This window comes from Acidaminococcus sp. (assembly GCF_057597765.1).
On sequence record NZ_DBMBXK010000008.1, the window covers coordinates 57,282 to 114,709 of the forward strand.

Annotated in this window: 52 protein-coding genes, 1 tRNA gene and 2 riboswitches (2 of these 55 cut by a window edge); of the genes, 8 read left to right on the plus strand and 45 right to left on the minus strand. The window is 57.3% G+C overall.

From position 1 onward, the window contains the following. The 8 genes from ACZOF8_RS06845 to ACZOF8_RS06880 form a co-directional block, all read right to left on the minus strand. Positions 1-316: the beginning of a Nif3-like dinuclear metal center hexameric protein gene (locus ACZOF8_RS06845; RefSeq protein WP_279127516.1), read on the minus strand. Its footprint begins 503 nt before the window's first position; only the first 316 of its 819 coding nucleotides appear in the window; it begins with the start codon at positions 314-316; its stop codon lies beyond the left edge, outside the window. After that, positions 291-1,001, minus strand: a complete 711-nt coding sequence (locus tag ACZOF8_RS06850; protein ID WP_022486712.1) for a tRNA (adenine(22)-N(1))-methyltransferase — start codon at positions 999-1,001, stop codon at positions 291-293. The genes ACZOF8_RS06845 and ACZOF8_RS06850 overlap by 26 nt, the downstream gene beginning before the upstream one ends. Positions 1,002-1,010: 9 nt before the next feature. Beyond that, a complete protein-coding gene (locus tag ACZOF8_RS06855; RefSeq protein WP_022486713.1) occupies positions 1,011-1,736 on the minus strand; it encodes a BUD32 family EKC/KEOPS complex subunit in 726 nt (241 codons plus the stop codon). 16 nt (positions 1,737-1,752) lie between these two features. Continuing rightward, a complete protein-coding gene (gene ptsP / locus ACZOF8_RS06860) occupies positions 1,753-3,387 on the minus strand; it encodes a phosphoenolpyruvate--protein phosphotransferase (RefSeq protein WP_022486714.1) in 1,635 nt (544 codons plus the stop codon). 12 nt (positions 3,388-3,399) lie between these two features. Then, positions 3,400-3,657 carry an HPr family phosphocarrier protein gene (locus ACZOF8_RS06865; protein WP_012938187.1) on the minus strand — a complete coding sequence of 86 codons (258 nt, stop codon included), beginning with the start codon at positions 3,655-3,657 and terminating at the stop codon, positions 3,400-3,402. A gap of 153 nt (positions 3,658-3,810) precedes the next feature. Further along, entirely contained in the window at positions 3,811-5,013 is a 1,203-nt protein-coding gene (gene dpaL, locus ACZOF8_RS06870) for a diaminopropionate ammonia-lyase (RefSeq protein ID WP_487426708.1), read from the minus strand. Positions 5,014-5,028: 15 nt separating this feature from the next. Beyond that, positions 5,029-6,195, minus strand: a complete 1,167-nt coding sequence (locus ACZOF8_RS06875) for a M20 aminoacylase family protein (RefSeq protein WP_487426709.1) — start codon at positions 6,193-6,195, stop codon at positions 5,029-5,031. Positions 6,196-6,203: 8 nt separating this feature from the next. Continuing rightward, positions 6,204-7,424, minus strand: a complete 1,221-nt coding sequence (locus tag ACZOF8_RS06880) for a Zn-dependent hydrolase (RefSeq protein ID WP_022486717.1) — start codon at positions 7,422-7,424, stop codon at positions 6,204-6,206. A 164-nt stretch (positions 7,425-7,588) separates the two neighbouring features. On the opposite strand from ACZOF8_RS06880, the gene ACZOF8_RS06885 reads away from it, so the two are divergent. Next, entirely contained in the window at positions 7,589-8,485 is an 897-nt protein-coding gene (locus ACZOF8_RS06885; RefSeq protein WP_022486718.1) for an AraC family transcriptional regulator, read from the plus strand. 4 nt (positions 8,486-8,489) lie between these two features. Here the strand turns inward: ACZOF8_RS06885 and ACZOF8_RS06890 are convergent, their stop codons facing one another. After that, positions 8,490-8,882 carry an ArsR/SmtB family transcription factor gene (locus ACZOF8_RS06890; RefSeq protein ID WP_022486719.1) on the minus strand — a complete coding sequence of 131 codons (393 nt, stop codon included), beginning with the start codon at positions 8,880-8,882 and terminating at the stop codon, positions 8,490-8,492. A gap of 86 nt (positions 8,883-8,968) precedes the next feature. Further along, the gene (locus ACZOF8_RS06895; protein WP_288174251.1) at positions 8,969-10,435 is read right to left on the minus strand and encodes a C69 family dipeptidase; all 1,467 of its coding nucleotides are present in this window, start codon (positions 10,433-10,435) and stop codon (positions 8,969-8,971) included. A 222-nt stretch (positions 10,436-10,657) separates the two neighbouring features. On the opposite strand from ACZOF8_RS06895, the gene ACZOF8_RS06900 reads away from it, so the two are divergent. After that, positions 10,658-10,894, plus strand: a complete 237-nt coding sequence (locus ACZOF8_RS06900) for a hypothetical protein (RefSeq protein ID WP_308664232.1) — start codon at positions 10,658-10,660, stop codon at positions 10,892-10,894. A 158-nt stretch (positions 10,895-11,052) separates the two neighbouring features. Continuing rightward, complete coding sequence (locus ACZOF8_RS06905; RefSeq protein WP_022486721.1) at positions 11,053-12,063, plus strand: oxidoreductase; 1,011 nt, start codon at positions 11,053-11,055, stop codon at positions 12,061-12,063. A 125-nt stretch (positions 12,064-12,188) separates the two neighbouring features. Here the strand turns inward: ACZOF8_RS06905 and thiM are convergent, their stop codons facing one another. The 4 genes from thiM to ACZOF8_RS06925 form a co-directional block, all read right to left on the minus strand. Then, positions 12,189-13,034: a hydroxyethylthiazole kinase gene (gene thiM / locus ACZOF8_RS06910; protein ID WP_487426710.1), complete on the minus strand. Its 846-nt coding sequence runs from the start codon at positions 13,032-13,034 to the stop codon at positions 12,189-12,191. Further along, positions 12,964-13,551, minus strand: a complete 588-nt coding sequence (gene thiW, locus ACZOF8_RS06915; protein WP_487426711.1) for an energy coupling factor transporter S component ThiW — start codon at positions 13,549-13,551, stop codon at positions 12,964-12,966. Before thiW ends, thiM begins: the two co-directional genes overlap by 71 nt. A gap of 1,183 nt (positions 13,552-14,734) precedes the next feature. Then, positions 14,735-15,124 (minus strand): endonuclease domain-containing protein, encoded by a 390-nt coding sequence (locus tag ACZOF8_RS06920; protein WP_288174454.1) that lies wholly within the window; start codon positions 15,122-15,124, stop codon positions 14,735-14,737. A gap of 600 nt (positions 15,125-15,724) precedes the next feature. Beyond that, positions 15,725-17,089, minus strand: a complete 1,365-nt coding sequence (locus ACZOF8_RS06925) for an MATE family efflux transporter (protein ID WP_154488789.1) — start codon at positions 17,087-17,089, stop codon at positions 15,725-15,727. A 363-nt stretch (positions 17,090-17,452) separates the two neighbouring features. Here ACZOF8_RS06925 and ACZOF8_RS06930 point away from each other — a divergent pair, with 363 nt between their 5' ends. Together ACZOF8_RS06930 and ACZOF8_RS06935 are read left to right on the plus strand one after the other, a co-directional pair. Beyond that, the gene (locus ACZOF8_RS06930) at positions 17,453-17,875 is read left to right on the plus strand and encodes a GNAT family N-acetyltransferase (RefSeq protein ID WP_022486949.1); all 423 of its coding nucleotides are present in this window, start codon (positions 17,453-17,455) and stop codon (positions 17,873-17,875) included. Positions 17,876-17,920: 45 nt separating this feature from the next. Next, complete coding sequence (locus tag ACZOF8_RS06935; protein ID WP_154488791.1) at positions 17,921-18,829, plus strand: sensor domain-containing diguanylate cyclase; 909 nt, start codon at positions 17,921-17,923, stop codon at positions 18,827-18,829. A 42-nt stretch (positions 18,830-18,871) separates the two neighbouring features. Here ACZOF8_RS06935 and ACZOF8_RS06940 read toward each other — a convergent pair whose 3' ends face one another. The 5 genes from ACZOF8_RS06940 to ACZOF8_RS06960 form a co-directional block, all read right to left on the minus strand. Beyond that, positions 18,872-20,248, minus strand: a complete 1,377-nt coding sequence (locus tag ACZOF8_RS06940; protein ID WP_154488574.1) for an MATE family efflux transporter — start codon at positions 20,246-20,248, stop codon at positions 18,872-18,874. A gap of 27 nt (positions 20,249-20,275) precedes the next feature. Continuing rightward, complete coding sequence (locus ACZOF8_RS06945; RefSeq protein ID WP_022486952.1) at positions 20,276-22,525, minus strand: DEAD/DEAH box helicase; 2,250 nt, start codon at positions 22,523-22,525, stop codon at positions 20,276-20,278. A gap of 12 nt (positions 22,526-22,537) precedes the next feature. Further along, positions 22,538-23,857 carry an ATP-binding protein gene (locus ACZOF8_RS06950; RefSeq protein WP_288311340.1) on the minus strand — a complete coding sequence of 440 codons (1,320 nt, stop codon included), beginning with the start codon at positions 23,855-23,857 and terminating at the stop codon, positions 22,538-22,540. Continuing rightward, on the minus strand, positions 23,854-25,446 hold the full coding sequence (locus ACZOF8_RS06955; protein ID WP_154488576.1) for a TerB N-terminal domain-containing protein: 1,593 nt from the start codon (positions 25,444-25,446) through the stop codon (positions 23,854-23,856). Before ACZOF8_RS06955 ends, ACZOF8_RS06950 begins: the two co-directional genes overlap by 4 nt. A 127-nt stretch (positions 25,447-25,573) precedes the next feature. Next, positions 25,574-26,437, minus strand: a complete 864-nt coding sequence (locus ACZOF8_RS06960; RefSeq protein WP_487426712.1) for a pyridoxamine kinase — start codon at positions 26,435-26,437, stop codon at positions 25,574-25,576. A gap of 199 nt (positions 26,438-26,636) precedes the next feature. On the opposite strand from ACZOF8_RS06960, the gene ACZOF8_RS06965 reads away from it, so the two are divergent. After that, the gene (locus ACZOF8_RS06965) at positions 26,637-27,830 is read left to right on the plus strand and encodes an anaerobic nitric oxide reductase flavorubredoxin (protein ID WP_154488577.1); all 1,194 of its coding nucleotides are present in this window, start codon (positions 26,637-26,639) and stop codon (positions 27,828-27,830) included. Positions 27,831-27,887: 57 nt separating this feature from the next. Here the strand turns inward: ACZOF8_RS06965 and ACZOF8_RS06970 are convergent, their stop codons facing one another. The 20 genes from ACZOF8_RS06970 to ACZOF8_RS07065 form a co-directional block, all read right to left on the minus strand. Next, positions 27,888-28,061 (minus strand): hypothetical protein, encoded by a 174-nt coding sequence (locus tag ACZOF8_RS06970; protein WP_487426713.1) that lies wholly within the window; start codon positions 28,059-28,061, stop codon positions 27,888-27,890. Between the two features lie 257 nt (positions 28,062-28,318). Further along, positions 28,319-28,972 (minus strand): Flp family type IVb pilin, encoded by a 654-nt coding sequence (locus ACZOF8_RS06975; RefSeq protein ID WP_487426714.1) that lies wholly within the window; start codon positions 28,970-28,972, stop codon positions 28,319-28,321. Between the two features lie 33 nt (positions 28,973-29,005). After that, positions 29,006-29,911 carry an RluA family pseudouridine synthase gene (locus ACZOF8_RS06980; protein ID WP_154488579.1) on the minus strand — a complete coding sequence of 302 codons (906 nt, stop codon included), beginning with the start codon at positions 29,909-29,911 and terminating at the stop codon, positions 29,006-29,008. A gap of 1 nt (position 29,912) precedes the next feature. Further along, complete coding sequence (locus tag ACZOF8_RS06985) at positions 29,913-31,244, minus strand: M20/M25/M40 family metallo-hydrolase (RefSeq protein WP_288311353.1); 1,332 nt, start codon at positions 31,242-31,244, stop codon at positions 29,913-29,915. 21 nt (positions 31,245-31,265) lie between these two features. After that, positions 31,266-32,087, minus strand: coding sequence for a MetQ/NlpA family ABC transporter substrate-binding protein (locus ACZOF8_RS06990; protein WP_022486961.1), 822 nt, complete (start codon positions 32,085-32,087; stop codon positions 31,266-31,268). Positions 32,088-32,174: 87 nt separating this feature from the next. After that, a riboswitch (SAM riboswitch) is annotated at positions 32,175-32,274 on the minus strand. Between the two features lie 600 nt (positions 32,275-32,874). Next, a complete protein-coding gene (pflB, locus tag ACZOF8_RS06995) occupies positions 32,875-35,154 on the minus strand; it encodes a formate C-acetyltransferase (RefSeq protein ID WP_022486859.1) in 2,280 nt (759 codons plus the stop codon). Positions 35,155-35,335: 181 nt separating this feature from the next. Beyond that, positions 35,336-36,067, minus strand: a complete 732-nt coding sequence (gene pflA, locus ACZOF8_RS07000; protein ID WP_288311357.1) for a pyruvate formate-lyase-activating protein — start codon at positions 36,065-36,067, stop codon at positions 35,336-35,338. Positions 36,068-36,322: 255 nt separating this feature from the next. Continuing rightward, positions 36,323-37,015, minus strand: a complete 693-nt coding sequence (locus ACZOF8_RS07005) for a Crp/Fnr family transcriptional regulator (RefSeq protein ID WP_487426715.1) — start codon at positions 37,013-37,015, stop codon at positions 36,323-36,325. Continuing rightward, complete coding sequence (locus ACZOF8_RS07010) at positions 37,012-38,400, minus strand: 3-hydroxyacyl-CoA dehydrogenase NAD-binding domain-containing protein (RefSeq protein WP_487426716.1); 1,389 nt, start codon at positions 38,398-38,400, stop codon at positions 37,012-37,014. The genes ACZOF8_RS07005 and ACZOF8_RS07010 overlap by 4 nt, the downstream gene beginning before the upstream one ends. A gap of 249 nt (positions 38,401-38,649) precedes the next feature. After that, entirely contained in the window at positions 38,650-39,576 is a 927-nt protein-coding gene (gene argC, locus ACZOF8_RS07015) for an N-acetyl-gamma-glutamyl-phosphate reductase (protein ID WP_195839652.1), read from the minus strand. Positions 39,577-39,691: 115 nt separating this feature from the next. Beyond that, positions 39,692-39,895: a hypothetical protein gene (locus ACZOF8_RS07020; RefSeq protein WP_154488586.1), complete on the minus strand. Its 204-nt coding sequence runs from the start codon at positions 39,893-39,895 to the stop codon at positions 39,692-39,694. Next, positions 39,892-41,373 (minus strand): Y-family DNA polymerase, encoded by a 1,482-nt coding sequence (locus ACZOF8_RS07025; RefSeq protein WP_441368718.1) that lies wholly within the window; start codon positions 41,371-41,373, stop codon positions 39,892-39,894. The genes ACZOF8_RS07020 and ACZOF8_RS07025 overlap by 4 nt, the downstream gene beginning before the upstream one ends. A 529-nt stretch (positions 41,374-41,902) precedes the next feature. Then, positions 41,903-42,292: an endonuclease domain-containing protein gene (locus ACZOF8_RS07030; RefSeq protein ID WP_326831137.1), complete on the minus strand. Its 390-nt coding sequence runs from the start codon at positions 42,290-42,292 to the stop codon at positions 41,903-41,905. Positions 42,293-42,849: 557 nt separating this feature from the next. Next, positions 42,850-43,281, minus strand: coding sequence for an Asp23/Gls24 family envelope stress response protein (locus tag ACZOF8_RS07035; protein WP_154488587.1), 432 nt, complete (start codon positions 43,279-43,281; stop codon positions 42,850-42,852). A 16-nt stretch (positions 43,282-43,297) separates the two neighbouring features. Further along, a complete protein-coding gene (locus ACZOF8_RS07040) occupies positions 43,298-44,119 on the minus strand; it encodes a nitroreductase family protein (protein ID WP_279128400.1) in 822 nt (273 codons plus the stop codon). A 93-nt stretch (positions 44,120-44,212) separates the two neighbouring features. Next, a tRNA-Asn gene (locus ACZOF8_RS07045) sits at positions 44,213-44,287 on the minus strand. Between the two features lie 58 nt (positions 44,288-44,345). Then, positions 44,346-45,137 (minus strand): amino acid ABC transporter permease, encoded by a 792-nt coding sequence (locus tag ACZOF8_RS07050; protein WP_154488589.1) that lies wholly within the window; start codon positions 45,135-45,137, stop codon positions 44,346-44,348. A gap of 13 nt (positions 45,138-45,150) precedes the next feature. After that, the gene (locus ACZOF8_RS07055; protein WP_022486639.1) at positions 45,151-45,846 is read right to left on the minus strand and encodes an amino acid ABC transporter permease; all 696 of its coding nucleotides are present in this window, start codon (positions 45,844-45,846) and stop codon (positions 45,151-45,153) included. An 84-nt stretch (positions 45,847-45,930) separates the two neighbouring features. After that, complete coding sequence (locus ACZOF8_RS07060) at positions 45,931-46,809, minus strand: transporter substrate-binding domain-containing protein (RefSeq protein WP_154488590.1); 879 nt, start codon at positions 46,807-46,809, stop codon at positions 45,931-45,933. Between the two features lie 56 nt (positions 46,810-46,865). Next, positions 46,866-47,591, minus strand: coding sequence for an amino acid ABC transporter ATP-binding protein (locus ACZOF8_RS07065; protein ID WP_279128408.1), 726 nt, complete (start codon positions 47,589-47,591; stop codon positions 46,866-46,868). 501 nt (positions 47,592-48,092) lie between these two features. Here ACZOF8_RS07065 and panC point away from each other — a divergent pair. Continuing rightward, a complete protein-coding gene (panC, locus tag ACZOF8_RS07070) occupies positions 48,093-48,944 on the plus strand; it encodes a pantoate--beta-alanine ligase (protein ID WP_154488591.1) in 852 nt (283 codons plus the stop codon). 4 nt (positions 48,945-48,948) lie between these two features. Continuing rightward, on the plus strand, positions 48,949-49,923 hold the full coding sequence (locus ACZOF8_RS07075; RefSeq protein WP_154488592.1) for a bile acid:sodium symporter family protein: 975 nt from the start codon (positions 48,949-48,951) through the stop codon (positions 49,921-49,923). 93 nt (positions 49,924-50,016) lie between these two features. Here the strand turns inward: ACZOF8_RS07075 and ACZOF8_RS07080 are convergent, their stop codons facing one another. The 6 genes from ACZOF8_RS07080 to ACZOF8_RS07105 all read right to left on the minus strand — a co-directional run. Beyond that, positions 50,017-51,261 carry an aromatic amino acid transport family protein gene (locus ACZOF8_RS07080; RefSeq protein ID WP_288311157.1) on the minus strand — a complete coding sequence of 415 codons (1,245 nt, stop codon included), beginning with the start codon at positions 51,259-51,261 and terminating at the stop codon, positions 50,017-50,019. Between the two features lie 133 nt (positions 51,262-51,394). Then, on the minus strand, positions 51,395-51,517 hold the full coding sequence (locus ACZOF8_RS07085) for a hypothetical protein (protein ID WP_279128406.1): 123 nt from the start codon (positions 51,515-51,517) through the stop codon (positions 51,395-51,397). 419 nt (positions 51,518-51,936) lie between these two features. After that, positions 51,937-54,696: a magnesium-translocating P-type ATPase gene (gene mgtA / locus ACZOF8_RS07090; RefSeq protein WP_487426717.1), complete on the minus strand. Its 2,760-nt coding sequence runs from the start codon at positions 54,694-54,696 to the stop codon at positions 51,937-51,939. A gap of 263 nt (positions 54,697-54,959) precedes the next feature. Beyond that, a riboswitch (M-box (ykoK) riboswitch) is annotated at positions 54,960-55,121 on the minus strand. A gap of 107 nt (positions 55,122-55,228) precedes the next feature. Further along, positions 55,229-56,515 carry a glycosyltransferase family 2 protein gene (locus ACZOF8_RS07095; protein WP_154488597.1) on the minus strand — a complete coding sequence of 429 codons (1,287 nt, stop codon included), beginning with the start codon at positions 56,513-56,515 and terminating at the stop codon, positions 55,229-55,231. A gap of 21 nt (positions 56,516-56,536) precedes the next feature. Next, positions 56,537-57,226: a CDP-diacylglycerol--serine O-phosphatidyltransferase gene (pssA, locus tag ACZOF8_RS07100; protein ID WP_279128162.1), complete on the minus strand. Its 690-nt coding sequence runs from the start codon at positions 57,224-57,226 to the stop codon at positions 56,537-56,539. After that, a protein-coding gene (locus ACZOF8_RS07105) for a phosphatidylserine decarboxylase (RefSeq protein ID WP_022487746.1) crosses the window boundary here: on the minus strand, positions 57,223-57,428 show its final stretch. The gene runs 442 nt beyond the window's last position; 206 of the gene's 648 nt are visible here — the last part of the coding sequence; the start codon falls outside the window, past its right edge; it ends in the stop codon at positions 57,223-57,225. The genes pssA and ACZOF8_RS07105 overlap by 4 nt, the downstream gene beginning before the upstream one ends.

Here is a 57,428-nt window from a genome sequence, read left to right on the forward strand (position 1 = left end):
AAAGAGCCACATCGTGTTTGATCAGCTCATAGAGCACTTCCATCTTGGTGTCCGTAACCGCCAGAGTCTTGGGCAGGCTGAAATAATAGGGATGGTGGGTGATGATGATGTCACATTCCTGTTCGATGGCCTGTTCCGCCACTTCAGGGCTCAGGTCCAGGGCCACCAGGATCTTGTGCACATGCTGGGCCAGATGTCCCAGGAGCAGCCCCGGGTTGTCCCAGCTTTCCGCATAGGCTACAGGGGCCAGCTGGTTCATGAACAGACAAATGTCCGTTACAGTGGTTTCCTTACTTTCCATTTCTTCCGTTTCCACAGTCAATTTCCTCCAGTTGTTTCCAAAGGGTCTCATATTCCTTGTACTGGCGGCTGGCCCGGGCCCGCTCACTCCGGTCCATCTGGGTCAGCAGCCGTTGGATCTTCTTTTTCTTTTCCGCCACGAATTCTGCCAGCAGGGGATGATGCCGGCGGACCAGATCATCCCCCACTTCCCGGCAGCTGCCAGGATATTTCCAGCCCGGGGAAGGTTCCAGGAGCAGCAGTTCGTAAAGCCGCTTTCCCTCCCGGACCAGCTCCTCCCGGACCACCGCCCAGCCATGGTCTTCCGCCCAAAGCCGGAGCCGGCAGGAATCGCTCATGGGCTGGAGCACCAGATGTCGGAAGGCGGGATGCTGCCACACCTCCGGGGCTTCCCCCAGAATCTGCAGCATGGTTTCCGCCCCCATGCCTGCCATAACAGCCGTTTCCACTTCGCCCGGGGCCACCACGGTCAGGCCGCTGCCCTGGCGCACGGCGATCCGTTCTTCCAGATGGAACTGCCGGACCGTGTGCCGGGCTGCCTCACAGGGACCGGGGACCACATCCCCGGCAATGGCCTGCTCAATTTTTCCTTCCTGGAGCAGCAGTACCGGCAGGTAGGCATGGTCCGTGCCCACATCTGCCAGGGTCCGGCAGGGAGGCACCAGGGCCGCCACTGCCTCCAATCGAGGTCCAAAATGCATGGTTTCTCCTTACTCCCGTTCCAGGATGAACTTCCGGGCATCATCCAAGCTGGTCACGTCCCGCCAGCCGAAGCACCGGAGCTTTTCGCACAGAGCAAAAGCTGTTTTGTATCTGCCGATAAGGGCCTTGGCCTGGCGGAGGATTTCCCGTCCCGCCGGACTGTTGCAGTAGCCTTTCATGGCTTCTTCCAACAGGCTCCTGTCTTTCCAGCTCTTTTCCCGGAAACAGCTGTGGACGAACAGGAACAGATCCAGCACCCGGGGGTCCGCGTCGATGAACCGCTTTTCATTTTCCCAGTCCAGGAAAGTGATCTTGTCCTGTTCCTTGTCATAGGCAATGTCCCGGAGAGCCGGCCGGCCATGGTGGAGCCCCATCTGGTGGAGTTTCGCCAGGGCTTCCCCTGCCTTGTGGTAGGCTTCCAGCCGGCAGTCCTTCCAGGGGGCTTCCTTGGCCACCCCCTGGAGGGTCTTGCCCACCGCTTTCATGACAAAATAGTCATCCTGGAGCAGGACGATTTCCGGTGCCAGGGGAAAATACTGGTTCACCGTCATGATTTTGTACACCTCGCACCAGAAGGCCCCTTCCACACTTTGTTTGGCAAAGGCGTTCCGGTGGTTGGACAGTTTCCGTTTGATGAACAGGGCCTGGTCCTGGTACAGGAAAGGCAGGACCCGTTTATCCGGCTGGAGGGCAATGGCTTTGTCCGCCGCCTGTTTCAAATCCAGATCGATCAACGGTCCGCCTCCTTTCTCATTCCGCCCGAAGGGTGCTGATCAGCTTCCGGGCCCCCAGGATCTTCCCGGGGGACATGCTCAGTTCATCCACACCCATGGCTACAAAATAAGGGATCAGTTCCGGGTCCGCTGCGGCTTCTCCGCAGATGCCCACCCAGCAGCCCCCGGCATGGCCGTTCCGGATGGTCAGGTCGATAAGCCGGAGCACCGCCTTGTGACTGGCCTTCCCCAGTTCTTCCAGGCTGGCATTCTGCCGGTCCACCGCCAGAGTGTACTGGGTCAGATCGTTGGTGCCGATACTGAAGAAATCCACGTACCGGGCCAGGTCGTCGCTGATGATGGCCGCCGCCGGCGTTTCGACCATGATCCCCACTTCCAGCTTCTCGTCAAAGGGGATTCCTTCTGCCCGGAGGCTGGCTGCCGCCTGTTCCAGAAGGGCCCGGGCCGCCTTCACTTCCTCTGCGGAAACGATCATGGGGAACATCACTGCCACTTCCCCATAGGCGGAGGCCCGGAGAATGGCCCGGAGCTGGGTCAGGAAGATTTCCGGCCGCTTCAGGCAGATCCGGATGGCTCTGAACCCCAGAGCCGGATTCTCTTCTTCCGGCAGCTGGAAATAGCCCACTTTTTTGTCCGCCCCGATGTCCAGGGTCCGGATGATCAGCTTCCGGCCTTCCAGTTCCTGGGCAGCGGTACAGTAGGCTTCGAACAGTTCGTCTTCCGTGGGATAGTCTTCCCGTCCCAGATAGAGGAATTCACTGCGGAACAGGCCTACCCCTTCCCCGTCGTTCTGGAGCACCAGGTCGATGTCTTCCGGCTGGCCGATATTCCCGTACAGGGCGATGGTCCGGCCGTCGGCAGTGCAGGTGGGTTTCCCCCGGAACTGTTCCAGGGCATCTTCCGCCGCCCGGTGCTGCTGTTGTTTTTCCTTCAGGGCTTCCAGCACCTTGGGTTCCGGATCCAGCCAAAAGTTCCCGGTGCCCCCGTCCAGGGCTCCCAGGGTACCGTTCCAGTCTTCGTCCAGGGTGATTCCCGTATGGACGATGGCAGGGATCTTCATGGTCCGGGCCAGGATGGCGGTGTGGGAGTTGGCGCTGCCTCCGCTGGTCACAAAGCCCAGGATCAGGGATTTGTCCAGCTGGAGGGTTTCACTGGGAGTCAGGTCGTCGGCGCAGATAATGGAAGGCTGGGTGAGAAGTTCCGTCCAGCTCCGGCCTCCCTGGGCCAGAGCATCTTCCAGCTGGCCGCACACCGCCCGCACATCGGCCCCCCGGGCCTGCATGTATTCATCGTCCATGGCTTCCAGCATGGCGGCGAACTGACTGCCCGCTTCCCGGACCGCCCCTTCCGCCGTCATGTGGTTTTCCTGGATCAGACCTGTAATGGTGTCACACAGATCCGGATCCTGGACCATCATCTGATGGACTTCAAAAATGCCGGCTTCTTCTTCCCCTACCTGCTGCCGGGCTTTTTCCTTCAGCCCTTCCAGGGTTTCGATGACCTGCTGCTGGGCAGCCTGGAGCCGTTTCAGTTCCTGCTGGGGATCCAGACAGGTGTCCAGCCGGATCTCCGGCTGACGGCCTGCCGGCTTTACCAGGATGGGCCCTGCCGCAACCCCGGCAGAGGCTCCCTTCCCTTGTACAAGCTTCATGGACAGTCCTCCTTACAGATTGGCTTTCAGGAATGCTTCCAGAGCGGCTGCCGCTTCTTTTTCATCCGGTCCTTCCACGGAAACCGTCAGTTCCATGCCGGCTTTGATCCCCATTCCCATCAGGGAGAAGATCCGTTTCAGGTCTCCGGTCTTGCCGTTGCCGGCCACGCTGCATTTGGACTGGAATTTGGCCGCTTCCTTTACCAGCATGCCGGCGGGACGGGCATGGATACCCTGAGGATCCTGGATGGTATACGTAAATTGAATCATGAGAATGACCTCCTTGAAATTGAAAAAAATGGATACTTATATTTTATTATATCATAAAAAGGCGCCCCTGTCCCAGGAGGACGGGGGCAAGGAATTATGCGGTCAGGGGGGCAGGCCCGGCGCCCCGCCAATGTGGTCAGGTGGTCAGGTGCATCAACTGCAGGGTTTCCCCCAGGCTCCGTCCCAGACGATGCGCCGGTAGCTCTCCCGATCCGTAGCGCCTTCAGTGCTGATGCACAGGACCCGGGAATCTTTGTCCAGGCCCAGTTCCTTTTTCAGAGGTTCCAGCTCTTTGTTCCGATACAATTCACAGACAAAGCCGCTGGTCACCGCTCCGCTTTCTCCGGAAATCACCCTGGGGTCCCCGGGGACCGGTGCACCCAGGATCCGCATGCCCTGGGCCGCTGCCCAATCAGGAACAGAAGCGAAGTGCTCGGCATGAGCTGCCAGTTCCCCCCAGCCCAAGGTACAGGGTTCCCCGCAGGCCAATCCGGCCATAATGGTGTCCAATGCCCCAGTCACAGTGTGGAGCTTCCCATCCCCGGCAGCGGCCGTACGGAAGATGCAGTCCGCCCGATTGGGTTCCACAATGGTGATCACTGGCTTCCGGCTGCCGTAATAATCAGCGAAGAAACCTGCAAGAGCCCCGCTCATGGCCCCCACTCCCGCCTGGAGAAAAATGTGGGTGGGCGGCTGGGAGAGAGCCTCTGCCGCTTCCAGGGCCAGGGTAGTGTACCCTTCCATGATCCACCCGGGAATGGTTTCGTATCCTTCCCAGGCCGTATCCTGGACCAATACTCCGCCAGTTTCTTCCGCCACCCGGGCAGCATGGCGCACCGTATCATCATAATTGAATTCCGTGATACAGGCATCGCTGCCCAAAGCCCGGATGTTCTCCAGCCTTTCCCGAGAACTTCCTTTGGGCATGAATACCCGGCTCTTCACTCCCAGGCAGTGGGCGGTCCAAGCAATGCCCCGGCCGTGGTTCCCGTCGGTGGCCGTCACAAAGCACAGATCTTTGATCTTTGCATGGACTGCAGGATCCTGGAGCAGGGCAAAAGTCATTTCTGTTATAGGAATCCCCAGTTTCTCTCCCAGGACTTGGGCCACGCAGAAACTGCCGCCCAGTCCCTTGAAAGCATTGAGCCCGAACCGGAAGCTTTCATCTTTCACATAGAACGCCTCCAGCCCCAGGTGTTCTGCCAATCCTTTCAAATCCACCAGAGGCGTGGGCACGTATCCCGGGATGGTCCGATGGAAGTTCCAGGCGGTTTCTGCTGCCTGCCGGGTAAAAAGCCCGTCCCATTGACATTTCCCGCTGGATTTCCGGGTCACGATCTTGATTTCGTTCTCCATGGTCATGCTCCCTTCTTATGCTGCCAGCCGGAGCCTTACCAGCTCGGCCCAAAATTCTGCTCCTGTTGCCAATACATCATCATTGAAGTCATAGATATTCTGATGAAGAGAGACATTTCCGCTTTTCTCTTTTCCAGTTCCCAAAAGCAGGAAACAACCAGGCACATGTTTCAGGAAAGCAGCAAAGTCTTCCGACGCCATCCATGGCTCACAGTCTCCAAAAGTCCGTTTTTCTCCCACCACCGCCTGGGCAGCCCGCACCGCATGCTGGACGCATCCAGCGTCATTGACCGTAGGAAAGAACTCATGGGTGTAGGCAAAGCTGCACTGGGCGTGGTTCATCCGGCAGATTCCCTCCACAATATCCCGCATCCGATTTTCCACCAACTGCTGGTCTTCCGGTGTTGTAGTCCGGGCATCTCCCCGTACCGTCACGGTGGTGGGGATGGCATTGTGAGCCCCATCCGTCTCGATTTCCGTACAGGAAATCACCACGGGACGCATGGGCGGCGCATTCCGGCTGACGATGGTCTGAAGTGCCAGATAAATTTCTGCGAAAGAAGCCAGTGGATCATTTCCTTCGTGGGGAGAAGAAGCATGGCCCCCTTTTCCAGTGATGGTGAAGGAAAAATCATCTTCGCTGGCAGCCATGCCCCCCACCCGGGTGGAAAGGGTCCCGGCCGGCAGGAAAGGCGCATTGTGGAGGCCATAGATTTCATCCATGGGGAACCGTTCGAACAGCCCGTCATCGATCATGGCCTGGGCACCCCGGCCTGGTTCTTCTGCCGGCTGAAAGATAAAGCGGACCGTGCCATTGAAATTTTTCCGATCCGCCAGCAGTTTGGCCGCTCCCAACAGCATCACCGTATGGCCGTCATGACCGCAGCCATGCATTTTCCCCGGACACAGGGAAATATGGTCATGGCAGCTCCGTTCCGTGATATCCAGAGCATCCATATCCGCTCGGATGCCGATACAGCCTTCGCCGTTCCCGCACCGGAGAGTGCCTACCACTCCGGTCTTGCCGATGCCTTCTTCCACCTGGATCCCCCAGGCCCGCATCTGTTCTGCAACCAGCTGGGGAGCCGTTTTTTCCTCAAAGGCCGTATCCGGATGCTGATGGAGATAATGGCGCCAAGCCGTCAGTTGTTCTTTGAAATCCATTTCAATCCTCTCTCCCATCCCCTTTCTTATGCCCCGATCATTTCCCGCACCACATCCAAGAACACATTGGCCCCGTTGATGCAGGCCTGGTCCGGGGTGTATTCGGCCGGATTGTGGCTGATGCCTTTGACGCTGGGTACAAAGATCATGGCGGTGGGACAGATCCGAGCCATCATCTGGGCGTCCTGACCGGCTCCGGACACCATCCGGCGGCATTTCAAGTTCCGGGCAGCAGCGGCTTTTTCCACTTTCTGACAAATTCCTTCATCAAAGGGCACTGGATCGAAACAGGTCATCCGTTTGGCGGTGATTTCCACGCCCTCTTCCTGGGCCAGCTGTTCCAGATAGGCAGCCAGGATCTCTTCATCTCCATCCAATCTGGCCTTGTCCGGATTCCGCAGGTCGATGGTGAATTTCGCCTCACTGGGGATCACGTTCACCGCATTGGGCTGGTAGGCCATGGTGCCGATGGTGCACACCCCGCCGGATTTTTCCACCATCTGCCGACAGAACACATTGACTTTGGCCGCAGCCAGGCCCGCATCGTGGCGGAGCCGTGTGGGCGTAGTCCCTGCATGGTTGGCGGCTCCTTTGATGGTCACTTGCTGCCAGTGGATGCCCTGGAGATTTTCTACAGCTCCGATATCGTACCCTTCCACATCCATGATGGGGCCCTGTTCGATGTGGAGTTCCAGAAAGGCAAAGGGCTTCAGGAACCCGGGTTCCACGGTACCCCCATATCCGATCCGCTTCAGTTCTTTCCCCAGGATGGTCCCATCTGTGCCTACAGAAGCCAGGGCTTCTTCGCAGGAAAGTCCCCCTGCGTACACCAGGCTGCCCATCATATCGGGCGAATACCGGACCCCTTCTTCGTTGGTGAACACTCCCACTACAAGAGGATGCTTGGGACGGACCCCTTGTTCCTGGAGGGTTTGGCACAGTTCGATGCCAGCCAGCACCCCCAGACAGCCGTCATACTGACCGGCATTGATCACCGTATCGATGTGGGACCCCACCATCATGGGAGTTTCTCCCTTGTTTTCCGGCGTTTCCCAGATGCCGAAGATATTCCCGATCCGGTCCACCACTACCTGGAGACCGGCTTCCTCCATCCATGCTGCTACCTGATCCCGGCCCTGCCGATTGGTATCACTGGCCGCCAGCCGGATCCGCCTGCCATCCTCTCCAATGCCGATTTTTCCCAAAGTATTGATATGTTCCATCAGACGCTTTCCATTGATTTCCATACTGTATACCTCCTTGGACTCCCTTTCTTGATGGTTTCATTATAAGAAATCCCTAGAAGGGATTCTATGCGAATCCTGATGAAAAATATCACTAAATTGCGTTTTTTGAAAAGTCTGTTATACTGGAACCAAATCCATCTTCTTCAGACGAAAGGAGTTTTTCCATGCAGGTCACCAACATCCCAGTGGATGCCAGAAACCGGGAATCCACCCGCCACGGGACCCATGGATTTCCCATGGCTGTCTACAATTCCATTCTAAGCCGCAATGTACTGGGTTATACCCGGCTGCACTGGCATGAAGAACTGCAGTTCTGCGCCGTAGTCCAGGGTACTGTGACTTTTTCCGTCAACGAAGCCAGTTGTCAGCTTGAGACCGGAGATGGCATTTTCATCAACAGCGGTTATCTCCACATGGCCCGCCCTCTGGGAAATCCGGATGCAGGCTACATTTGCTTGGATATCCACCCCCGGCTGCTCTGCGGATTTCCCGGTTCTGTACTGGAACAAGACTATGTGCTTCCAGCCCTCTCAGATCCTGTACTGACTGCCCGGCCCCTGTATCGAAAGGATCCTTGGCAGGCGGATGTGCTCCAGAAAATCCGTGAAATCTACCAGGAAAGTGAAACAAAAAGACCGGGCTGGGAACTTCTTGCCACAGCCCGGGTCTATGAAATTTTTGCCGCCATTCTCTGCCACCATCCATCGGATGATTTCCGGACACGGAAATGGTCCCGGGCCAATACCGTGGCCCAGCGGATCCTCAGCTACCTGACAGCCCATTATGGGGAAAGAATCACCCTGGCTCAAATAGCTGCTTATGCATCCTATACAGAAAGCGAATGCTGCCGCATCTTCAAACGGTTCACGGGAGAATCCATCTTTGCCTATCTCCGGGAACTGCGCTTGGAACAGAGTGTCCGACTGCTGGATTCCACCGACCAGTCCATCAGTGAAATTGGAGAAAACTGTGGGTTCAGCTCCCCCAGTTACTACATAGAAGCTTTCCGTCAGCAGTTCCACTGTACACCCTTCCAGTACCGGAAGAAAAAGCGCTCATGACTCTTTACTCTTCACTCTTTACTGTCTGCTTTCCCTCCTGCTCCGGGCAGGTGATGTCGATGAGGAGTTCGATCATGTGGTGGAGGAGCCGGACTTCCTCGGTGTTGGCGGCTTTGTAGTACATTTCTTTGCCGGCCCGGCGGCTGATGATCAGGCCGTTTTCCCGGAGGATCTTCAGATGATGGGACAGAGCCGGGCTGCTCATGTGCATCAGGACAGACAGGTTGATGACACATTCTTCCATGTGGCACAGGAACCAGAACAGTTTGATCCGGTTGGCGTCCGCCAGGCTGCTGAACAGCCCGGACACCGCAGAAAAATTGGCATTTTCCGGCAGATCTTTCAGGATGTAGTTGATATTTTCTCCATGATTGTGGGGCAGTTGGTCCGCTGACATAACGATTCCTCCAATAGTCTTGTTGGGATTATTATAACATAAAAAAGGGGGTGAAAGAATTCACCCCCCCGGTCGTAGGCCGGGGCTCACGCATCCGACCGGGCAAATCCGTTCTTCATTCCGTTGCTGGCGGCGTAAAGGACCTGGCCCAGGACTTTCTTGGTCTCTTCTCTGGCCATGGCGGCCATGGTTTCGTTCCGGGCTTCCAGATACCGGCTTACATTCTCTCCGGCTTCTCCCCGGTCTCCTTCCTTCAGCAGGGCATGGGCCCGGGCGGCCACTTTGTTCTGGTAACGCTCGATCAGATTGGCGCAGGCGCCGAAATGAGCATCGGCCAGGGCCCCGATCAGTCGGTTAGCCCAATAGAACTGATTGGAATCCGGTTCTTCTCCCGTAACCGCCAGATAGTCCGGGGTCTTGTCCACATTGGTGTAGAAAGGCACAAAGGCATTGAACACATTGCATCCTTCGGCGATCCATTCCACGGCCCGCCGGTTTTCCGGCAGGTCCGGCCGCAGCTGGGTGAGAGCCAGGAAGTTGGTCCGGTTGATGCCGATGGGACGGTATTTCCCCCGAAGGCTCCCGTCCCCTTTGTGGCCGTAAGGATCGTAGGGAGTCCCCTGGTAGTGACTGCTGAGGATGTATTTCACGTCTTCCACGGTCACCTTCCGGTCCGGTTCCACGGACCAGGGCAGATCGTCGTCTTCCGGATGGAACGGCGCTTCCGGTCCTTCCCACTGGACACTGAAGGGAGTCAGGCACCGGAGCATGTACCAGGCCCGGGGTGTGTTGTAGGTATGGTCCGCATCATCGTGGCTGCCAAAGGCGGACCGGCAGTCAAAGGCCGTATCTTCCGCCACCGGCCCTTCCCGGTCTTCCGCAAGGGTCAGATCCAGGTGGTTGTCTTCAATGAATTCCGCCAGATCCCGGGAGCACAGGTTGTCCTTTCCCTGGTCCAGGGCGTCCGCCAGGTCCAGGAAATCGATGCCCTGCTGGTTGGGCATGACCACCGCCTCGTCGTCAGGCACCCGTTTGGCAATCCAGTGATGGCCCCCGATGCTTTCCAGCCACCAGATTTCATTCACATCCTGGAACCCGATGCCGTTCATCTCATAAGTGCCGTACTGTTCCAGCAGGCTCCCCAGCCGCAGCACCCCTTCCCGGGCAGACCGGATATAGGGCAGCACCAGGGTCAGCAGGTCCTCTTCGCCAATGCCTCCCGGCACCAGAGGATCCGCCCCCAATACCCGGGGATTGGAGGTGATGGTTTCCGTTTCCGTCATGGCCACATTGGCGGCGTTGATCCCCGCCTCTCCCCAGATCCCTTCCGTGGCCTGGGCATTGGGCATGGCCGTATAGCGCAGAGGATTGTCCGGGAGGTCGATTTCCACTTGGGAAATCACGCTTTTGTAGTGCCGGGGCTGGTCCTCCGGCCGGACCACGATGAACTTCTTGGCGGTAAACTGTCCGGAAGGAGAATCCTCGTTCCGGGCCATCATGGTGGATCCGTCAACGGTTGCATTCTTTCCTACTAATAATGTGGTACACGGCATTGTTCCGTCTCCTTTCGTATACAGAAGGGGGCTGTCGCCCTTGCAGCAGCCCCCTTTCCTTTTATTTTTCTTCATACCGGTGTGCATGGTCATGGCAAAGGCGAAAACCGTGGCCCAGGCCCAGAATTTATGCTGTTTCATGGATGTTCCCTGTCTGCAGGTCCTTCCCTGCCGCTTTCCCTTTATTATACCAAGCTAACCTGGGGAATGCAATCTCACAGGATGATCGGGTATGTCCTGACCCGACTGACCGGAGTCACCTTTCCCTATTACGTGGGGTGCCTGTTTGGGGGCATGCTCTTCCGGAACATCATGGATCATTATCAACTGAATCTGAACATGAAGGAAGTGGACCTGATCGGCAGCTGCAGCTGGTTCATCCTTCCGGTGATCACCGTAGTTTTCATCAACATCTGCAAGACGCTGATCATTACCCTGTTCATCAATCTCTGCAAGTAAAAAGGTTATTCCAATCCAAAATCAATTTGCTGAACTGATTCCCTATGGCCACTGCCCAAAGCAAGGGGCTGCTGCATGTGCAGCAGCCCCTTGCTTTTCCTTTGTCTCCCCTGTATAATGGCAATTGTATATAAATTAATTACAGGAGGGATTTTCTCATGAACCATCCCCTGCTCCACCAGCCCATCTCCCTGGGTTCCCTGACCCTGAAGAACCGTCTGGTGCTGCCTCCCATGGCTACGGAAAAATCGGACAAGGGCCAGGTGACACAGGCCCTTGTGGATTATTATGGAGATATGGCCCAGAGCGGGCCAGCCCTGATCATCCAGGAACACTGCTTCGTTGCTCCGGAAGGCCGGGCCAGTGTCCATCAAATTGCCTTTGATGAAAGGGCAGATCTGGACGGGTTGAAACGGATCACCGCCGCCGTCCACCAGCACCATGTCCCCATCCTAGCCCAGCTGAGCCATGCAGGCAGTGCAGCCCATAAGGCCCTGACAGGACAGGAGCCTCTGGGGCCCAGTGCCGTCCTGAACCCGGCCCGGACCGCTTCCGCCTACGGCCAGCCGGAACTGCCCCGTCCCATGGGGGAAAAAGACCTGGTCCGGGTGCGGGACGCCTTTGCCGCGGCCGCCCTCAGGGCCCGGGAAGCCGGCTACGACGGAGTGGAGATCCACGCTGCCCACGGGTACCTGCTGAACCAGTTCTATTCTCCCCTTACCAACAAACGGACGGATGCCTATACCGGCAGCACCCTGGAAGGCCGTACCCGTTATCTCCGGGAAGTGATCCAGGCTGTACGGGCCGCCGTCCCGGCTGATTTTGCGGTGACCCTGCGGCTGGGAGGCGGAGACTACATGGAAGGCGGCTCCCGGCCGGAAGAACTGCCCCAAGCTGTGGAACTGCTGCAGCAGGAAGGCCTGGACGGCATCAGCCTGTCCGGCGGCCTGTGCATCTTTTTCCGTCCCGGCCACCCGGAACCAGGTTATTTTGCAGAACTGTCCCAGGCCGCCAAAGAAACGGCCCGGATCCCGGTGCTCCTTACCGGAGGCATCGTCACAGGAGATCAGGCAGAACATTTCCTGGCCACCGGTCAGGCCGATCTCATAGGCCTGGGCCGGGCCGCCCTGAAAGACCATCATGTGTTCCGGAAGATATTGGAAGAATAGCAAAGGGTTTGTCCTTCCAGCTTCATGTCGAATTTGTGGTTGGGGTCTTCTGCATAGGCTCTGGCCTGGAACAGGATGCTCTTTTTTTCATTTCCGTTTTGCAGGGACAAAAAAAAGACCGTGGCTTACCCGACGGTCTCTGCAATCTTCACTTTCTCTGCCACCTGCTCCCCGGTAAGATTGGACAGGGCATCCAGCAGACGGATGTGGAAGGTGCCCAGCCCAGGACAGTCTTTGGCGGCTTCTTCCCCGGCGATGCCCAGGACCGCTGTGCCCAGGGCCGCGGCAGCCAAAGAGGATCCACAGGCGTGCCAGGTGCCTGCCAGGGCCCCCACCATGCAGCCGGTGCCGGTGAGACGGCCCAGAAGAGGCGTCCCGTTGGCAATGCCGAAGGCGGTCTCTCCGTCCGTCACCAAGTCCACTGCCCCGGTGACCAGGAGTACCGCTCCGTGCTGCCGGGCATACTGGCCGAAGGCACGGGCATCTGCGGCGAAGTTTTCCCTGGTCACCGCATCCGCCGCCCCGGCATCCACTCCGTGGGCATGGGCGGAAAGGCCGCAGAGGGTCCGGATTTCCGAACTGTTCCCCTTGATGATCCCGGGCCGGTTGTGTTCGATGAACTGCTGGGCGTACACCAGCCGCAGGGTACTGCAGGCCACTCCCACTGCATCCAGCAGGATGGGGATGCCTTTTTCATGGGCCTTTTCCCCGGCGATTTTCATGGCTTCCAGCCGTTCCTCATTGATGTTCCCCAAATTCACCACCAGGGAATCTGCCGCCTCCACGATCTCTTCCACTTCTTGGGGATGGGAAGCCATGGTGGGACTTCCCCCCACAGCCAGGATGGCGTTGGCGCTGTCATTCATGGTGATGGCATGGGTCATGCAATGGATCAGCGGTTCATTTTCCCGCACCCTGGACATGATGTCCATAAAGGTTCTGGGCAGCTTGCGGATGACTTCCCCGGTCATAGATATTCACTCCCAATTTTCTCTGGAATTCCAACAGGGTCCCGTTCCGGGACAGGATGGTGAGCAGCCCGAAAGCAATGGAACCGCCGATCAAGGTACCGGCAATGAAGCTGGGCACGTAGAACATCCAGGAAAGGCCGGTGCGGCCCATGAGGATTTCCATTACAGGATAGGACACCATGGCCCCGATGATCCCGGTGCCGATTACTTCACCCAGGCAGGCGGCAATGATCTTGCCCCCGCTGGCCCGGTAGAAGATCCCGGAAAGAGTAGCCCCGAACACCGCCCCGGTCAGGGCCAGAGGCGGGATCCCCATCACCGTCATCCGGATGATGCCGATGAGGGTGGCACACAGGAGAGAATACCAGGGCCCCAGCATCACCGAACAGGTAATGTTGATCAGATGGGCCATGGGGCACATGCCTTCCACCCGGAGAATGGGGGAAATCACAACCCCCAGGCCGATCATCATGGACAAAAACACCAGACGCAGGACTTTTTGCTGTTTGCTTTCCATAAAAAAACTCCACTCCTTACTGGACCGGTCTGCCGATCCTTCGGGAGTGGAATCGATTCCATTGCCGTATCCATTCCACAGCGCCAAAAAAGATGGCAAAAGCCAATCCTGACGGTCGGTACTGTGGTACCCTCTCAACCCGGCACACGGGCTCCCTCGCTGTAAAATGAATACCAATCCAGGGCGCTCCCCCTCGATCGTTACAAGTATAGCAGATTGGGGGAATTTGTTCAAGGGGAGAGTCGGGCCGGTATGTGTCAACAAGTTCTCGGTAAATCCTTCATCACAGTATCGTTATTCATTCATGTCCGAAAGTGAAGAGTGCAGAGCATGGACCCGTAGAGGCCGCACAACCGGCGGCTCGCCAGATGTACGAATCTCTGACCCCAACGATGTAGGGGGGCGCCGCAGGCAAACCCGTCCCGGCCGCCCAGAGGGCAAAAACTTCTATACCCATACACCCGCGAGGGCTCTCCGCCGGGAGGGCAGACCCGTTCGTCCCTGGCGGGAGGCTCACAGCCTATCGCCTTGCCCTGACGGTCAAAGGCTGCGGCTACGGACCAGGAAGCCGGACCCCATCGCCCGCGTGCTCCACCCCAGGAGCGACAACACCCGATGTTGTCCCGCCGACTCCTCCTGGGCCTGTCCTCCCGGCTCCCGGAGAATCGATGTATACTCGTACAAAGTACCAGCAAGGCCGGAGGCCAAGTCCGCCCTGCAGGGGCGGGGGACCGTTGCGCCTGCGCAATGGTGGTGGGGGCATGAGGTCCTGAAAGGACCGAATACCTTGGCGGGGGTACGGATATTTCGGCAGAACAAACAGCAACGAAGGGCACGGGATTGCCGGTGCTTCCCCGTTCTCTTTCTTGCCGCTCGTTCCGCTGTTGTCTATCGTACCTGCAAAGTATCGGCTATCGCCGATGCCCCCACCACCATCCTTGCGGATGGTCCCCCGCCCCTGCAGGGCGGACTTTTGGCTGTACACCTATTTTTATCATGCTGCTGTTGTCTATCGTTCCTGCAAAATATCGGCTGCCGCCGATGCCCCCACCACCGTGCTCCGCACGGTCCCCCGCCCCTGCAGGGCGGACTTTTGGCCGTGCGATACAGATGGATTGAATTTCTTGTCGGACCCTTTATTACGCCCCTCCATGACTGGACAGTCCCCGCTCCCTACCGTGATTCATTCTGTCCCCAACTTCTTCATTCTTTCCCGAATCACCCGGTCGATGTCCTCCGTTACTCCGGAAAAATTCTGCATCACATCCAGATTGGAATACCGTAGGACCAGAAAGCCCAACCGTTCCAGTTGCCTGGTCCGTTCTGCATCGGCTTTTTTATTTTCCGTCTCATAATGCTGTCCTCCGTCCAGTTCAATGATTACCTGAGCCCGCTCGCAGCAAAAATCCACAATGTATTTTCCAATGATGACCTGCCGTTTCACCCGTACAGGATATCCTCGGAAAAAATCAAACCAGAGATGCCGTTCTTCTTTTGTCATGTTTCTTCTCATCTTGTGAGAAAAGTTTTTCAGGTAATCCGGGATTCCGTTCCTGCCAGCCAAAGTCAACACTCCCCGAAATTATACTGAATTATCTTATAATATGGTATTTGTAATTATAAAGCAAGGCCGGAGGCCAAGTCCGCCCTGCAGGGGCGGGGGACCGTTGCGCCTGCGCAATGGTGGTGGGGGCATGAGGTCCTGAAAGGACCGAATACTTTGGCGGGGGTACGGTTCAACCGTCCTGGAATCCAGCAATGAGACCTGCGGATATGAAGATCTTGCTCCTGCCGATCACCCCGCTGTTGTCTATCGTTCCTGCAAAGTATCGGCTATCGCCGATGCCCCCACCACCGTGCTCCGCACGGTCCCCCGCCCCTGCAGGGCGGACTTTTGGCTGTGCACCTATTTTATTGTACTGCTGCTGTCCATCGTTCCTGCAAAGTATCGGCTGCCGCCGATACCCCCACCACCGTGCTTGCGTACGGTCCCCAGCTGCGGCATAAGCGACCACCAACGCCGCTGAAGCGTCGGGTGCCTGCTTATGCCCCTCCCGGGGCGGACTTTTTGGGCCGTGCGGTCCATTGGGGCCTATTCAGCAGGCGGCCGGGCCTGCTGCCCTTACGGATAAGCAAAGGTTCCTCCGGCCGCTGCCAACCTGCTCTGCACTCTTCACTCTGCACTCTGCCCTATTCCAGTCCCTCCCAGCTTCCCCCGCTTCCAGTCTCTCCAGAACAGGGCACCGATCAGCACATCGGCGGCCAGCCAGCTCAGGGGATAGCAGTACATGATGTTCCGGTAGGTGGGGTTGGCGGCATAGACGGTGGCCAGCCACAGGAGCCGGGTGCCCACGATGCTCACCAGCATGGCCAGGGCCGGGGTCAGGGAGTTGCCGAACCCCCGCATGGAGGCGGACAGGCTTTCGTAAATCGTTGACAGGAAATAGAATCCGATGATCAGATGGATCCGCATGACCCCCAGATCCACCGCTTCCTGCTCCAGTCCGAAGATCTCCAGGAAGGGCCGGGCCACCAGGAACACCAGACCGATCAAAACGCAGGTGAACAGGAAGTTCAACGTCAGGCCCCGGCCCAGCACCTTCCGGCACCGTTTCAGGTTCCCCGCCCCGAAGTTCTGGCTGGTAAAGGTGGTAATGGCCTGGCCAAAGGCGATGATAAAGGGATAGGTGTTGATTTCCAGCACATAGGCCGCAGCCGAAGCCGCCATGGCCAGGGCCCCTTCGCTGTTGATGGCGGACTGGATCACCATATTGGACAGATTGAACACCATGCCCTGGATCCCGGCAGGCACCCCCACCCGGAGGATTTCCCGGATGTCATCCAGCCGCAAACGGATGGCTCCCGGATAAAAATGGAGCACCCCGTGTCCATACCGGAGCATCCGCAGCAGCAGCCCGGAACTGACGTAATTGGACACGGCGGTAGCCACCACCACCCCGGCCAGCCCGAACCCCAGGAACACTGCCAGGAAATTCCCTGCAATATTCACCAGGCTGGCGGTGATAAGGGACAGCAGCGGGGTCCGCACATTCCCGTGGCTCCGGTATACGGCGGACAAAAAGTCGTAGAGAGTCATCCCCGGCATGCCCAGCAGATAGATCCGCAGGTAAAATTCCGAAGCAGCCCGGACCTCTTCCGGCACGCCCATCCAGACCATGAGAGGTCCGGCCAGGATTTCCCCCACCACCAGGATGAACAGCCCGGTCAGAAGGGCCATGAGCACGGTGGTGTGGATGGCCTGGGAGGCTTCCTTCAGCCGCCTTCCTCCCAGCCGCCGGGCAATGAGCACATTGGCCCCCAGGGAAATCCCCAGGAACAGATTGACCATGACCCCGATCACCGGAGCATTGTTCCCCACTGCCGCCAGGGCCTCCTTCCCTACAAAGCGGCCCAGGACCATAATGTCCGCCGTATTGAACATCTGTTGGAGGATCCCGATAAGAGCCACCGGGATGGCAAACTGGAACAAAGGCTTTGTCAAAGAGCCTTCCAGCATGTTGATTTGCGAAGCAGCCAAGGCATTGATTCCTCTCTTTCTTGTATCATAGCATTTCTTCTATTATACACTGTACCTGGTAAAAGAAACAGACAGACGCCGTCAGTGGTATATGCCAAAATATCTTCCTATAAATTGTCTGTTCTGGTGTATAATAGAGGAATATTATTACTATTCCCGGCTGAATTTCCAGCTGACGGATCCGGTCCGGCTGCTGGATGAAGCCCTGGCCCGCCTGATTCTGGACGGACAAACCTGATGTTCCGGCAGAAAATCCACCAGCTGACCAGGGTACCCCGCAGGACTCCCCCGAAAATCTAACAAAGACAGAGGGCGGCAGCCACGGACGCCCGCAAAATCATCAATGAACAGGAGAATCTCATAATGAAATTTACCACCTACACCCAACTGCCTCCGGAGGCCAAGGCCCTCCGGGAAGAAGTCTTTTGCCAGGAACAGGGATTCCAGGAGGAATTCGACAGCCAGGATCAGGCCTCACATCACGGTCTCCTGTGGGATGACCAGGGAGAAGCCGTGGGTGTCTGCCGTTTCTTCCCCGGCGAGGAACCGGGAATCTGGATCCTGGGACGGATTGCCGTAAAAAAGCGGTTCCGTGGCAAAGGCGCCGGCAGCCTTCTGGTAAAAGGCACCGAGGCAGCCGTAAAGGAACTGGGAGGAACGGAAATCCGTCTCCACGCCCAGGTCCGGGCTGAACATTTCTATGAGACCCTGGGGTATCGGGCCTATGGACCGGTGGAACCGGATGAAGGAGTCCCCCACCAGTGGATGAAGAAGCAACTGGAATAAAGGGAATAAAGACAGTTCCATGTTTTTGGAAAGGAGAATGTGTGTATGATCCAGGATAAAGATTTCCGTCAGCTGGCGGAGCTTGCACCTTTCGGCACCTATATGGTGACCCCGGACCGGACCATCGTCTATTGGAACAGGGCGGCGGAACAGATTACCGGGTATACGGCAGAAGAGATGATCGGTCTCCGCTGTCCGGAAACAAAGCTGGATCATATGGATGAAAAGGGTCGGCCTCTGTGCAGGACCTACTGTCCCCTGTTGGCCTCCATGGACCAGAAAAAGCCCCTGTCCAAAAAGCTGGTCTTTACCCATAAAGACGGAACCATGGGGGTGATCCAGGCCCATTTTGTGCCTCTTGCTGATGAAAAAGGCCAAATCCGGCTGGTGGCGGAGCAGTTCGAAGAAGTGAGCCTGTTGGACCGGGGAAGCCTGATCATCCAGAATCTGTATTCTCTGGCCTACCATGACACTCTCACCGGCCTGCCCAACCGGAAGTTCCTGGATCCCCTGCTGAAAATGCGTTTTTCGGAGTACCATCGGCTCCATCAGCTGTTTGCGGTGCTGTTTGCGGACATCGACCATTTCCACGATTTCAACGGAAAGTATGGCCACCCGGCCGGGGACCGGATGCTGAAGGCCTTTGCCGACGCCGCCACCCACTCCATCCGGTCCACGGACACCCTGGGCCGCTGGGGCGGAGAAGAATTCATCGGGATCTACCCCATCAAAAACAGATCGGATATCATCCCCATTGCCAACCGGTTCCAGCACATGGTGGAACAGGCTTTCATCCACCACGAAAGCCACCCTCTCCACATTACCATGAGCGTGGGGATCACCGCCGTCCAGGAGGGAGATACTCCGGATTCCATCATCCAGCGGGCAGACAAATACATGTACGAAGCCAAGAACCGAGGACGGAACACCATTGTGCATGATAGGGTGGAATGAAAGGGGGGTGTGAAAAAAATTCACACCCCCGGTGTCTGCCTTTTATCTCCCCGCCAGGGCCGACTTTACAATGTACTTCCTGCACTGCCAGTACACCACAGCCAGCACCGCGGTGGCTATGATCCAGCTCACCGGATAGGCCTGGATCAGGGTCAGGTAGTCCGGATGGTTGGCAAATACCGTATAGATCCACACCAGCCGCACTCCGCAGATGCCCACCAGGGCCACAAGGGCCGGAGGCAGGGAATAGCCGTAGCCCCGGAGAGCTCCGGAGAGGATATCCATGGCCCCGTTAAGGTAAAGGGTATCCCCCACCCACCACAGCCGCAGCACCCCCAGCCGGATCACTTGGGGATCCGGGTTGAAGAAACCGATCACATGCTCTCCGAAGAACAGGATGGGTACCGTAATGCACAGAAGGAACAGCCCTTCCACCCAGAAGGCCGCCTTGGTGGTGGCAAAGCACCGGCTCAGCTTCCGTGCCCCGTAGTTCTGGCCTACAAAGGTGGTGGTGGCCTGGCTGAACCCGTTTACGAAGCAGTAGATGTTGAATTCGATGATTACGGAAGCGGCAGCCGCCGCCATGGCCGCGGTGCCCAGGCTGTTGATGGAAGACTGAATCACCACATTGCTCATGGCAAAGACCATGCCCTGGATTCCGGCAGGGAGCCCGATATGGAGGATTTTCCCCATTTCATGGCCGTTCAGCCGCATCTTGTGCCGCTGGAGCTGGATGGGCTGAGGGGTCCGGCACAGCAGCACGAACAGGATCCCGGAATTCACCGCAAAGGACAGTACCGTGGCGCTGACCACCCCGGTAATCCCCCAGTCGAACACGGTTACAGACAAAAGGTCCAGGGTGATGTTCAGGAGATTGGCCGCCACCAGGCTGTAGAGCGGGGTCTTCCCGTCTCCGCAGCTGCGGAAAATGGCCGCTTCGAAGTTGTACAAAGTCAAAAAAGGCATCCCCAAAAGGAAAATCCGCAGATAGGTGGCCGCCAGATCGTGGACCTCTTCCGGCACCGCCAGGATCTTCAGGGCCGGATGGGCGATCAGTTCCCCCACCGCCGTCAGCAGCACCCCCAGGCCCAGGGCCATGACAATGGCGGTCTGGACAGTCTCTTCCACTTTTTCCTGCTTCCCGGCTCCCAGATACTGGGCAATGGTTACATTGGCCCCCAGGGAGATCCCGATCAACAGGGTCACCAGGAGGCCGATCACCGGCATGTTGTTCCCTACGGCTGCCATGGCGTCCTTCCCTACAAAATGCCCCAGCAGGAACACATCTGCGCTGTTGAACAGCTGCTCAAAGAGCCCCATGAGCCCGATGGGCATGGCAAAATAGAACAGTTTGTCTGCAATGGAGCCATGGAGCATGTCCAGGCCCGGTTTATGGGCCGACTTCTTGGTTTCTGTCATGATTTCTTCCCTTTCCCCACAAATTCATCATTCTGTCATTCCATGCCCTGTGTGGCTCCACTCCCGGACCCGTTTCCGCACGTCTTCCAGGTTCAGGACCCCCAGGGCAAAGCCTTTTTTCACCAGTTCTTCCGGCAGATATTCATCATACTTGTCAAAAAGCGGCACCTCATGGGGGTAGACCAGTTCCAGGGGATCGATTTCCTTCTGGATTTCTTCCTCCACCACCTGGAAAAAAGTCTCCTCGTCCGCTTCCATGGTAAACTGCATAAAGAAGGGACGGAAGGGATCCAGCTTCTTCAGCCCCAGTTTTTGGGCGCATTTCAGGTTCAGGAACCGTTCCAGGGCCAAAAAGCCATAGCTCCCCAGCCAGGGCAGAAGGCACCACATCTTTCCTCCCAACTGGATCAGAGGCTTTTCCGCCGCGCCCGAGGCTTTGGCGGTGAACCGGGCCTGCTGGAGCCGGGCCACGGCGTTTTTCATCAGATAAGGATAGGACCGGTCCTCCCGGAGCACCTGGCGCATCCTCTCCAGCACTTTGGTATGGATATCCCCGGGACATTCTCCAAAATAAGCGGGCACTTTTCCCTTAACCAGTTCGCAGTAGATCACATGGCGTTTCCGGTCCACTTCCAATACCCGCCACACATGACCGGCCAGGGCAATCTTTTCTCCCGGAGGAGGGGGCGCCACCACGGTGCCCAGTTCCTGGGAATCGCACCGGACGGTGAACTCCTCGTTTTCCTGGAACACCCCGTAAAATTTGAAGGAGCTGATCACCCGTTCCCCGGCCAGGCCCACGATCAGGCCCCCCTGTTCGGTCCTTGCAATATGGTCTTCGGCGATCAGATACCGGAGGAGCACCTTGTAATCTTCCTGGGTGATCCGGTGGAAATAGCTGAGCCGGAGCACCCGGTCCGCCAGAGCCGCCGGAGACATTTCCCCATTGCTGGCCAGGACGCTCATGGTCTGGTGGTACAAAAGGCTGTAGGGCAGCCGGTCCAGCCGGGGCGGTTCCACCCATTTTTCCTCCAGGTACAGCTGGATCAGGGCGATTCCCTGAAGCAGCTTCCAGGGGATGGTGGCCGGCAGCATAGCCCGGATCTCCGGCTCGTCCTCCCGGATCACGAACCACATTTCCGGAGGCAGGTCCCTCCGGCCCGTCCGTCCCATCCGCTGGAGGAAGGAAGACACCGTCCAGGGCGCATCGATCTGAAAGGCCCGCTCCAGCCGGCCGATGTCGATGCCCAGTTCCAGGGTGGACGTGGTGACGGTGGTCAGGTTCCGGCTCTCGTCCTTCATCAGTTCTTCCGCTGTTTCCCGGTAGGAGGCGGACAGATTCCCGTGGTGGATCAAAAACCGGTCCGGCTCATGGTTCAGCTCGCAGTACTGCCGGAGGCTGGTGGTGACCCCTTCACATTCTTCCCGGGAATTCACGAACACCAGGCACTTTTTCCCCCGGGTGTGCTCGAAGATGTATCCCAGTCCCGGGTCCGCCTGGGCCGGAGCCTGGTCGGTCTTCACATCCAGTGCCGGCAGGGCCTGGAGGTCCGCCCGGTCCTCCCCGGCCTGGGCGTCTTTCACGTAAAAATGTTCCATGGACAGCCGCCATTTGGTCCCCGGGGCCTTCACCTGGGGGATCAGGGTCTTCCGGCCCGTGCCCAGGCTCAGGAATTCCCCCACCTTTTCCGGATCCCCCAGGGTGGCCGACAGCCCGATCCGCCGGGGATTCACCCCGGCCAGCCGGGACAGCCGCTGGATCAGGCACAGGGTCTGGCCTCCCCGGTCCCCCCGGAGCAGGGAATGGACTTCATCGATGACCACGAACCGCAGATCCCCGAACAGCCGGGGAATGGCCATGTGTTTGTGGAGCAGCAGGGCTTCCAGGGATTCCGGGGTAATCTGGAGGATCCCGGAAGGATGCTTCATCATTTTGGCCTTGTGGGACTGGGAAACGTCCCCATGCCAGTGCCACACCGGGATGCCCCCTTCTTCACAGAGAGGCTGGAGCCGGAGGAACTGGTCATTGATCAGGGCCTTGAGAGGACCGATGTAGATGCACCCCACGCTTTTGGGCGGATTCTGGGCAAACAGGGACAGGATGGGAAAGAAGGCCGCCTCGGTCTTCCCGGAGGCGGTGGAAGCAGTAAGCAGCAGGTTCTGGTCCGTGTTCAGCAGCACATCTCCGGCCGCCACCTGGATGGGCCGCAGTTCCGACCACCCCTGGCTGTAGATGAAATCCTGGACAAAAGGTGCATACCGGTCAAAGATATTCATGGCAATCCTTTCTTATACGGTGAACTCCGCAAATTCCGGAGCGGTTTCCTCCCCTTCCACGGCGTTCTGGGCATACTGGAAGCTGTCGGACTGGAGCAGGGCTTCCACCTTCAGTTCCGGATGCTGGTACAGGATGTCCAGCACCTCGATGAAGTCCCGGATTACTTCCCGGGGAGTGATGTGGGAATCCGCCCCGATCCGCTGGAATTCGATCCGGATGAAGGCCACCAGATCTTCCTGGGTCACTTTCGGGGCATAGCCGTAGAGCACCCCGTGGATCTCCGCCAGTTTTTCCACCAGCACCAGCATTTCGTCGCTGGTAAGAGGCTGGAGCCGGATCACCGGTGCCAGCAGGTCCTTGTGTTCTCCGGCAAAATGGCCTTCCGCCAGCCGGGACCGGAGGGCCTCATAGCTGTACACTCCCCGCCGGGGGTCTTCCATACACTGGGGAGTGCCTCCCATGATGATGCCCAGGTAGTGGGCCTTTCCCTGGAGGGTATCGTTGTACATGGTGAGAATCTTTTCGTAGTTGTACTGCCGGGTGATGGCATGGGGAATCTTGTAGATGTTCACCAGTTCGTCGATGCACACCAGGAGCCCGGCGTAACCGGCCTGCTTCAGGAACAGAGCGAAGATCTTCAGATATTCATACCAGTCTTCATCGGAGATGATGATGTTCACTCCCAGTTCCTGGCGGGCTTCGGTCTTGGTATGGAATTCTCCCCGGAACCACTGGATCACCTTTGCCTTGGTGGCTTCGTCCCCTTGACGATAGGACCGGTAGTACAAAGTCAGCAGCCGGGCAAAATCGAACCCGTGGACCATTTCATTGAGGGCCTGGATCACCTGGCCGATTTTCTGTTCCACCAGGGTATTCAGCCGGCCGTCTGTAAGGGCCAGGCCCGTTTCCGTCACCACCTGCTGCTGGATCTGGTTGATCCACCGGTCCAGGATCAAAGGCAGGGCGCCTCCTTCGGGACGGGTCCTGGTGGCCATGTTCCGGACCAGTTCCCGGTAGGTGGCCAGTCCCTGTCCTTTGGTGCCCTGGAGCCGCCGTTCCGGGGACAGGTCGGCGTCCACCACCACGAAATCCTTTTCCATTACATAGTTCCGGAGGGTCTGGAGCAGGAAACTTTTCCCGCTGCCGTACCGGCCCACAATGAACCGGAAAGAAGCGCCCCCGTCGGCAATCACGTCCACATCGTGGAGCAGGGCGTCGATTTCGTTCTTCCGGCCTACGGTAATGTAAGGCAGCCCGATCCGGGGCACCACGCCCCCTTTCAGGGAGCTGATAAGGGTCCGGGCAATCCGTTTGGGTATCTTCAGCGTCATGGTTCTATCGTTCCTTTCAGGTCATCCGCATAATCTTCGATCACAGAAGGCGGGTCCCCGGCTTCCAGCACCGTATCCCCGAATTCTTCGTAACATTTTTCGTTGATGCTGTCTGTTAAAATAGAAGGCATCAGCCCCTTGGCCCCGGTCCAGGAGGTGTCTTCCCCATAGAGCAGGTCGTGGAGGTAGCGGTATTCCTCTTCTGTCAGATTCCAGGGCCGGGCCGGTTCGGCCGGTTCCGGGGATGCTTCTCCAGAGGCCGGAGAGATTTTGCCGGATTCCGGTCTTTGTCCTGCAGCTTCCTGACCGGAAACTGCCGGGGCCGGAGCCATTTCCGGAGGTTCCGGAGCCTTTTGTGCTGCCGGGGCTTCCGTTCTGTCCTCCAGGGAAGGCAGAGCTTCCTCCCGCCGTTCCTCTTCCGTCATCAGTCTGTCCCGGGTCACCGCCGCATCCTGGCGGATCTGGTCCAGCTGATCCAGATGGAACACCACTTTCCGTTTTTCCGCTTCCTTCTGTTCCTTCCGGTCCTCTTCCACCCCCTGGTGGACCAGTCGGGTGAGCCATTTGTAGGACAGGGGCTGCTGGAGGGGCTGAGGGAAGTCCAGTTCCTCCCGGAGGAGGCCGTCCAGGGTCTTCATCAGTTTTCCCAGCTTCCGGAGCTGTTTGGAGGTGTACACGTAATGGCGGAAGGTCCAGATGCCCTTTCGGTCATGGTAGATGCACAGGGGATTCACCACCACCGTGAAATCCCGTTTGTCCTCCTTCCGGAGGAATACGGCGTTGGCAAACAGCTCCAGCCATTCGTAGCCGGGCCCTCCCACATGTTCCTCCAAAAAAGATTTTTTCCGGTGGGTCTTCCAGTACCCCTGGATCATCCGGTAGATCCGGCCCAAAAGCCGCACGGTGTCTTCCGGTTTCTGTTTGTACAGTTTGGACCGACTCATATGGTAGGTGGAAAAAAGGTCCAGGGCGTCGAAGAGTTCCTGGTCCGTGGCATTTTCCCAGTCATCCAGCACCAGATAGGCTTCATCCTGCCGGTTCCGCTGGGTTTCCGGCAGCAGGGCGGAATTCAGCTGGTAATACAGCACGTAATCCCGGAGCCACTGGTGGAGATAGGGCAGGATCCGGTCGTCCAGGAGGCCGTAGGTTTCCCCGAAAGCCTTCAGCTTTTCATAGCCGTCCTCGGGATTTTCCACCCCGATCTGGTTCAGCAGTTCGTATATATAAAGGAAAGCATAGGTCAGAGAGGTCCGTTCCAGCTGCTGATGCCGGAGCCGGGTCCGCCAGCCGAAATACCCCCGGAGCTCTTTGTCCGTAAGCACCCGGTAGGTGGGATAGTAATGGAGCACCGGCAGGTCGTACACTGTGTCATCCTCGTAATCCGCCGCCAGTTTCCCCTGGCGGACGAACAGTTCCGGAGTGGTCTCATACCGGCTGGAGTCGTCCTTTTCCATGGCCCGGAGCTGCTGGAGCAAAGGGGGCAGCGGTTCGGGCGGGGTCCGGGGCTTGATGGGCTCTGAAGCATACATTTTCTGGAGCAGCCGGAAACTGGCCTCCTTCTCCTCCGGTGTCTTCTTCACAAATTCCATGCCCCTCCCCCTTTCTCCCAACTGGAAAGAATTTCAGCCAAAAGCAAACATTTTTTCACCAATCTTTATTATAAACCGAAAGAGGAGGCTGTTGCAAGAGCAACAGCCTCCTCTTTCCTTCACTCCCTTACGCCATGCAGGTGGTGCAGTTCTTGGACTGGGGGAACAGCAGCTTCCACAGGCATCCTTCCAGGACCACCCCTTCTTTGGGGTCGGTACCGGCTTTGAGAGTGGTGTCGATGACATAGCTGACAAAATCCGCCGCTTCCTGGACGCACCGGTTCAGATCTTTGCCATTGAGCACATAGCCCAAAAGGGTGCTGGTGAACACATCTCCTGTACCGCAGGTGGCAAAGGGCAGCTTCTTCACTTCATAGGCTTCCGGGAACAGCTGGTTGGGTTCACTGCTGACGATTTTCAGATGGTCCTTATCGCAGGGCACGCTGGTGATCACCACCTGTTTGGGTCCCAGGGCCAGCAGCTTGTCGCAGAGGGCTTCCAGCTCATCGTCAGTGGGGGCTGCGTCTTTCCAGGGCGTATCTGTCAAGAGGCAGGCTTCCGTATAGTTGGGGGTGATCAGAGTGGCATGGGCCACCAGTTTCTTCATGGCTTCCACCATGGAAGCATCGAACACCGGGTACAGCTTCCCGTCGTCCCCCATGGCCGGGTCCACCACGGCGATCCGGTCTTCCCCGGCAAAGTCCTCGATGGCAGCGATTACCTGTTCCACCTGGGCAGGCCCTGCCAAAAAGCCGCTGTAGACTGCATCAAAAGAGAGCCCCAGCTGCTTCCACTGGTCCCGGTACCCGGCCATCAGGTCCGTCAGATCCCGGGAAACGAATTTCCCGTAAGTCAGGTTGTTGCTGTACAGAGCCGTAGGAAACGGGCACACCTGGTGTCCCATGGCGGACAGTACAGGCATGGCCGCCGTCAGGGAACAGCGCCCAAAAGAAAAAAGGTCATGGATGGCCAGAACACGTTTGATTTTCATGGAAATACCACCTTTCAATTGCAGAAAATTGGACACGGGCAAATGGACAAGTATTATCTGTATTGTACCCCATATGGGCCAGAGATACCAGAGGGGGTTGCTGCTCTCTTATTTGTTGTACTGACAACGGATTTTCCCGGTTATTCCATGTATACTTGAACCATGGAAAAACAGACTGCTGCCAAAGGAGATGTTTCATATGGGAAAGAAAATTACGGATAAAGTCACCTGGGTTGGGAAAATCGACTGGGAACTGACGGAGTTCCATGGCCATGAATATTCTACGGAAAAAGGCTCCTCCTACAATTCCTATCTGATCCGGGGAGATCAGAAGACGGTGCTGATGGACACGGTCTGGAAGCCTTTTGATGAAGAATTCGTGGCCAATCTGAAACAGGAAATCGACCTGAAGGCCATTGATTATATTGTGATGAACCACAACGAAAACGACCACAGCGGTGCCCTGCCGGCCCTGATGCGGGAGATTCCCCACACCCCCATCTACTGCACCCAGAAAGGGGAAGCCATTCTCCGGGGGCTGTACCACCAGGACTGGAATTTCGTCACCGTGAAGACCGGGGACACCCTGGACCTGGGGGGCTCTCAGCTGGTGTTCATCGAAGCTCCCATGCTCCACTGGCCGGACACCATGTTCACCTACATGACCGGGGAGAACATCCTGTTCAGCAACGACGGATTCGGCCAGCACTACGCCAGCGAAACCTTGTTCAATGATGCAGTGGACAAGGGGGAACTGTACCGGGAAGCCATGAAGTATTACGCCAACATCCTGAACCTGTACAGCCCCATGGTCACCCGGAAGATTGCCGAGATCCTCAAGATGGGCGTGCCGGTAAGCATGATCTGCCCCAGCCACGGGGTGATCTGGCGGGATGATCCCCTGCAGATCGTCAAGGCCTACCAGGAATGGGCCCAGAATTACCAGGAAAACCAGGTGACCCTGATTTACGACACCATGTGGAATTCCACCCGGCGGATGGCGGAATGCATCGCCGAAGGCCTGATGGAAGCGGACCCTACCCTGAAGGTGAAGATCTACAACTCTGCGGTGGATGACAAAAACGACATCGTGACGGAAGTGTTCAAATCCAAGGCCATCCTGGTAGGGTCCCCCACCATCAATTACGGGTTCCTGTATTCCATCGGGGGCATTATGGAAATGATCCGGGGCCTGAAGTTCAAGAACAAAAAGGCCGCTGCTTTCGGCAGCTACGGCTGGAGCGGAGAAGCGGTGAAACAGATCACGGAACTGCTGGGCGGTGCCGGGTTCCAGTTGGTCAACGAAGGGCTCCGGTGCCAGTGGGCCCCGGACCAGGCCAGCCAGGAGCTGTGCCGGAAGTACGGAAGAGAATTTGCGGAAGCGGTGAAATAAAATACGAAGGGGGTGTGAAAAAATTCACACCCCCGGTCACTGGTCTCTTGTCACTGGTCACTGGACGAAGGAAGCCGCCGGGTCAAGGCCCGTGGCGCTTTTGTCCAGCCCCTGGAGGCAGGCGGTCACTTTTTTGTAGGTTCCGCCCTTTACCAGGCAGAACTTTTCCAGGATCTTGGGGTCCGCCCCGGCCAAAGGATCCCGTATGGCCTTTGTGCCGGTATTTTTCAATTCCGTCAGCTCCACGGTTTTCCCGGCTGAAGCCGCTGCTCCCGTTGGCTTGACAGCCGGTTCCGGAGCCGCGGCAGAAACCAGACCGCCATGGGTTTCCCGGAAGGGATTGGCTTTGGCCGGTCCATAGTTTTCAATTCTGTCAAGCCTCCTGCATATGTGCTGTACCTTTTTATTTATAGCAAAAAACCTGCCCTGTCAACACAGGTGCAGGTTTTGTCATGGTTTGTTCAAGAAGTTGACGCAAACGGCCGTTTCTATTTCAATTTTTTGGTACGCGTAGGATCGATGATGAACCCGCTGCCGCTGGGAGAAGGTCCCACGTAGCCCGGGACATTTTCAAAGACGGTCTTCCCTGCACCCGCGGCACTTTTCCCCTGGCTGTTGAACAGCCCTTCCGTGATCCTTACCGTAGCTTTATTTTCCCCTGTAGATGCATCATAATACGTTTTGGTATTCTTTTGGTAATCTGCTGCCAGCTGACTGAAGGTCATCCCCTTGTTTGCCTCTGCGGAGTAATAGGAAAACACCGTTACCCCATCGGTTTGGACCCTGGCGAACCAGCCGTCCCCTTCTTTGGTCTGGATGTTCAGTTGCCGGGCCAGCTCCTGTCCGGCGGCACTGTCCGAAGCAATTACCAGGGTTTTGGAAGGTTTCCCCTGGAGCACATCCGCCAGCCCCTCATACCGTCCCTGCCGGAGCCGTTCGATGATATCTTTCGCCGTGGTGGCGGCCGGGAGTTTTTTCTTGGAAGCTTCCCCCAGGAGAGCGCTGGCGTTGTTGAAGACGGAATTGATGGAGCTGGGCAGACCTCCGTCGGCCGCATGGGAATAGACCATCCATCCCAAACCCACAATGATGGCAAGCATCAGGGCGTATTCGATGATGTCCTGTCCTTTCTGTCGTCTCATTGTTTCCATCTCCTTTACGGTCTTATTAATCAATTATAGCATATTTTGAGGGAGAAAAGCCGTACAAACCTGACTTCCTGTCAGCCCCTTCATGTCCTCCGGCACCGGGGCTTCCAGGAATATTTCCTTGCCGGTCCTGGGATGGCGGAACCGGACGGTCCAGGCGTGGAGGGCCTGGCGGGCAATCCTTGGGTCCCTTGTGCCGTACACCGGGTCCCCCACCAGAGGGTGCCCCTTGTGGGCGAAATGGACCCGGATCTGATGGGTCCTTCCGGTAAGGAGATGGATCTTCAGCACCGTATGGTCCCCTCCGCCAGCCAGGATCTCATAATCGGTCACTGCCGGCCGTCCGTCTTCCCGGACCATCCACCGGTCCACCCCTTCTGCCACCCGGCCGATGGGAAGATGGATCCGGCCCCGGGGTTCTGCCAGATCCCCTTCACACACCGCCAGGTATTCCCGGTAGATTTCCTGGTGGCTGCGGGTGAGGGCGTGTTTGGCAAAAGCGGATTTGGCCACCAGCAGAAGGCCCGTGGTGTCCCGGTCCAGCCGGTACAGGGGATGGATGCCGCATTTCTGCCCCGACTGGCGGAAATACCCTCCCACCGCCTGGACCAGGGTATCCCGGGCCCCGGACCAGGTGGGGTGGATCAGCATGCCGGCAGGCTTGTCCACCGCCAGCAGGTCCTCATCCTCGTACAAAATGGCAAGAGGCAGATGGACCGGGATCACCGCCGCCGTTTCTTCCCATTGGAAAACAAGCCGGTCCCCGGCCTCCAGCCTGTGAGAAGGACTGGAAACCGGGGATCCGTTCACGGTAATGGTGCCGTTCCATTTGATTTTCCGCCAGAGTTTTTCCGAAAGGTGCATGGGACCCCGGGCTGCCTGGCGGACGCAGCATCCGGCATGGTCCCGATCCACCTGGTACGTCAGTTCCATATCAGTAAGACCGTAAAAATTCCTTGAAAAAGTCCACACTGGCCTTCAGGGCATCAGCGGGGATCTTTTCGTTCACCTGGTGGGCGGCGCCCCAGCGGCTGTCCCGGAGATACCCGGAGAACAGCATCACATTGTCGGCGATCCGCTTGTAATAGTGGCTGTCGGTGCCTCCCAGCATCAGGAAGGGCACCACGTCCACTTTTTCCCCATACTGGCCTTTCAGCACCTTTTCCGCCACCTGGATCCCGTAACTCTGGGGATCGGAAGCAGGCAGCGGGTCCTTGCCGGACACATGGCGGATTTCCACCCCTTCCGGCAGGAACTGGCGGAAGTAATTTTCGCAGGATTCCACCGTATCCCCCTGGAGCACCCGGACGCTCATCTGGGCCGCCGCCCGGCTGGGCAGCACATTGGGCTGCTTGCTGGCTTCGGCCATGGTGAAGGCGATGGTGGTGTGGAGCAGGGCATCCAGAGCCGGATCTTCCTGGGCCAACTGGCACAGTTCCTGCCAGTGGCCTTCCGGATCTTCATAGATAGCCCGGCGGCCGGCATCCTGGAGTTTGGCGCTTTTCTGGAGATGGGCCAGGGTCAGGGGAGTGAACCGGTACGGGAAAGGATGGGATTCGATGGCCACAATGGCTTTGGCCAGGGTCCCCAGGGCTGTCCCCTTCCCGGGACGGCTGGAATGGCCTCCGGGAGAGGTGGCGTAAATCTCGAAGTTCACCGGGGATTTTTCCGCCACTCCGATCTTGGCTTCCAGCTTGTCCCCCACCGGGAACAGGCCGCCCCCTTCGTCCACTACGGTGCCCAGCCGGACCCCCTTCTCTTCCAGGTGCCGGGTGAGCTTTTCCGCTCCGTCCACATCGTTTTCCAGGTACACTTCCTCACTGTAGCCCAGAGACAGGTACAGGTCGTAAGACGGCCGCCAGCCTTCTGCCAGCAGGGCTTCCACCGCTTCCATTTCCGCCAGCAGCTGGTGCTTGCAGTCGGTAGTGCCCCGGCCGCAGATACAGCCGTCGATGATTTCGCCTCCGAAGGGATCGAATTTCCACTGGCCCCGGTCCCCTACTTCCACCACGTCCTGATGGGCCATGAGCAGAAGGGGCTTCTTTGCGCTGCCAGTGCCCTTCAGGTGGAACTGGAGGCCTGCCTGGCCCACTTCATCCAGCTCCATCAGGCGATAGATGTGGGGATAGAATTCCCGGAAGGCCTCATGGAGTTTTTCAAACTGGCTCCAGTCCACCTTGTCCACATTGGCGTTGGACACGGTGGCGCACTGGATGAACCGCTGGAGATGGGCGGCGTATTTCTGTTCTTCTTCCGTAAGCTTCATTGCCGTTCCCTTCTTTCTCAATTACCAGGCCGGTTCCAGGTTGCCTTTGCAGTTTTCCAGGATGTAGTCCTTCACCGGCTGGCTCTGGAAGATCTGGACGAATTTCTTGTAGGTGGGGTTGTCTTTGTCTTCTTCCCGGGCGGCAATGATGTTCACATAGGGGCTGGTGTTGTCTTCCTTGGCAATGGCCAGGTCCGTGGACAGACCGGCGGAGTTGGCATACCCGGCGTTGATGATGGAAGCGGCGGTGTCATCCAGGCTCCGGGGCAGCTGGGCAGCTTCCAGTTCCACGATCTGCAGGTGTTTCGGGTTTTCGGTGATGTCGTTGACGGTCAGTTCCGTGGGCTTCACATCCGGGTTCACTTTCAGGAGGCCCAGTTTGCTCAGCATCAGGATGGCCCGTCCTCCGTTGGAAGGATCGTTGGGGATGGCGATCTTGTCCCCGTCCTTGATGTCCGCCACGTTCTTGATCTTGGTGGAATACAGCCGCAGGGGAGCCAGGTAGGTCTTGCCGATGCTCACCAGTTTGGTGCCGTTCTTTTTGTTGAAGGCCAGCAGGAAGGGTTCATGCTGGAAGGAGTTCAGGTCGATGTCCTTCTGGGCCAGGGCCTGGTCCGGAGTCACATAGTCGGAGAATGTCTTGATTTCCACCTTCAGCCCCTGTTTTTCCGCTTCCTTCTTTACCACTTCCATGACCTGTTCGGAATACCCGGGGGTGATCCCTACAGTGATGGTCTTCTTTTCCGCCGGGGCGGCCGCCTTTTTGTCGCTGCCGCAGCCGCTGACCAGGCTGGCCAGGGCCAGGACGGATACGGCTGCTGCAATCCATTTCTTCAGTTTCATGAACATCTCTCCTTTTCGCCTTCCCGAAAGCACCCAAAGAAAAACACCACCTGCTGGGCAGATGGTGTTTTCGATGACTGAGCTCGCTTTTCATCTGCCAGGGAATCCCTGTTGGAATTGGCACCTTCCCTTCCGGGGGTTGCCGCAGCTTCATAGGGCCAAATCCCTCTGCTGCTCTCGATGAAGGTATGTGATTTTGATGGTTCTGATTCTACACTACTTCACTAGGAAAGTCAAGGACTTTTTGTAACCTGATCAAGAACAGTTGCAGGTGACCAGGTCACAGTCACCAGCTCACAACCAATGGTAACCATATGCCAGTGGCATATGCCGCTGAAGAGAAACGCAGCTGACGCTGCTAACCCACCACCATTGCGCAGGCGCAACGGTCCCCCGCCCTTGAAAAGGGCGGATATACGCTTGGGCTGATGCCCATTGCTTTGACGGCCTGGATAACCACCGGACGTATTGCCGGGGCGGATATACCCTCGGGCTGACGCCCATTGCTTTGACGGCCTGGATAACCACCGGACGTATTGCCGGGGCGGATATATGCTCGGGCTGACGCCCATTGCTTTAGTAGTGGCACCAGGGCGGAGCCTGTGTGCCATTTATCCGCCCTTTGCAAGGGCGGGGGTATCCATGCGCAGCATGGGTGGTGGGTTAGCAGCCGTAGGCTGCGTTTTTCTTTAAAAAAATTTGCCAAAGGCAAATTTTCACCTTCGGCCAGTGACCAGTAGTGACAAATGGGCTGTTGCATGCGCAACAGCCCCTCTTCTTACTACTATTACATCTTCTGATGAGCGCGGCGGGCGATTACGTCCAGCTGCTGTTCTCTGGTCAGGTCGATGAATTTCACCGCGTAGCCGGATACCCGGATGGTGAAGTTGGCATATTCCGGTTTTTCCGGATGTTCCATGCAGTCGATCAGCTTGTCCACGCCGAACACGTTCACGTTCAGGTGGTGGGCTCCCTGGTCGAAGTAGCCGTCCATCACCCGTACCAGGGTGGCTTTCTGTTCTTCTTCATTGTGGCCCAGGGTTTCCGGAGCGATGGTCTGGGTGTTGGAGATCCCGTCCAGAGCATATTCGTACGGCAGCTTGGCCACAGAGTTCAGGGAAGCCAGGAGGCCGTTCTGTTCTGCGCCGTAGGCCGGGTTGGCACCGGGAGCGAACGGGGTGTAGGCTTTCCGTCCGTCAGGCAGGGCACCGGTGGCGCCGCCGTACACCACGTTGGAAGTGATGGTCAGGATGGAAGTGGTGGCTTCGGAATTCCGGTAGGTGTGGTGTTTCCGCAGCTTGGTCATGAAGGTCTTCAGCAGCCATACAGCGATTTCATCCGCCCGGGGATCATCGTTGCCGTATTTGGGGAAGTCCCCTTCGATCTTGTAGTCCACCACCAGGCCGGATTCATCCCGGACCGTGGAAACTTTGGCGTATTTGATGGCGCACAGGGAATCCACCACATGGGAGAAGCCTGCGATGCCGGTGGCAAAAGTCCGGCGCACATCGGTGTCGATGAGGGCCATTTCTGCCGCTTCATAGTAGTATTTGTCATGCATGTACTGGATCAGGTTCAGGATGTTCACGTACAGCCCGGCCAGCCAGTCCATCATCAGGTCGAATTTGTGCATCACTTCGCCGTAGTCCAGCACGTCGGAGGTGATGGGTGCATATTCCGGACCTACCTGCATGTGTTTGCCATCTTTGGTCAGGAATTTTTCATCCTTGCCCCCGTTGATGGCGTACAGCAGACATTTGCCCAGGTTGGCCCGTGCCCCGAAGAACTGCATTTCCTTCCCGGTCTGGGTGGCGGATACGCAGCAGCAGATGCTGTAGTCATCGCCCCATACCGGCTTCATCACATCGTCGTTTTCGTACTGGATGGAAGAAGTGGTGATGGAAATGTGGGCGGCGTATTTCTTGAAGTTGTCCGGCAGTGCGGAAGAATACAGCACCGTCAGGTTGGGTTCCGGAGAAGGCCCCATGTTTTCCAGGGTGTGGAGGAACCGGTAGTCGTTCCGGGTGACCATGTGCCGGCCGTCCATGCCGATGCCGGCCATTTCCAGGGTGGCCCATACCGGGTCGCCGGAGAACAGCTGGTTGTAGGAGGGGATCCGGGCGAATTTCACCATGCGGAATTTCAGGGTCAGGTGGTCGATCAGTTCCTGGGCCGCCTCTTCGGTGAGGGTCCCTTCGGCCAGATCACGGCTGATGTAGATATCCAGGAAGGTGGAGATGCGGCCCACGCTCATGGCAGCCCCGTTCTGGGTCTTTACTGCAGCCAGGTAGCCGAAGTACAGCCACTGGACGGCTTCCTTGGCGTTCTTGGCAGGAGCGGAAATGTCATAGCCGTAGACTTTGGCCATTTCCTTCATCTGTTTCAGAGCCCGGATCTGTTCCGCCAGTTCTTCCCGCTGCCGGATGATGTCATCGGTCATAACCCCGCATCCGCAGTTGTCCAGGTCTTCGCTTTTCTTGTTGATCAGGAAGTCGATGCCGTAAAGAGCCACTCTCCGGTAGTCCCCTACGATCCGGCCCCGGCCGTAGGTATCAGGCAGACCGGTTACGATATGGCTGTGGCGTGCTTTCCGCATTTCAGCGGTGTAGGCATCGAATACAGCCTGGTTGTGGGTCTTGTGGTATTCGGTGAAGATCTTGTGGAACTTGGGGTTCACCTTGTACCCGTAGGTTTCCGCAGCTTCTTCCGCCATTTTGATGCCGCCGTAGGGCATGAAGGCCCGTTTCAGAGGCTTGTCGGTCTGGAGGCCCACCACCTGTTCCAGATCTTTCATGGATTCATCGATGTAGCCGGGGCCGTAAGCCGTCAGGCTGGAGACTACTTCCGTTTCGCAGTCCAATACGCCGCCTTTGGCCCGTTCTTCCTTCTGGAGTTCCTGGACTCTGCCCCACAGTTTGTTGGTGGCTTCCGTAGGCCCTGCCAGGAAGCTTTCGTCCCCGTCATAAGGGGTATAGTTGTTCTGGATGAAATCCCGGACATCCACATCGTCCGTCCATTTCACGCCTTTAAAACCTCTCCATGCAACATTCTGATTGATGCTGTTCATTACAGATCCTCCTTTTTGAGTTCCCGTTGGTTCGTTTTTTATGGCTTAATCATAGCCGTTTTTCCATTTTAAAACCTTGACTGGAATCAAGTTTGCTTAGGCTAACTTATTTTATATTTGTTCATCGTCCAGGGAACCCGTGCCCGGGTTCCTTCCTTCCACCAGGTATCAGTGACAGCCCTTACACGGCTCCCAGTATTTTCCGGGCCTTGTCCACCTCTTCCTGGGTGGGGGGCTTTACGTCCTTCAGCTTGTTGGGGATCCCCAGCTGTTCCCATTTGTACAGGCCCATGTTGTGGTAGGGCAGCACTTCCACCCGCTGGATGTTGGTAAGGGTATCCAAGAATTCCCGGGTCCGCTGCAGAGACCCTGGATCGTCGGTCCACCCGGGCACCAGCACCTGCCGGACCCAGATGGGCTTTTGGATTTCCGACAGATACCGGAACAGGTCCAGGATGTTGTCATTGGGCTGGCCGGTGAGCTTTTTGTGGGCTTCCGGGTCGATGTGCTTCACATCCAGCAGCAGGATGTCCGTTACCTCCATCAGCTCTTTGAACTGGCTGAAGAAAGGTTCCTTCCGGGTAAAGGGCTGGCCGGCAGTGTCGATGCAGGTGCCGATGCCCCGGGCTTTGGCCTTCCGGAACAGGTCCAGCAGGAAATCCATCTGGAGCAGAGGTTCCCCTCCGCTGACGGTGATGCCCCCTTCCGGACCCCAGTAGGGCCGGTAGCGTTCCGCCTGGTCCAGCAGTTCGTCAGCGGTTTTCAGCTGGCCCCCCTGGCCGCATTTCCAGGTGTCCACATTGTGGCAGTACAGGCAGCGCATGTTGCAGCCCTGGACAAAGATGATGAAACGGGTTCCGGGCCCGTCCACGGACCCGAAGGTTTCGATGGAATGGATACGTCCCTGGATCATAATACCTCCTGATAAAAAAAGACCCCATCAAAGGGGGCACAGTTCGTACGCCTCTTGATGGGTCTCATTGTATGTGTTTTTAAAAAAAGGTTCCTTGATTTGGGTCAAATTATGCAGAAGCCGGTACGTCCGATGTTCAGGCGGGCTGCCCGGCGTGCAGCCCCTACGGTTCCTATTTGAACATCCCGAAAAATTTGCCTGCAAATTTTATCCTTCGGCCATTGACCGTTGACAATTGACCATTGACCGCCTGTATCAATAATTCACCAGCTCCATCAGCCGGTCCGGATCCAGGACCTTGATGCTGCTCTGGCCGGTCTTTTTTACGTACCCTTCCCGTTCCAGTTCCTTCAGCTTCCGGCTGATGGTTTCCGGCCGGAGAGCCAGGCTGCCGGCCATTTCCTCCAGGCGCAGGGTGATGGTGTCGCTGGTCTGCCGCCGGTACCGGTACAGCAGCAGCCCGGCCACCCGTTCCTTGGGGTCGGCGATGCTTTTCAAAAGGTTCCGCCGGTTGGCGTCGTGGAGCTTCTTGCTCAAAAGAGCGATGATCCGCATGGCCACTTCCGGTTCCTGGATGGCCTCCTCGAAATCCCTCCGGGCCAGTTTGCAGCATTCCACCCCCGTCATGGCAATGGCCGAGGCGGAATACCGGCTGTCCGGCACCAGTACCCCTTCCCAGATGGTATCATGCTCCACAAAGATTCCGGCGATCCGTTCCAGGCCGTCCTGGTCGTAGGTGCACAGTTTCACCCGGCCCTGGTGGATGATGTAGATGGCATCACAGGGCTCCCCTTCGTGGAACAGGTACTCCCCCTTGGCCAATTTCAGCCGTACCGACCGGCGGAGCAGGGTGGTCACCTTTTCCGGAGGCAGCCCCACCAGGAACTCCACACTCTTCAGGCATTCTCCCCGGCAGACCTTGCAGTGGGCGGGGACGGGGCCTGTCATGCCTTTCCTCCGTAAAGGGCGTCATACACCGCCTGGAGCTTTTTGTCCCGGGCGGCAGTGGCTTCCCGGGCCTTGTCCCCGGCATAGTCATAGAAGCCTTTTCCGGTCTTCACCCCGTAATCCCCGGCTTCCACCTTTTCCTTCAGCAGGGCGGGCACTTCATGGGAATCTTCCAGATCCGGCATCAGGTATTCGCTGATGTGGCAGAACACGTCCAGGCCTCCGAAATCCACGGTTTCCAGGGGCCCCAGGCAGGCCCACCTAAAGCCCAGGCCGTATTTCATCACCGCATCGGCCCCTTCCACGCTGACCACTCCGTCCCGGACCAGAGCCAGGGCTTCCCGGAGCACGGCCAGCTGGATCCGGTTGGCGGCAAACCCGGGTACATCCTTTTCCACCAGGGCCGGTTTCTTCCCGATGGCCAGGGACAGGTCATAGATGGTTTTGGCCACATCCGGCCGGGTCTCCTCATTTTTGATGATTTCGATAAGGGGGATCAGAGTGGGCGGATTGAACCAGTGCATCCCCAGGAACCGGCCCGGCCCGGTGACCGCTGCCGCCAGTTTGTTGATGGACAGGCCGGAAGTGTTGGTGGCAATGATGGTTTCCAGATCTGCCAGGGGGCTCATTTCCCGGTAAAAAGCCAGTTTGGCCTCCATGTCCTCCACAATGGATTCCACGATCAGGTCCCGGCCCCGGAAGGCGTCCATACTGGTGGTATAGGTGATCTTGTCCGCCGCACCCGCCGAGATCTTCGTCCTGGCCTTGTCCAAGGTGGGCTGCCGGTGGTTCCACAAGGTCACTTCATACCCGTTCCGGGCAAAAATATCCGCCATGGAATACCCCATGGTCCCTGCTCCTGCAATGGTGATTTTTTTGATGTCCATAGTCAGCAATCCCTCGATTCTGTGATAGTGAAGGAAATCATCCTGTTTTCCCAGTTCCCGGATCTGGGCAGGGGTGGCCAGCCGGAAGCTTTCCACTTCGTCTTCCTGGATCTTTACCTGGTCCCGGGTAAAATCTCCTCGAAATTCATAAATATCCACAAAATAATTGTTCTGTTCCTCCGGGCTGTCGCTGCGGTAGGTATGGATGCACCGGGCCTCTTCCGGGGCAAAATGGAGTCCGGTCTCTTCCCCCACTTCCCGGAGCACCGCCTGCCGGGAGGTTTCTCCCGCCCGTACTCCGCCTCCGGGGATTTCCCATTTCAGGGCAGCCCATTCCTTGTCCGCCTTCCGCTGGGTGATCAGGATTCTCCCCTGTGGGTCCCGGATCAGGGCCAGCACCGTCAGATGGTAGTCCCCCGGTTTCATATGCCAGTCGTTCCGGATCATTTTCCGGCCGGTGACCTGTTTGTTGCTGTCGTAGATATCCCAATATTCCATGGGTGTTCCTCCTTGTGTATGTTGGCGGGGCGCCGGGCCTGCGCCCCCTACGGCATCCCTGTGGATCTGTATTTTCCCTGTCTGCCCCACAGTTCCGTTTTGCTTCCGGTTCCGTAGGGGCGGCAGGCCCGGCCGCCCTCAAAATTTTCGTCCCCCTGCATGAAAAGAACCCGGCCCAAAGGACGGGTTCTCTCTTTCGGCTAGTGACTGATGACTCGTGACTGCCAGCTGGTGCTGCTCCGCAGCACCTTACAATTCCAATCCCGTTTCCGGATCCAGGCCCATGGCGATGTTCATGTTTTCGATGGCTGCACCGCTGGCCCCTTTCCCCAGGTTGTCGAACTGGGCGGACACGGTGAACCGGTCCTCGTTGCCGCACACATAGATCCGCAGGGAATCCTTCCCGGCCAGGGTGTTGGACCCCAGCATCTTGGGCAGTTCCTCGTTCTGGACCACTGTGATGAAGGGCTGATTCCTGTAGAAATCCGCATACATCTTCCGTACCGCTGCCAGGCTCAGGTCCTGGGGCATCTGGAACCCGGCGGTCACCAGCATGCCTGCATAATAGGGCGCCACAATGGGCAGGAAAATGGGAGACTGTTCCAGTCCGGCATATTTCAGGATTTCCGGCAGATGTTTGTGCTGCTGGTTCAGCCCGTAGATCCGGGGAGCATCCAGTTCCTTGTCATGGAGATTTTCGTAAGAAGCGATCATCTTCTTGCCCCCGCCGGAATACCCGGTCAGGGAAGTAAGGGTATAGAGCCCGTCCGGAGCAATGAACCCGGCCTTCACCAGGGGCGCCAGCACGGCAATGGAACCGGTGGCATGGCAGCCCGGGTTGGAGATCCGGCTGCTCTCCTGGATGGCATGGAGGTAGGAGGGGCCCAGTTCCGGGAACCCGTAGGCCCAGGCCGGGTCGCACCGGAAGGCCGTGGAGGTGTCGATGATCTTGGTGTCGCAGTCCTTGGCGGCTGCCGCCACTTCCCGGGACGCGGCATCGGGCAGGCACAGGAAGGCCACGTCCGCCTGGTCGATCTTTTCCAGCCGGGCATCCAGGTTCTTCCGCAGGTCCGAACTGATGGTGAGCAGTTCGATATCCGTCCGCTGCTTCAGCCGCTGGGCCAGCCGCAGGCCGGTCGTTCCTTCGCCGCCATCGATAAATACTTTAAACATCATGACCACCCCTCATTCACTGGTGCACTGGGCCCAGCCTTTATAGAATAGGAACATTATAACACAGATGGAGCCGTAGGGACAGATTTTTTATTTGCATTTTATGCATAAAAATACATTATGGTTTTTCCGGGTCCCGGATCCGTTCCACCTGGGCCTCCACCGCCGCCTCATGGCGCCGGAGGGCCTTTTCCACCAGTTCCTCATAACCGTTCAAGGCCGCAAAAGGGGCAAACTGGGCCGCCCGCTTCTTCCGGTCCATCCGGGGATGGCCGGAGATCCTGGGCCGGGGCAGATCCAGCATATCTTCATACGGCTTCATGCCCGGTGTCCTCCCACCTGGCCGTTCCGCTCCCGGGTCATGGCCCCGGGCAGCAGGTTGCTCCCCCGGAGCAGGGCGTTCTTCCCGTACCGGTCCTGGATGGCCAGGATGGTTTCCTGGAGTTCCTCCTCCCGGCCCCGGGCGTACACCGGTGCCTCTTCCCGGGCAAACAGGTCCGTTTCGGCCCCCAGCAACCGCAGGGCCTCCGGGGCCTTCACATGTTCCGCGGTAAGGGAGATCTTCCGGATCAGCAGCTGGGGATCGGCCACCTGGTGGAAAAGCCCCAGGGCCGCCTCCCTGATCACCTGTCCTGAAGCAGTGTACCCACCCGGCAGGTTCCGGGACCCGTGGCCGTGGACGGGCACCGGCCGGCCGAAATGGTCCGCTGCCACCTTTCCCCGGTAGGACCGGCGCCGCTCCGGGTCTTCCAGATTGCACCGGTCGTAACCCAGGGTCAGCACCAGCTGATCCGTCACCCGGTGCTTCTTCACCAGGTCCAGGGCCAAAAGGTCCGCCATCTCCCACAGCAGCAGCCGGGCCGTTTCCGCAGTGGCAGGCTGCTGGAGCACCTGGCCGGACCCCAGGCTGCTGCTCATGGGCTCATAGGCCCGGATATCCTTCAGGGTACAGGGTTCCCAGCCCCAGGCATGGTCGATGAGCAGTTCCGCATTCACCCCGAACAGATGGTACAACAGGTCCGGATCTTCCAGGGACATCCGGGCCACCGCCCCCATGGTGTACATGCCGTACCGCTGGAGTTTCCGGGTGATCCCCGGCCCGATCCGCCAGAAATCCGTGAGAGGGCAGTGGTCCCACAGCAGCTGCCGGTAGGTCTTTTCCGTCAGGGAAGCGATCCGCACCCCGTCCCGGTCCGGTTCCATGTGCTTGGCCACAATGTCCATGGCCACCTTGCACAGATACAGGTTGGTGCCGATGCCGGCAGTGGCGGTGATCCCTGTTTCCTTCAGCACCTGGCGGATCATCTCCCGGATCAGGCCGTAAGGAGTCCAGCCTCCTGATTTCAGATAAGGGGTCAGATCCAGGAGCACTTCGTCCACAGAATACACGTGGATGTCCTCCGGGGCCATGAACTGGAGGTACACCTGGAGCACCTGGGCACTTTTTTCCATGTACCGCTGCATGTGGGGCATGGCGGTGATGTAATCCACCTCCAGGGTCCGGTCCCGGCCCAGTTGGGAGGCCAAAAAGGATTTCCCTGAAAAAGGGCGGCCCCGGAGCCATCCCCGACGGAGAGTGTTCATTTCTTCCACCTGGCGGATCACTTCGAACAGCCGGGGACGGCCCGGGATCCCCCAGTGCTTCAAAGCCGGGGACACCGCCAGACAGATGGTCCGGTCCGACCGGCTCCGGTCCGCCACCACCAGACAGGCATCCAGAGGATCCAGTCCCCGCTCCACACACTCCACCGAGGCATAGAAAGATTTCAGATCAATGGCCCCATAGATTCGCTGTTCCATGACTCTCCCTGCTTTCGTTTGTTTTACTAAACGTTTGTTTGCTATTATCATAGCACAAATGGGGAAAAGAGGCAAGAGAAAGGGGCTGATGCTCACCGCAGCAGCCCTGTCAACGGTCAGCTGTCAACGGCCAGCGGCCCAGTCCGCCCTGCAGGGGCGGGGGACCGTTGCGCCTGCGCAATGGTGGTGGGGGCATGAGGTCCTGAAAGGACCGAATACCTTGGCGGGGTATGGTTCAACCGTCCTGGAATCCTGCAGCGAGACCTGCGGATATGAAGATCACACTCCTGCCGGACACCCCGCTGTTGTCCATCATTCCTGCAAAGTATCGGCTATCGCCGATGCCCCCACCACCATCCTTGCGGATGGTCCCCCGCCCCTCCCAGGGCGGACTTTTGACTGTGCACCTATTTTATTGTACTGCTGTTGTCCATCGTTCCTGCAAAGTATCGGCTATCGCCGATGCCCCCACCACCGTGCTCCGCACGGTCCCCCGCCCCTCCCAGGGCGGCCTTTAGCCGGCAACGGCTCATATTGTTCCCAACTTCTTCATTCTTTCCCGGATTATCCGATCGATGTTCTCTGTCACTCCGGAAAAATTTCTCATCACATCCCGGTTGGAATACCGCAGGACCAAGAATCCCAGCCGTTCCAGGTGCCGGGTCCGTTCAGCATCGGCTTTTTTATTTTCCGTCTCATAATGCTGTCCACCGTCCAGTTCGATAATCACCTGAGCCCGTTCACAGCAGAAATCCACAATATACTTTCCGATGATGACCTGCCGTTTCACCCGTACAGGATATTTCCGGAAAAAGTCGAACCAAAGGTGCCGTTCCTCTTTTGTCATGTTTTTCCTCATCTTATGAGAAAAGTTTTTCAGGTAATCCGGGATTTCGTTCCTGCCAGCCAAAGTCAACACTCCTTGAAATTATACTGAATTATCTTATAATATTATATTTGCAGTTATAAAGCAAGGCCGGAGGCCAAGTCCGCCCTGCAGGGGCGGGGGACCGTTGCGCCTGCGCAATGGTGGTGGGGGCATGAGGTCCTGAAAGGACCGAATACCTTGGCGGGGGGATGGTTCAACCGTCCTGGAATCCTGCAGCGAGACCTGCGGATATGAAGATCGTGCTCCTGCCGGACACCCCGCTGTTGTCCATCATTCCTGCAAAGTATCGGCTGCCGCCGATGCCCCCACCACCATCCTTGCGGATGGTCCCCCGCCCCTCCCAGGGCGGACTTTTGACTGTGCATCTATTTTATTGTACTGCTGTTGTCCATCGTTTCTGCAAAATATCGGCTATCGCCGATGCCCCCACCACCATCCTTGCGGATGGTCCCCCGCCCCTCCCAGGGCGGACTTTTTGCTGTGCAGCCTATTTTTATCGTACTGCCAAGATGAAAATAGCCCCGTCATCGGCAGTTGACCGTTGACGGCTGACAAAGGGGCTGTTGCTCAAGCAACAGCCCCTTCTCTCACTCCCCTGCCTCCGCAGGGCTTTCTTCTGTTTTCTCCGGTTTTTCGGGTTCCGGCACCTGTTCCGCCTCTTCCAGCTGGGCCACGATAATGTCCACCCGGTCCACCTGGAAATCGGTGATCCGCACCACTTCTCTCACCACGGCTTCCCGCAGCTGTTCGATGGTGTCGGGGATGGAGGTATCGCAGGCCACGGACACCTTCAGGGTGAAGGCCACATGGCCTTTTTTCACCGTGCCGTTTTCCGCCACTTCCGCGTCGGTCTTTTCCACCGCCACCGCCGGAGTGTTCTTGCCGGTGAGCCCTTTGGCAAAGGACATGAGTCCCCCGCCGGTGTGTTCCCACAGGTTCACCCGGTCCACCCGTTCTGCCGCCAGCCGGACCAGCTGGACGAACACTTCTTCACAAATAATGGTCTTGCCCTGGATCATGGTATCAGCTCCTTTATTACCGGAACTCCACCTTCAGATGCTGGCGGTTCACCAGCCGGTTGTACTTGTATTTGGGATACCCTACCAGCAGAGTTCCGACGATGACCTGTTTCTGGGGTACCTGGAGCAGTTCCCGCAGCGGGGCGTAATCTGCCCGGGCACAGGTTTCAATAAAGCCCATAATGGTGGTTCCCAGGCCCAGGGTGGGAGCATACAGTTCCACATAGGCCCAGGCCTGTTCACAGTTGCTCACGCCGGTCACGTTCAGCCGCCGTGCCAGTGCGAACACCAGCTGTTTGGCATTCCGGCCGATGATGTCGATGCCCCGGCCCCGGTACACTTCCAGTACCTTCCGGAAATACCGGCGGCGGGGAGAGTTGTTGTCGATTTCTTCCTGCATCCAGTCCGCCACACAGTCGCAGATCTTCCGGATCAGTTCCTGGTCGGACACCACAATGTAGTAAAGCCCCTGGGAATTGGCAGCAGTAGGTGCATACCGGGCAATGTCCAGCAGCTGTCTCATTTTGTCTTCACTGACCAGTTCCGGAGTGAAGTTCCGGATGCTCCGGCGCATCCGCAGGAAGTTGTAGGCCGTTTGGGAATCCAGCACCGGCATGGGGATGGGTTCGGTTTCAGCATAGGGACAGCGGGAATTATCAAGAGCACCGGTGGGACAGACGGATACACAGTGGCCGCAGGACATGCAGGACATATCATTGATGCACACCGGGCCGTTTTCACCCATTTCAATGATACAGCTGGGACAGACTTTGGAGCAGATCCCGCATCTAACACACTTATTCTGATCGACCGTTAAAATTCCAACCAAATGAAACACCTCATATTCTCTCTGACTGCAGTGCTGCCGGGGAAGCGGCGAACCCCTGTAAATTTAAAAAAAGCCGGACATCCGTCCGGCATGATTTGCAATTGGCTCCCCGAGTAAGACTCGAACTTACAACAACTCGATTAACAGTCGAGTGCTCTACCATTGAGCTATCGGGGAATCTCAACGAAGATTATTCTACACGAAAAGCCGATTCCTGTCAACAGTTTTTTAAGATTTATTTTGCCATTTCCACATTGGCCGGCACATCAGCCACCGGTTCTGACTCCCCCGCCTTTTCCAGGTTGGCCTGGATATGGCGGACAGCACAGGACAGGCTGTAGTTGATGACGAAATACACCAGGGCCGCAAACCCGAACAGCACGAACACGTCGGATACGTTGATGGTGCCGGTGCCGTTGTACATGGCGGCCCCTCCCAGCACCTTGTTCACCCGGGCCATCAGTTCGATGGTGGCCACGTTGGCCATAAAGGAGGTATCCTTGATGATGGTGATCACCTGGCTCATCAGGGTGGGGATGATCTTCCGGAAGGCCTGGGGCAGGATGATGTACCACATCACCTGGACGATGTTGAAGCCCTGGGCATAGCCCGCTTCGAACTGCCCCTTGGAAATGGCGTTCAGGCCGCCCCGGATGATTTCCGCAATGATGGCGGATTCAAAGATGGTCAGGGCAATGGTGCACTTGAACAGGAGCTTGGTTTCCACGGAACTGAGCCCCAGGATCCGCCGCACCCCGGGAGCGGGGAAGAATACGGTGCCGATGAAGATCCAGAACAGAAGCGGTGTGTTCCGGAACAGTTCGATGTAGGCAGTGGCAGCCCAGCGGAAGACTCTTTCCGCCGGACGGGTGCAGTAGTTCCGCACCAGGGCCAGGACGGAAGCCACCCCCAGGCTGGCGGTAATGGAAACCACCGCCAGGAGCAGAGTGAAGCAGGCTCCCTTCAGCATAAAGGACATAATGTCCGGATTTTTCAGGATGGCAAAGCTGCCGGCTAATGTACTCATACTCCATTCCTCCTCAGGCATTCATCATTTCGTCCTGGGCCTTCAGCTTGGCTTCCCAGCGGCCTGCCAGGGTGGACAGGGGGAAGCAGATGATGAAGAACAGGACCCCGCACACAATGTAGGCCGGTGCGTAGGAACCCCCGGTGTTGGCCCCGGTGACGAAGTTGTAGGTGGACGAAATCAGGTCCGCCCCGCCGATGATGTACAGCACTGCGGTGTTCTTGATCAGGTTCCCGATCTGGTTCACCGTAGGAGGCAGGATCACCTTCACCGTCTGGGGCAGGATGATGTAGGCCATTTTCTGGGTGTAATCGAACCCCTGGGCGTCCGCCGCCTCAAACTGGCCTCTGGGGATGGATTCGATCCCCGCCCGGATCACTTCTGCCATATAGGCGCCGTGATAGATGCCCAGGGCGATGATCCCGGCTGCCAGCACCCCGATCTTGTGTCCGGAGAAGGAGCAGGCATAATAGAGAAGACACAGCTGCAGGATGAGCGGTGTATTCTGGATGGCTTCCACGTAGATCCGGTTGATGGTTTTGGGAAGCCGTCTGGTGCTCACGCCCATGAGCCCCAGCAGGATGCCCAGTACGGTGGCGATTACAATGCCCCCCAGGGCACTTTCCACCGTCACCCCCAGTCCCTGGAGGAAGCTGGCCTTGTGGGTCAGGACCACTTCCCATGCTTTTTCTGAAAATAAACCGCCCATAATCATTGCCTCCTGTTGAAAGAGAAGGGCAATCCCGCGAAATTGGAGGATTGCCGCTTCCCACCTTGCATTTACTTTCTCACGTTATTTATCCAGGTTGTATTTGGCTTCCAGTTTCTTGATGGTGCCGTCTTTCAGCCAGCCCTGGACAGCTTCTTCACAGAACTTGCTCATGCCGGAGCCCTTCTTGGTGGCCAGGCCGTATTCCTGAGGCGCGAATTCTTCCTTGATGAAGGTCCTGTCGTCGGTGTGGTAGATGGCCAGGATGGATTTATCCACGCAGAAGGCGGATACTTCTCCGGAAGTCAGGGCCGTGGAAATGGCCGGATAATCGGCGTATTGTTTGAAGCTTACCCCCTTGTTCCAGGTGGCTGCATCGAAGCTCTTGGGATCGAAGCCGTCCCCGTCGATGACTTTGGCCTTGATCATGGCTTCCACCAGGGCTCTGGCGGAGGTGGATCCGGAGGATACCCCTACCACTTTCCCTTTCAGGTCAGCCAGGCTGTTGATGTTGCTGGCTTTTTCCACCAGCACCCCAACATGGTCTGTATAGTAGGGAGTGGTGAAATCCCAGCTCTTTTTCCGTTCCGGAGTGATGGTGAAGGTTGCGGCAACCATATCGATGTCTCCGGAATCCAGAAGAGCGGTACGGGTGGCTGCCGTTACCGGCGTGTATTCCACATCCACTCCCAGTTTCTTGGCCAGTTCTGCACTCAGGTCAACTTCCAACCCGGTGAATTTCCCGGTGGCCGGATCCTGATACCCGAAGCCCTTGGTGACGTTCTTGACGCCTACCCGCAGGACCCCGCGTTTCTTGATGGCGGCGATGTCTTCCGCCACATTGGAGGATTTACCACTGTCAGCGCTTTTCTTCTCGTCCCCGCACCCTGCAAACAGCGATACGGCCATAAGTACGGTGACCCCTACTGCAAAGATCTTTCTCAGCTTGCCCAAACTTTTCATGATAAAACCTCCTTCAAATGCTTCCTTGCTGCTCTATGATTATCGCCGGGTGGTAATCAGCGGATAATCTTGCTTAAGAACTTCTTCACCCGTTCATTGGTGGGGTTCACGAAGAAGTGGTCCGGTGTGCCTTCGTCGATGATCCGGCCGTCTTCCATGAAAATGATCCGGTCGGCCACCTGCCGGGCAAAGCCCATTTCGTGGGTCACCACCACCATGGTGATGTTCCCTTCCTTGGCCAGCTTGATCATCACGTCCAGCACTTCCTGGATGGTTTCCGGATCCAGGGCCGAAGTGGGTTCATCGAACAGGATGATCTTGCTTTCGTCGCACAGGGCCCGTGCAATGGCGATCCGCTGCTGCTGCCCGCCGGATAAGGTGGTGGGATACACATTGGCTTTGTGCCGGAGCCCCACCACTTCCAGATAATGGTAAGCGGTTTTTTCCGCATCCTCTTTGCTCTTGTGCCGGAGCTTCATGGGGGCCAGGGTCAGATTCTGGAGTACCGTCATGTGCGGGTACAGGTTGAACTGCTGGAATACCATGGACATGTTGTCCCGGATGATCTGGGTCCGGTTCTTGTGGGTGAGTTCTGTACCATTGATGTACACATGCCCGTCGGTAGGTTCCTCCAGGAAGTTCATGCACCGAACTGTGGTGGATTTTCCTGAACCAGATGGCCCGATGATTACCAGTTTTTCCCCTTCTTTCACTTCCAGGTTGACGTCCTTCAATACATGGTTGGTGCCAAAGTATTTGTTGACGTGCTCGAGTTTGATCATCATAGCCATCCCTGCTTTCATTTTATTTTGCAATCGTTATAGCTTGTTTTTGAAATACTGTTCGTATTATTTCGAACAATTACGATTATACGCAAAATACGGTTTGTGTAAATCGGTTCACAAATAGTTCACAAATAATTATCTCGAAAACGAGAAAATTGTTACGATGTTTACTGAATTTGTAGGATTATTATGTATACAAAGGGAGTGTGCTGCCTCAGCAGCCCCCTTTTCGTTAACTTTTTTCTTATTGTCTTGACAATTCTTTTATTTCGGGTATAATAGTTACCCGAATGATGGAGCTTCTGGCAGGAGATAAATTTAGGGTTCCATCCAATATATGGTTATCCGTTACTGGACCGCGCGCAGGCCATGATCCCCATGGTCAGGATCCATTCGGAACCGGGACCAAAAACATATCGAAAGACTGGGACGGCAAGGTGCCCCTCTCTCTTATGGGTACTGGATATTCCAGGACTTTCACCGAAAGGTGTTGTCATTATGCAACTGTTCCGTACCGTAAAAGATCTGAAGGACTTTGTCCGCACTGTGAAAAAAGAAGGCAAAACCATCGGTCTGGTGCCCACCATGGGTGCCCTCCACGAAGGCCATGCCTCCCTGATCAAAGCCGCTGCCAAAGAAAATGACGTGGTCATCGTCAGCGACTTTGTAAACCCCACCCAGTTCGGCCCCAACGAAGACTATGATGCCTATCCCCGGAAGCTGGCCGCAGACGAAAAAGTCGCGGAAGCCGCCGGTGCCACGGCCATCTTTGCTCCTTCGCCGGCTGAAATGTATCCCCACCAGGATATGACCTGGGTGGAAGTGACGGGCAATATCACCAAGGTTCTTTGCGGCCGCACACGCCCCATCCATTTCCGGGGTGTGGCAACGGTATGCACCAAGCTGTTTAATCTTTCTCAGGCCGACCGGGCCTATTTCGGGCTGAAAGACGCCCAGCAGACGGAAGTCCTCCGCCGGATGGTGGAAGACTTGTTTATGAATGTTGAACTTCGTATTATGCCTATTGTTCGGGAATCTGACGGACTGGCCAAAAGTTCCCGGAACGTGTACCTGTCTCCGGAAGAACGGAAGGCGGCGCTGGTCCTTTCCCGGAGCCTGAAACACGCCAAAGAGGCCTTTGCTGCCGGTGAGCGGGATCCCCGGAAGCTGGTGGATCAGGTAACTGCTGAAATCAAGGCCGAACCCATGAGCAACATCGACTATGTGGAACTCTACGGCATGCCCGGACTGACGGAAGTCTCCGGCCCCATTGCCAGCCGTGTGCTGCTGGCCGTGGCGGTGAAGTTCGGGACCACCCGGCTCATCGACAATGTAGTGCTGGAGGGCTGACCGGATGGTGGATGGAATCGTACGTTTCTGCACCCGGTACATGTCCGTGGGAGTGGTGCTCATCGGATTTTTGGGGATCCTGGAGCCAGGGCTCATGAAGCCTCTGGCCCCCCAGATTCCCACCTTTCTGGGCATCATCATGTTCGGCATGGGCATGAGCCTGACCCCGGATGACTTCCGCAACGTGTTCCGCCAGCCAAAAAACGTGGCCATCGGGACCCTGCTCCAATTCACCATTATGCCCGCCGTGGCTTTCGGGCTGATCCACCTGTTCCGCCTTCCTGAGGCCATCGCCATCGGGGTAGTGCTGGTGGGCTGCTGCCCGGGAGGCACCGCTTCCAATGTGATTTCCTACATTGCCCATGCAGATGTGGCCCTGTCGGTTTCCATGACCATGGTGAACACCCTGCTGGCCCCCTTTGTGACCCCCTTTCTGGTGTGGTTCATTGCAGGCACCTGGGTGGATATCAACTTTGTGTCCATGATGGTTTCCATTGTGAAAATGGTGCTGCTGCCCCTTGTCCTGGGCATCGGGATGAATTATTTCTTCCCCCGGCAGGTCAGCCGGATAATCCGGGTGATGCCCATGCTGTCTGCCCTGGTGGTGATCCTCACCGTAGGCTGCGTGGTGTCCATGTCCGGCCGGGCCATTGTGGACAACGGACTGGTGATCCTCTGTGTGGTAATGCTCCACAATCTGTGCGGCATGGTGCTGGGCGGATTCTTCGCCCGCCGGTTCGGGCTGGACAAAGCCCAGTGCCGGGCCATGACCATTGAAGTGGGCATGCAGAATTCCGGCCTGGCCTCCACCCTGGCTCTGATGTACTTTACCGCCGCCGGCGGCATCGCCGGTGCCATTTTCTCCGTATGGCACAACGTGTCCGGCTCCCTTTTCGCCTCCTACTGTGTAGGAAAAGACGAGGAAGGGCAGCAGGAAGACAGCGTGGGAGAACTGGTGGGAGAAAAAAACAGGAATTGAATGAAAAAAGGACTGTTGCGTAAGCAACAGTCCTTTTTTGGGTCGCGGCCCGCGAACGGGGGTGTGTGAATTTTTTTCACACACCCCCGTTTTTCACCACCCCTTGGGCAGCATCCCTGCCATGCTCAGCAGGGCGTAAACGCCGGAGGCCAGGAACACCACAAGGACCAGTTCCTGGATGGGTCGGGCGGCCAGCCAGCCGCACTGCCAGCAGGGTTCCTGGTCTCCTTTTTTCCGGGCGCTCCGGAGCATGAACACCGGCAGCACGGACATGATGATGCCCCCGAAGGTGCCGGCGCTGAAAATGGCGCTGACAAAGCCCACCAAACCGCTGCTGGCCAGGAAAATGGGCGGAATCACAATAAAGGCCAGACACAGGGCCCGGCTCCGGATATCCCGTTCCGACCGGAACCCCAGCCGCTCGATGCAGTTGGTAAGGAAGCTTTCAGCAATGGCCCAGAAGGAAGTAAGCATGGCACAGAAGGCAAAGAAATTCACCAACAAATAGAAAAGCGGATTCTCCAGGGCCCTGCCCCAGGAAAGAGACGCCACTTCCGTGATTTCCTTCCCTGGCAGCATCAAAAACACCGCCAGGGGCACCAGGGACAGGATCAGGAAAGAGATCCCCGTGCCTCCCAGGATGGCCGGCACCAGCTTTTCCGGACGGTCCCGGAAGCCCCGGGCCAGTTCCGGCACAATGTACTGGACCGCATAGCAGAATACGGCAATATTGAACACCGGGATACCCCAGGTCCAGTGGGCATAGAGGATTTCATCCAGAGGCACCCGGGCCCGGAGGAAGGACGCCCCCACCAGGAGAACCAGCATCAGGATCATCCCCAGCCCCAGGAACTTTTCCGCCGCCCCGGTAACTTTCAGGCCCAGCCAGACCACGGCAGTTGCCCCGATGGAAAACAGCAGGCTGGCTTCTTCCAGGGGCAGGCCCAGGAAGGTGCTGAGAATCTTTCCGCAGCCGGTGATATAGGCGATCAGGCTGCAGAAACTAGTAGCTCCCACAGAAAAGAAGATCAGCCAGGATCCGGCCTTCCCCACATATTTTTCCGCCAGTCCGGACAGCTGCAAAGGCCGCCGGGTGCGCAGGGCTGTTTCCGCCACATAGAGCATGGACGCCACCGAAAGAAACCCGGCTGCCAGAAGCCAGGTGAGCAGCACCGGCCACCCTGCCTTCCGGCTGGCATAAGCCAGGCCCAGCACCCCGGATCCGATGGTGGCCCCCACCACCAGCATCACCGCTTCTGTAAAAGTAAGCCGGCGGACTTCCAGGGTCCCGTTCTCCTCCTCTGCCGTCTCCAGATTCTCTGATTCCGTATACTCCATCTTGTTCTCTCTCCCCGTTATATTGTCAAGTCATCTGACCTGCATACCGGTTTATTGTAGCATAACAGGGAGCAGGGGGGAATGGGAGTTAACGTAAAAAGGAGGGGCTGTTGCATGCGCAACAGCCCCTCTTTCATCCATTCTTCCGCATCTTCGGTTCCCGGGTCCAGCAGACTGCCTGCATCAGGCAGATCACTGCCGCCACGGCTCCTATTCCGATCCAGAATACCGGTTCCACGTTCATCAGATTCATCATGGCAATCGCTCCTTTCGGGAATAATCGTTTATCGTTCGTCGTTCGTCGTTCGTCGTTCATTGTTTTGGAAGGAACCCGCTCTCAGCGGGTTCCCTGAAGGGAAACGCTGCCCTGCGGCAGCTAACCCACCACCAGCCTTGCGGCTGGTCCCCCGCCCTTGCAAAGGGCGGATAGTGGATACGCGGGCCTTACGCCCTTGTACCCACAAAAAACAATGGGCACCAGCTCGAGCGTATATCCGCCCTTTGCAAGGGCGGGGGACCGTTGCGCCTGCGCAATGGTGGTGGGTTAGCAGCGCCAGCTGCGTTTCCCTTCAACGGAATCTGCGGCCGCAGATTCCTTCCATCAGCCGATTACGGAATCCCAATGGATTCGCCGCTCCCACGCCGATCCTGCTCTTCCCTCTTCACTTTTCCCTGTCACAGCAAACTCCCGTAATGCCGGATGTAGGCCTTCTTGATGCTGGTGGTCAGCAGCATATATCCGGCCACCACCAGCGCCAGGAACCCGAAATACATCCCTGGCAGGGGCAGGAATCCCAGATCCCTTCCCAGAGCCCCGGTAAAGGGCAGCAGGGTGCACAGAGCAATGCCGCTGCCGGTCATGGCGGTCAGAAGCGCCGACGCATGGCTCTGGACAAAAGGCAGTTTGGGCGTCCGGAGCATGTGGATCACCAGAGTCTGGGTCCACATGGATTCCACGAACCACCCGGCCTGGAACAGGGCCTCATAGGCATCCCGCAGGTTCATGCCGGCAAAGACTCCCTGGCCCACCACTGCATCGGCAGCAATGTGGTTGTAGGTGACCCCGCCAGAAAGCATCTGAGGACAGATCACGAAATACAGCACCAGATAGGTGATCCAGTCGAACACCGAGCTGGTGGGCCCCAGCCACAGCATAAAGCTGCCGATGCTGGAAGCATCCCAGTTCCGGGGCACCTTCAGATAATCCTCGTCCACATTGTCCCAGGGAATGGCAATGCAGGAAATTTCGTACAGCAGGTTCAAGATCAGCAGCTGGAGACTGCTCATGGGCAAAAACGGCAGCAGAGCGCTGGCCGCCAGCACCGAGAACATGTTCCCGAAGTTGGAAGATGCAGTCATCTTGATGTATTTGATCATGTTGGCATAGGTTTTCCGGCCTTCCACGATTCCTTCTTCCAGCACCATCAGGCTCTTTTCCAGCAGGATGATATCCGCACTTTCCTTGGCGATATCCACGGCACTGTCCACGGAAATCCCGATATCCGCCATCTTGAGGGCCGGGGCATCGTTGATTCCGTCTCCCATGAACCCCACCGTATGGCCTTTGGCCTGGAGAGCGCCCACCACCCGGGCCTTCTGGTCCGGAGACAGCTTGGCGAACACGGTGGTTCCTTCCACTTCTGCTGCCAACTGTCCGTCATCCATTTTTTCCAGGTCGCTGCCCAAAAGGATGTGTTCCACCGGCAGCCCCACCTGACGGCAGATGCACCGGGTGGTCTTTTCGTTGTCCCCGGTAAGCACCTTGGTGGTGACCCCATGGTCCTTCAGAGCCTGGATGGCCTGACCGGCGCTTTCCTTGGGCGGATCCAGGAAGGCCAGGTACCCCATGAGCACCATGTCCCGTTCATCCTTGGACCCGAAAGCCCCTACCGGGGAAGGATTGATTTTCCGGGCCAGGGCGATCACCCTCATCCCCTCTTCATTCAGCTGGTCCGCTACCTGGCGGATTTTCCTCCGCAGGGCATCGGTGAGTTCCACCGTCCCTTCCGGCTGTTCCACCTGGCTGCAGATGGCCAGCATTTCTTCCACCGCCCCTTTGGTGATCATCTGGGTCCGGTTTTTGGGATCGATGACCACAACGGACAGTCTCCGCCGGGCAAAGTCAAAAGGCACCTCGTCCACCTTCCGGTAATTCTCCGACAGATCCACCAGCTTGGGGTCTGCCTTTTCCTCTTCTTCCGTTTTTTCAATAATGGCCCGATCCATAAAATTCTTGTACCCGGTCTGGAAATAGCTGTTCAGGTAAGCATACCGGAGCACCCGCTGACTGGACTGACCGTTGGGATCCAGATGGTATTCCAGAGCCACCTTGTCCTGGGTCAGGGTACCGGTCTTGTCCGTACACAGCACATCCATGGCCCCAAAGCTCTGGATGGAGTTCAGGCTCTTCACCACCGTCTTTTTTTCCGACATGGAAACGGCCCCTTTGGCCAGGCAGGTGGTAACGATCATGGGGAGCATTTCCGGCGTCAGCCCCACCGCCACAGAAATGGCGAACAGGAAGGCGGACACCCAGTCCCCTTTGGTAAATCCGTTGATGAAAAATACCAGGGGCACCATAGCCATCATGAACCGGATCAGTACCCAGGATACCGAGTTCACTCCTTTGGTGAAGTTGGTTTCCGGAGCCTCCTGGGCCATGGAGCTGGCCATGCTGCCGAACAGGGTGTGGTCCCCGATGCCCAGCACCAGACCGGTGGCGGAACCGGAAATCACATTGGTGCCCATAAAAGCCAGGTTGGACAGTTCCGTCACCGCTTTGTCCCCGCTGGCATCCACTTTATAAGGGACCTTCTCCTGAGGGGCGCTTTCCCCAGTCAGGGAAGCCTGGCTCACAAACAGGTCCTTGGCATCCAGGATCCGCAGATCCGCCGGTACCATATCACCAGTGGACAGCCACACCAGGTCTCCCACCGTCACGTCCTGGAGGGGAATTTCCTTCTTTTTGCCCCCGTCCCGGATCACCGTGCAGGTGGTGGTGATCAGTTCCAAAAGTTTCGCTGCCGCATCCCCGCTGCGGGTTTCCTGGACGAACCGGAGTACCCCGGAGATCAGCAGCAAAGTCAGGATGATGCATACCGTCACCGGGTTGAAATCATCCATGTTCCCGGAGCGCAGGGGCAGGATGATATCCGTTACCGTGGACACCCCCGCCAGCACAAACAGGATCACCGTAAAGGGATTCACAAAAGCTTCCACCAGACGGGCGGCCACGCTCTTCTTCTTTTCCCGGGTCACCTTGTTGGCTCCGTATCTGTCCCGGGAAGCCTCTGCCTGTTCTTCCGTCAGGCCGGAAGCCCCGGTACCGTACCGGGCCATCACATCGTTGGTTTCCAGGGCAGCTGCCTCCAGGAGCTTTGCCTGGGCTTCATGGGCCGCCAGCTGGAATTTTTTGTCCATATTTTCTTTTTTCATGTTCTCCTCCTAAAGAAATCCGGGGACCGTTTCCCCTCTTTAAGAGGCCGTCAGCTCAGAAACGCGCAGCAAAACCGGACCGGCACTGCCAGTCTGTGAAAATTCCGCTGCCCAAACCGTGAGGATGACTGCCTCCACCAGCACCGTCCATGCTTTGCCACCACCTTTCCAGGACTCAGATTCACATAACAGAAAAGCCGTCCGGGGGAAACCCGAACGGCACAAATGCAAAACACACTTCAGTGGAAACAGCTGCCAGCCGCTTTCACCGCCACCGTACGAGCTTCAACTCTACAGGGCGGTGTAACTGCATTATGCGGCGCCTTCTTGTTTGACGCAGCCTGTTCAGACCTACGCGGGATGTCTCCATCCTGTTGCGGCAGCAGTCCGTATCCCTGTAGGAGCCTTGCCTACCGGAACTATTCTGTTGATACCCATACTATAGCAATATGCAGGGATTTTGTCAAGGATGAAACAGAAAAAGGGCTGTTGCATGAGCAACAGCCCCCAATCGCAGGCTGCTTTGCAGCCCTTATCTTTTCTCTTTCGGCAGTACGATCTGCTTCGGCCCGGTTTCTGCACTTTCCGGCACCAGCACATCGTTGAAGCTGATGCTCCGGGTGTGGATGGTATGGCTCCACACGTGTTCATGACGGTGCAGGAATCCCAAAATGGTAATGGGCACCCAGCTGTAGAGCAGCAGCGGATAGAACAGGGTGTAGAACCAGGATTTGGGGGCCGCATTGATCTTGAACAGGATAATGGCCGGGATCACATACTGGGCCACCCCGATCACCTGCCACACATGGTAAGGCAGCAGGGCATAGAGCACATTGGTGTAGAAGGGCACAAAGTTGTAGATGGTGCTGCAGAGCACGAAGAAGGTGGAGATCAGCATGAAATAGGGCTGGAACACGTCGATGACCCCATCCAGGATCACAATGTCCCGCTTCCGGATCCCTTCCTTCAGCAGCTTCCCCATGTACCGGCCTGCCACATCGAACTGGCCCTGGGCCCACCGTTTCCGCTGGTTCCAGGAAGCCTTGAAGGTCTGGGGCTTTTCGTCGTAGATGATGGCATCCTGGCACCAGGTGGTGGGGATCCCTTCCAGCAGGCACTTCATGGTGAATTCCATGTCTTCCGTCAGGCAGGTGGCTTTCCACCCGTACTTTTTCAGCACTTCCGTGGCGATCACCATGCCGGTGCCCCCGAACACGCTGGAGAGCCCGATGGTATACTTGGCCAGATGCCATACATGGTTCACGATCCAGAAGTTGATGGCGAAGGTGCCGCTGACCCAGCTGTCGTTGGGGTTCTTCACGTCCAGATACCCCTGGATCAGCCGTTCCCCTTTGCAGAACCGGTTGTTCATTTCCTTCAGGAAGTCCGGGTGCACCAGGTTGTCCGCATCGAAAATGGCCACTGCATCATACTGTCTGTCCAGGGCAAACAGCTGCCGGAACATCCATTCCAGGGCGAACCCCTTCCCCACTTCCTCCTGATTAAACCGTTCGTACACAATGGCTCCGGCTTTCCGGGCCACATCCGCCGTATGGTCCTTGCAGTTGTCGGCGATGACGAAAATGTCATACAGTTCGTCGGGATACCGGAGCATATGGAGGTTCTCCACCAGCTCCCCGATGACTTTTTCTTCGTTGTGGGCGGCCACGATCACGGCAAAGGTGGTCTTGGGCGTCAGGATCTTCTTTTCTTTTTTCCGGGGCAGAATGCCAAAAAGGGAAATCACAAAATAATAGATGGTGAAAAAGACAATCAGCACTTGGAGGGGAACCATGATGATGTCAAAATACGTGCTCATAAAACCTCTTGTTTCCTCCTCTTACTTAAAGACGGCCTGTTTCCCCGTCACTTTCACATACACAGCATTGAGCACCCCGCACAGGGTATAGGTGAACATGATCACAAAAGGCCAGGCCTTCAGATCGCTGTACAATACCAGAGCCCCCAGGATGAAAGAAATGATCACCGGCACCCGGAACAGGGGATTCCCATGGCCCTTGAAATCCGGATACTTTACATCACTGTACATCAGGCAGGCCACAGCCACCGTCAGGATGGAGGTGAGCACCGGGCCGATCTGCATGCCTCCCAGCACGAAGGTGACGATGACGCAGGCTCCCGCCGGCGCCGGCATCCCCTGGAAGTATCCGTGAATATCGCTGACATTCACGTTGAACCGGGCCAGCCGCATGGCCGCCCCGAAGGCAAAAAGACCGGAGATGATCATCCCCGCCACTCCCAGTTCATGGAGGGAATAGGTATAGATCAGCACCGAAGGTGCCATGCCGAAGGAACACACGTCACAGAGAGAATCCATCTCCACCCCGAAAGGTCCGCTGACCCCCAGAGCCCGGGCGGCACGGCCGTCACAGGAATCGGCCAGGATGGCCAGGATAATGAAGATGGCTGCCAGGGAAAAATCCTTTTCCATGGACAGATAAATGGAAATCAGTCCCAGCATCTGGCTCAGGCCGCTGATGCTGTTGGGGACCATGCGTTTGTAGTTCATTCTGCTTTCTGCCTCCCGATGATACTGATACCGCCCTGCACCTTGTCCCCTTTCCGGACCAGGATCTCCACAGAACGGGGAACCACCAGTTCCGTACAGGAACCGAACTTGATCATGCCGTAGCAGTCACCCTGTTTCAGCCGGCTGCCCAGGCTGGTCCAGGAAACGATCCGCCGGGCCAGGATCCCGGCAATCTGGATCA

What these genes read in the sequence shown, in the direction of transcription:
- ACZOF8_RS06880 (WP_022486717.1), bottom strand. Translation starts at nt 7,424, where the DNA reads ATGGAAATCAATGGAAAGCGTCTGATGGAACATATCAATACTTTGGGA.
- ACZOF8_RS06960 (WP_487426712.1), bottom strand. Translation starts at nt 26,437, where the DNA reads ATGAAAATCAAACGTGTTCTGGCCATCCATGACCTTTTTTCTTTTGGG.
- ACZOF8_RS07065 (WP_279128408.1), bottom strand. Translation starts at nt 47,591, where the DNA reads ATGATCAAACTCGAGCACGTCAACAAATACTTTGGCACCAACCATGTA.
- ACZOF8_RS07020 (WP_154488586.1), bottom strand. Translation starts at nt 39,895, where the DNA reads ATGAAGCCGTATGAAGATATGCTGGATCTGCCCCGGCCCAGGATCTCC.
- ACZOF8_RS06950 (WP_288311340.1), bottom strand. Translation starts at nt 23,857, where the DNA reads ATGACGCTGAAGATACCCAAACGGATTGCCCGGACCCTTATCAGCTCC.
- pflA (WP_288311357.1), bottom strand. Translation starts at nt 36,067, where the DNA reads ATGATCCAGGGACGTATCCATTCCATCGAAACCTTCGGGTCCGTGGAC.
- ACZOF8_RS06890 (WP_022486719.1), bottom strand. Translation starts at nt 8,882, where the DNA reads ATGTCAGCGGACCAACTGCCCCACAATCATGGAGAAAATATCAACTAC.
- ACZOF8_RS07080 (WP_288311157.1), bottom strand. Translation starts at nt 51,261, where the DNA reads ATGGAGTATACGGAATCAGAGAATCTGGAGACGGCAGAGGAGGAGAAC.
- ACZOF8_RS07035 (WP_154488587.1), bottom strand. Translation starts at nt 43,281, where the DNA reads ATGATCCAGGGCAAGACCATTATTTGTGAAGAAGTGTTCGTCCAGCTG.
- ACZOF8_RS06965 (WP_154488577.1), top strand. Translation starts at nt 26,637, where the DNA reads ATGGGAAAGAAAATTACGGATAAAGTCACCTGGGTTGGGAAAATCGAC.
- ACZOF8_RS07050 (WP_154488589.1), bottom strand. Translation starts at nt 45,137, where the DNA reads ATGAGTACATTAGCCGGCAGCTTTGCCATCCTGAAAAATCCGGACATT.
- ACZOF8_RS07075 (WP_154488592.1), top strand. Translation starts at nt 48,949, where the DNA reads ATGGTGGATGGAATCGTACGTTTCTGCACCCGGTACATGTCCGTGGGA.
- mgtA (WP_487426717.1), bottom strand. Translation starts at nt 54,696, where the DNA reads ATGAAAAAAGAAAATATGGACAAAAAATTCCAGCTGGCGGCCCATGAA.
- ACZOF8_RS06975 (WP_487426714.1), bottom strand. Translation starts at nt 28,972, where the DNA reads ATGAGACGACAGAAAGGACAGGACATCATCGAATACGCCCTGATGCTT.
- panC (WP_154488591.1), top strand. Translation starts at nt 48,093, where the DNA reads ATGCAACTGTTCCGTACCGTAAAAGATCTGAAGGACTTTGTCCGCACT.
- ACZOF8_RS06895 (WP_288174251.1), bottom strand. Translation starts at nt 10,435, where the DNA reads ATGCCGTGTACCACATTATTAGTAGGAAAGAATGCAACCGTTGACGGA.
- ACZOF8_RS07085 (WP_279128406.1), bottom strand. Translation starts at nt 51,517, where the DNA reads ATGATGAATCTGATGAACGTGGAACCGGTATTCTGGATCGGAATAGGA.
- ACZOF8_RS07010 (WP_487426716.1), bottom strand. Translation starts at nt 38,400, where the DNA reads ATGGAATATTGGGATATCTACGACAGCAACAAACAGGTCACCGGCCGG.
- pssA (WP_279128162.1), bottom strand. Translation starts at nt 57,226, where the DNA reads ATGAACTACAAACGCATGGTCCCCAACAGCATCAGCGGCCTGAGCCAG.
- ACZOF8_RS07005 (WP_487426715.1), bottom strand. Translation starts at nt 37,015, where the DNA reads ATGACAGGCCCCGTCCCCGCCCACTGCAAGGTCTGCCGGGGAGAATGC.
- ACZOF8_RS06990 (WP_022486961.1), bottom strand. Translation starts at nt 32,087, where the DNA reads ATGAAACTGAAGAAATGGATTGCAGCAGCCGTATCCGTCCTGGCCCTG.
- ACZOF8_RS07025 (WP_441368718.1), bottom strand. Translation starts at nt 41,373, where the DNA reads ATGGAACAGCGAATCTATGGGGCCATTGATCTGAAATCTTTCTATGCC.
- thiM (WP_487426710.1), bottom strand. Translation starts at nt 13,034, where the DNA reads ATGACCGGGGAAGTCATCCGCAAGCTGCCCAGAACCTTTATGGACATC.
- ptsP (WP_022486714.1), bottom strand. Translation starts at nt 3,387, where the DNA reads ATGAAGCTTGTACAAGGGAAGGGAGCCTCTGCCGGGGTTGCGGCAGGG.
- ACZOF8_RS06905 (WP_022486721.1), top strand. Translation starts at nt 11,053, where the DNA reads ATGAACCATCCCCTGCTCCACCAGCCCATCTCCCTGGGTTCCCTGACC.
- argC (WP_195839652.1), bottom strand. Translation starts at nt 39,576, where the DNA reads ATGATGTTTAAAGTATTTATCGATGGCGGCGAAGGAACGACCGGCCTG.
- ACZOF8_RS06945 (WP_022486952.1), bottom strand. Translation starts at nt 22,525, where the DNA reads ATGAATATCTTTGACCGGTATGCACCTTTTGTCCAGGATTTCATCTAC.
- ACZOF8_RS06875 (WP_487426709.1), bottom strand. Translation starts at nt 6,195, where the DNA reads ATGGGAGAGAGGATTGAAATGGATTTCAAAGAACAACTGACGGCTTGG.
- ACZOF8_RS06900 (WP_308664232.1), top strand. Translation starts at nt 10,658, where the DNA reads ATGATCGGGTATGTCCTGACCCGACTGACCGGAGTCACCTTTCCCTAT.
- ACZOF8_RS06955 (WP_154488576.1), bottom strand. Translation starts at nt 25,446, where the DNA reads ATGGAATTTGTGAAGAAGACACCGGAGGAGAAGGAGGCCAGTTTCCGG.
- ACZOF8_RS07055 (WP_022486639.1), bottom strand. Translation starts at nt 45,846, where the DNA reads ATGGGCGGTTTATTTTCAGAAAAAGCATGGGAAGTGGTCCTGACCCAC.
- pflB (WP_022486859.1), bottom strand. Translation starts at nt 35,154, where the DNA reads ATGAACAGCATCAATCAGAATGTTGCATGGAGAGGTTTTAAAGGCGTG.
- ACZOF8_RS06940 (WP_154488574.1), bottom strand. Translation starts at nt 20,248, where the DNA reads ATGACAGAAACCAAGAAGTCGGCCCATAAACCGGGCCTGGACATGCTC.
- ACZOF8_RS06850 (WP_022486712.1), bottom strand. Translation starts at nt 1,001, where the DNA reads ATGCATTTTGGACCTCGATTGGAGGCAGTGGCGGCCCTGGTGCCTCCC.
- thiW (WP_487426711.1), bottom strand. Translation starts at nt 13,551, where the DNA reads ATGGAAAGCAAACAGCAAAAAGTCCTGCGTCTGGTGTTTTTGTCCATG.
- ACZOF8_RS06930 (WP_022486949.1), top strand. Translation starts at nt 17,453, where the DNA reads ATGAAATTTACCACCTACACCCAACTGCCTCCGGAGGCCAAGGCCCTC.
- ACZOF8_RS06980 (WP_154488579.1), bottom strand. Translation starts at nt 29,911, where the DNA reads ATGGAACTGACGTACCAGGTGGATCGGGACCATGCCGGATGCTGCGTC.
- ACZOF8_RS07095 (WP_154488597.1), bottom strand. Translation starts at nt 56,515, where the DNA reads ATGAGCACGTATTTTGACATCATCATGGTTCCCCTCCAAGTGCTGATT.
- ACZOF8_RS06935 (WP_154488791.1), top strand. Translation starts at nt 17,921, where the DNA reads ATGATCCAGGATAAAGATTTCCGTCAGCTGGCGGAGCTTGCACCTTTC.
- dpaL (WP_487426708.1), bottom strand. Translation starts at nt 5,013, where the DNA reads ATGGAGAACGAAATCAAGATCGTGACCCGGAAATCCAGCGGGAAATGT.
- ACZOF8_RS06885 (WP_022486718.1), top strand. Translation starts at nt 7,589, where the DNA reads ATGCAGGTCACCAACATCCCAGTGGATGCCAGAAACCGGGAATCCACC.
- ACZOF8_RS07060 (WP_154488590.1), bottom strand. Translation starts at nt 46,809, where the DNA reads ATGAAAAGTTTGGGCAAGCTGAGAAAGATCTTTGCAGTAGGGGTCACC.
- ACZOF8_RS06985 (WP_288311353.1), bottom strand. Translation starts at nt 31,244, where the DNA reads ATGAAGCTTACGGAAGAAGAACAGAAATACGCCGCCCATCTCCAGCGG.
- ACZOF8_RS06865 (WP_012938187.1), bottom strand. Translation starts at nt 3,657, where the DNA reads ATGATTCAATTTACGTATACCATCCAGGATCCTCAGGGTATCCATGCC.